This is a genomic window from Rhizobium sp. WYCCWR 11146, assembly GCF_013591995.1.
Lineage (GTDB): Bacteria > Pseudomonadota > Alphaproteobacteria > Rhizobiales > Rhizobiaceae > Rhizobium > Rhizobium indicum.
Genome location: NZ_JACCEY010000021.1, coordinates 1 through 53,821, shown reverse-complemented (window position 1 = coordinate 53,821; position 53,821 = coordinate 1). Strand labels below are relative to the sequence as shown.

Below are 53,821 nucleotides of genomic sequence, written 5' to 3'. Positions count from 1 at the left end.
CTGCCGGCATCGATCGGCTGCATATCCGGCCGCAGCCGATCGACGGCGACATCGGCGAGAAGCTCCTGCAGGTCGCCCCAGCGGCGATAGATGGTCGACGGCGTCACCCCCGCCTTGCCGGCAATCAGCGGGATCGTCACGTCGGCGCGGCTCATCTCGGCCATCAGCTCACGGACCGCCTTGTGCACCGATGCCTGAACCCGGGCGCTTCTGCCGCCCGGACGGAGATTCTCTTTCACTGTCATGCGCGCAACCCGACTTTCTCTCCTTGGCACCGATGGTTCAAAATCTTTGACAGACCTATTAACGCAAATAATTTGCTTTTATAAAGCAGTTGCTCTACCTAAGCTAACGCAACAGCTTAGCTTTAAGGGGCTTATATATGTTCGCCGCAGCCAAATCCACCGAGAATTCGCCGCGCCCCTGGATCGGCTTTCATGCGCTGACGCTCGCGACCTTCTTCGGCGCCTCCGCGGCGCCGACGCCGCTCTACCGGATCTATCAGGAAAGTTTTTCCGTCTCGCCGGTGCTGATCACGGTGATCTTCGCGGTCTACGCCTTCGCGCTGCTGGCGGCGCTGCTGATCGCCGGTTCCATCTCGGATCATCTCGGCCGCAAGCCGGTGATCTTTTTCGCCCTCGTGCTCGAAATCGCCGCCATGGGCCTCTTCGTCGTCGCGAGCGGTCCCGGCTGGCTGATTGCAGCACGGATCGTGCAGGGACTGGCAACGGGAATCGCTGGCGCCTCGATCGGAGCGGCGCTCGTCGATGTCGACCGGGCAAAGGGCCAGATCGTCAACTCGATCGCGCCGCTTTGCGGCATGGCGGTGGGTGCCGTCGGCACCAGCGCCTTGATCCAATATGGCCCCTTCCCGATGCATCTGATCTATGCACTGCTGCTCATCGCCTTCACGCTGCAGGCGGCCGCCATCTGGCTGACAGGCGAGACCGGCGGCACGCGGCCGGGCGCGCTCGGCTCGCTGATACCGCGGGTCACCATTCCCAAGCAGGTGAAGCGGCCGCTCTCGCTGGTGACGCCGATCAACATCGCCAACTGGACGCTTGCCGGGTTCTATCTCTCGCTGGTCCCATCCTTGGTCGCCAGCACGACCGGCAGCCGGGCGCCGCTGACGGGTGGGGCCGTCGTCACTGCGCTGATGGTGAGCGGAGCAATCGCCGTCTATCTCAGGCGCAGCAAGACGGCCTCGGCCAATCTCACTTTCGGCGTGTCGGCCAAGACGCTCGGCATCCTGACCGTCGTTGCCGGCGTGCATCTTGCCAGTGTGCCGCTGTTGCTCGTTGGCACAGTTTTTACCGGCGTCGGTTTCGGCACCAATTTCCTCGGTTCGATCGGCACCATCATGCCGCTTGCCAAGGCGGACGAGCGGGCCGGGCTGCTATCGGCCTTCTACGTCCAGAGCTACCTCGCCTTCAGCCTGCCGGCGATCCTGGCCGGGTTCCTAGCGAAATCGGCCGGTTACGCATTGACGACCGATATCTATGCGACGGCGATCCTGCTTTTGATGGGCGTCGGATTGATGAGCATTCGCGCCGACCGGCGCAAGATCGCGGGGAGTGCTGCCTGACAGTCTTCACGGTTTGAGATCGAGCAACGCCCGGCCGCTGCCGTCCATGGCGAAGGGCACCGAGGCGTGCTGGTGGGCAACCAGCCATCGGCCATCCTGCTTGACGAGGCCAAGCGTCTGGCGGAACCAGAGATCGACGGCGGCGCCATCGGTCTTGGTCCCGGTCATGCGCGTGAGGCCGCTCCAGAAAGCGACATCCTCGCCAACCATCAATCTGGCATCGCGCACCTCGCCGCCGATCGGGCCTTCCCAGGTATCGAACCAGGCCTGTAGACCCGCTTCGTCCTGGCCGTGGTATACGAGCGGCGGCGCCAGCGAAAATTCGATCTCATCCTCGGTCTCGTAGGAAAGCGCATCCTTGGCGTTCTTTTCGCCCAGCGCCTTGGCGCGCATCATCAGCATGGCGATGATCGCCTCTTCCTCGATCCTGGCATTCGCTTCGTCTTTCACGATCGTTCTCCTTTTCCGTTATGGACAGAGGACGAAGGGGAGGACGAGGATCCGACATAGACATCTGCGCAATTCCGGACGCAAAACCGCTGCGCACTTTTGCTGGAATTGCCCTAGAGATAACGCGTCACCGCCGGTTCGTTCCACCAGGCATCGTGCCTGCCGTCGGAGTAACGGACCGGCAGTGCCGCCAGTTCCTCAGGGGTAATATCGTCGAGGCAGGCGATGTTGATCGAGACATAGGCGCCGCCGATCGCTTCGACATAACCGTCGCCATAGGCCGGCACACCGCAGGTGCGGCAGAAGCGGTGATGACCACTCATGGTGTTGAACTGATAGTCGGACGTTTCGGCCTGGTCGCACATCAGCCGGAAATCCTCCGGCTTGACGTTGGCGCCCCAATAGCGGCGCTTGGCGCAGATCGAACAATTGCAGCGGCCGGTGCCCTCCTCGAGGTCCATGTCCACCTCGTAGTGCACTTTGCCGCAATGGCAGCTTCCCTTGTAGGTTTTCTTCATGGCGCTCTCCTCCTTCGGCGTTGCCTTCAGTATCCACATATGACAATATGTTGTCATTATGAATGAGATACAAAATCGACAATATGTTGTCAAACAAAATCGACCGGAGCGGACGATGGAGGGGGATGCCTTTTCCGCTTTCGCAATCACTGCCCTTCGCCTCGCGGGCCATTTGACGGCGGCGGGCGACCGGCTGACAAAACCGGCGGGACAGACGAGCGCGCGCTGGCAGGTGTTGGCGGCGGCACGACGCGGCGGCATGTCGGTGGCGCAGATCGCCCGCGCGCTCGGCCTCGCCCGCCAGGGTGTGCAGCGGCTGGCCGACGTGCTGGAAAGCGAAGGGCTGATCGCCTATGCCGACAACCCGCAGCACCAGCGGGCCAAGCTGGTACGACTGACGGAAGAAGGGGCGGCGCGGCTGGGTGTCATCGAGATCGCGCAAGCTGGGTGGGCGGACGGGCTCGGCGCCGCGTTTACGTCAGCGGAACTCGATGCGGCGCGGGCGGTGATGGCGCGGGTCATGGAGATGCTGGAGGGTAGCGAGGCGGCAGGCGGTTGAGCGGCTTGTTGTCGTTAGCGACGCACTCGGCTTGGCGAAACGAACGATTCTCTAAGGTCATGCCGTGGCCGCCCCCCCCTCTGCCCTGCCGGGCCGGGGGTCGAGCCACGCGTCTCGACCCGTCCTTCGGACCCCCCACAGGTGGGGAGATCACAAGTGGCTTGAACTTCGTATCCATCTATCGTTTCGTCGTACTGGACGCCGATTGTTTGGGGAAGCCAGTGAGCCCAGCCAATCTCCCCACCTGTGGGGGAGATGCCCGGCAGGGCAGAGGGGGGCTTACACGGCAAAACCTATGTGCCAAGGCGATGCCGGCTACTCCGCCAATTGGGCAAAACATCAGCCGGCCAGACACAAAAAAAGGCCGGGTTAACCCGACCTTCCCTGCTATCTCAACGAACCGTGCCAGTACATCCGTGGTCACGATCCGGAGATGATATTTAGAGCCTTGAAGGCTCAGGCCGCCTGGAGGCGATCTGCCGACATCTTGCCGGACTTGTTGTCGCGGACGAGCTCGTAAGACAGCTTCTGGCCATCCTTGAGATCGCGCATGCCAGCGCGTTCAACGGCGGAGATGTGGACGAAAACGTCGGCTGCGCCGTCATCCGGCTGAATGAAGCCGAAGCCCTTGGTTGCGTTGAACCACTTTACGGTACCAGTGCTCATGACGATATCCTTTTCGAATCGTTCATAGAAGAATGCAGCTCGGATAAATGCCAAGCGGCGATGAAAACCGATTTTGGAGGAAGTTCGCCAGGAACGACACGAGGCCGTTTCAAAGTTCATCTAGCAAGATCGATGCGCGGATATGTAATCGGAAATTGTGTCCGTGACAAGGCCGCAGCTACGGAAATCGGTGACGTTTCAGACACCGCGGACGGGTCTTTGCCTGCCGCGCTGCGCCGAAAACCGAGGGCGAGATTTTTTGCAGAAGCTGAAATACCGTCTATTCGGCCTGCGTCAACCTGGTGATCGCCTTGCCGAGGCGGGCGACCCGCACTTCCGGGGTCGTTGCCTTCAGGAGCGGCAGGACGATTGCATATTGGCCGGTCTTGTCGAGCCGCGCAAAGGCAGCGCCGGCGGCAGCGTTCTCAGCGAGCGCCGCCGCCAGATCGTCCGGCAGGCCGGCATCGCGTTGCGGAGCGTAGGCGACAGCCCATCGTCCGTCGGCTTTGGCGGCAGCGACTTCGGCAAGGCCCGCGGGCCGCATGCGCCCGGTTTCTGCAAGTGCTGCGACACGATCGACATTGAGCTTGGACCACGGACTTTTGGCGCGCCGGGGCGAATAACGCTGCAGGTAGCAATGCGCGTCAAACCCCTTGCGCTGGCTGTCAATCCAGCCGTAACAGAGCGCCACATCCAGCGCCTCGTCGATGGTGATGAGAGTTCGTTTCGGATTTTTCTTACCGATCTTCAGCCAGGCGCCGGTCGATGCCGCATGATGCACGCAGAGCCAGGATTCCCACTCCATCGGATCGGCGAAGGCGAGGATGTCGGTGGATGGTTGCATGGGCGGTCCGGTCCGGGTGACAGCGAAGCGTGTGTTGCTTGCGGTTCAGATTACCGTCGTCACCCTGTCCCATTCAACATTTGAAATCCGGCAAGAGCGGCATAGCTTAAAAGGCGGCCTAAGCCGCCTTCCCCACTTTCGCATAGGGGTCGAACCGACCGTAAAACGTCTCGCCCTTGGCGGCCATGTCCTTCAGCAGCGGCGTCGGCTTGAAGTGACTTCCGTAAGTATTAGCTAACGTTTCAGCCAGTTCCACGAAAGCCTTTGCGCCCATCCCGTCGATATAGCTCAGCGCCCCGCCGGTATAGGGCGCGAAGCCGAATCCGAGGATCGAGCCGACATCCGCTTCGCGCGGATCGGTGACGATGCCTTCCTCGACCGTGCGGGCGGCTTCCAGCGCGATGGTGACGAGAAAACGTTGCTTCAGGACGTTGACGTCGACCTCGTCCGCCTGCTTCTGCGGGTAGAGGGTCTTGAGGTCGGGCCAGAGGGACTTCTTCGCCGGTTTCGGCGGATAGTCATAGAAACCCTTGGAATTTTTGCGGCCGAAGCGGCCCTCCTTTTCCACCATGCGGGAGATGAGCTCCATATGCCTGGGGTCGATGGCTTTTTCGCCGAGATCGGCGACCGTCGCCTTGAGGATCTTCAGCGAGAGGTCGATGGCGACCTCGTCGTTGAGCGCCAGCGGACCAACCGGCATGCCGGCCATCTTGGCGGCGTTCTCGATCATCGCAGGCGGCACGCCCTCGATCAGCATGTCGTAGCTTTCCGACATGTAGCGCAGCACGCAGCGATTGACGAAGAAGCCGCGGGTGTCGTTGACGACGATCGGCGTCTTCTTGATGGCTGCGACATAATCAAGAGCGACGGCCAGCGCCCTGTCGCCGGTGTCGCTTCCGAGGATCACCTCGGTCAGCATCATCTTCTCGACAGGCGAGAAGAAATGGATGCCGATGAAATCGGCAGGGCGTTTCGAATTCTTGGCGAGACCCGAGATCGGCAGGGTCGAGGTATTGGAGGCGAAGATCGCGCCTTCCGGCAGCACGGCTTCGACCGCCTCGATGACCGCTTTCTTCACCTCTCGGTCCTCGAACACCGCCTCGATGACGAGATCGGCATTGGTGAGGTCGGCATAGTCGGCCGAGGGTGTGATGCGGGAGAGCAATGCGGCTGCCTCACCCTGCGTAAGGCGCCCCTTACCGACAGAATCCTTGACCAGGCCTTCGGAGACGGTCTTGCCCTTGGTCGCCGCTTCGATGTCGCGGTCGATCAGCGTCACCGGTATACCCGCGGCAGCGGTGACATAAGCGATCGAGGCGCCCATGAAGCCGGCGCCGACGACGCCTATATGTTTCAGCTCGGTCTTGGCGTGACCTGCCGGGCGGCGGGCGCCCTTGCCGAGCTCCTGCATGGAGATGAACAGCGAACGGATCATCGAGAAGGCTTCGCGGGTCTGCAGCACCTCGGTGAAATAACGCTGCTCGATCTTCAGGCCGGTGTCGAACGGCACCTGCAGGCCTTCATAGACGCATTTCAGGATGGCAAGCGCTGCCGGATAATTGCCCGATGTTTCCCTGCGCAGGATTGCCGGGGCTGCCGGCCAGAGCTGGGCGGAGGCCGGCGTCCAGATGCCGCCGCCAGGCGCCTTGAAGCCCTTCTCGTCCCAGGGGGCAACCGGCTTCAGGCCATCCTTGATCATCTGCTTGGCGGCCGGGATCAGCTGATCGGGCTCGACCACCTGATGCACGAGGTTCATCGCCTTGGCGCGGGAGCCGGTCAGTGACTGGCCAGTGGTCATCATCTGCAGCGCATCCTGGGCGTTAGCCAACCGCGGCACACGCTGCGTGCCGCCGGCGCCGGGGAAGATGCCGACCTTCACTTCGGGCAGCGCGATCTTGACGCTCTTGGCATTGGAGGCGACACGGCCGTGGCAGGCAAGCGACAGTTCGAAAGCGCCGCCCATGCAGGTGCCGTTGATGGCGGAAACCCAGGGCTTGCCCGATGTTTCGAGCTTGCGGAACAGGCCACTCATGCGGCCGACCAGACCGAAGAGGTTCTGCACGGCCGTTTGCGGGCTCTTTGCCTTCTCCTCCTGATAGGAGCTGAACATCGACTTGATCATCGACAGATCGGCGCCGCCGGAGAAGGAAGACTTGCCCGAGGTGAAGACGACACCCTTGATGGCGGCATCGGCGGTCGTGGCATCGATGATGGCGTCGAGCTCGGCCATCACCTCCGCGGTGAAGACGTTCATCGATTTGCCCGGCATGTCCCAGGTGACGAGAGCGATGCCGTCAGCGTCGGTTTCGAGCGTGAAATTGGTGTAGGTCATTGGGTTTCCTCCCCGATCAGGCCGGCAAATGGCTGCGCTGCGCGTCTAAGGTCTTCGTCTTTTCGGTGACGACATCGCCGGTATGCTTGGTCTGCGACGGCTCGAAGAGCACGATCCAGCATTCCTCCTCAGCCACCGGATTATGCTCGACACCCTTCGGCACGACATGAAAATCACCGGCCTTGAGATGCACATGCGGGCGGTCGCGATATTCGATGGTAAGCGCCCCCTTCCAGATCAGGAAGAGCTCGTCCTCGTCGCGGTGCGAATGCCAGGCGAGCTGGCCCTGGACCTTGGCGAGCTTGACGCTCTGGCCGTTGAGATCGGCGATGACGCGGGGCGACCAGTGCTCGCTGAGCTCGGCATATTCGGTTTCGATCGTGCCGGTGTTAAAGCCCATCGTCAGACCCTTTCAATAACCGTTGCCGTGCCCATGCCGGCGCCGATGCAGAGCGTCACCAGCGCGGTGTTGAGGTCGCGGCGTTCAAGTTCGTCGAGCACCGTGCCGAGGATCATCGCGCCGGTGGCGCCGAGCGGATGGCCCATGGCGATGGCGCCGCCATTGACGTTGATCCTGTCATGGTCGATGTCGAAGGCCTGCATGTAGCGCAGCACCACGGCAGCGAAGGCCTCGTTGAGTTCGAAGAGGTCGATGTCGGACAGGCTCATGCCTGTCCGCTTCAACAGTTTCTCGGTGACGTCGACAGGCCCGGTCAGCATCAGGGCCGGATCGGAGCCGATATTGGCGAAAGCCTTGATGCGGGCGCGCGGCTTTTTCCCCATGCTCTCACCACCGGCCTTGGAGCCGAGCAGGACGACGCTGGCGCCATCGACGATGCCGGAGGAATTGCCGGCATGATGGACATAGTTGATGCGCTCGATCTCCGGATGGGCCTGAATGCCGACGGCCTCGAAGCCGCCCATCTCGCCGGGCATCTGGAAGGATGGATTGAGGGAGGCGAGCGCCTGCATATCGGTGCCGGGGCGCATATGCTCGTCCTTATCAAGGATCGTCAGGCCGTTCTGGTCCTTGACCGGGACGACCGACTTGTCGAACCAGCCGTTTTCCCAGGCATGGGCGGCACGCTTCTGGCTCTCGACCGCGTAAGCATCGACATCCGTTCTGCTGAAGCCATATTTGGTGGCGATCAGATCAGCCGAGACGCCCTGCGGCATGAAATAGGCCGGGAAATTTACCGAAGGATCCATGAACCAGGCGCCGCCGGACATGCCGAGACCGACGCGGGACATGCTTTCGACGCCGCCGGCGATGACGATATCGTCGGCCCCTTGCGCGATCTTGCCGGCGCCGAAATTGACCGCATCGAGACCGGAGGCGCAGAAGCGGGAGATCTGCATGCCGGGCGCCTTGGTGGAGTAACCGGCTTCGAAGGCGGCAGCCTTGGGGATGACGGCGCCGGCATCCATGACCGGATCGACGCAGCCCATGATGATGTCGTCGACCGTTTGCGTATCGAGCCCGTTGCGGTCGCGGATCGCCTCCAGCGTCTTTGCCGCGAGGCGGACGGAAGGCACCTCATGCAAGGCCCCGTCCTTCTTGCCGCGGCCGCGCGGCGTACGCACGTGGTCGTAAATGAAAACCTCGGTCATTGTCTCATCTCCCTGGCGGCAATCTATCTTGCCTCAAATCTTGGCGGGAGGAGAAAAGACCCCTCCCCAACCCTCCCCACAAGGGGGAGGGAGAACCGTCTCAAAACGCTTCGGCGGCCAGTTCCATCATCGTGTCGGCGCCGGCTTCGATGCGGGCCTTGCGAAGTGCGGTTTCCGGCATCAGGCGTTCCATGAAGAAGCGGGCGGTGATCAGCTTGTTCTTCAGGTAATCCTCGCGAGCCGCATCGCCTGATGCAAGCCCATCCTCGGCGGCTTTGGCCATCTTTGCCCACATATAGCCGAGAATGACGAGGCCAAAGAGGTGCATGTAGTCGGTCGAGCCGGCGCCGGCATTGTCGGGCTTGGCCATGGCGTTCTGCATGAACCACATGGTCGCGCCCTGGGCGTCGTTCAAGCCCTTCTTCAGATGCTTGGTGAAGAAGGAGAGCTTTTCGTTGCTGCGGTTCTCCTCGCAGAAATCACCGATCTCCTTGAAGAGGGCCATGGCGGCGCGGCCGCCGTTCAGCGCCAGCTTGCGGCCGACGAGATCGAGCGCCTGAATGCCGTTGGCGCCTTCATAGATCATGGCGATGCGGGCATCGCGCACATACTGGCTCATGCCGTGCTCTTCAATATAGCCGTGGCCGCCGAAGACCTGCTGGGCCATGACGGCATGATCGAAGCCCTTGTCGGTCATCACGCCCTTGAGAATCGGGGTGACGAGGCCAAGAATATCGTCGGCCGTCTGGCGCTCCTTCTCGTCGCTAGCGCGGTGGGCGATATCAGACTTGAGCGCGGTCCATAGCAGGAAGGCGCGGCCGGCCTCGTTGAAAGCGCGGATGGTCATCAGCGTGCGGCGAATATCCGGATGGACGATGATCGGATCGGCCTTCTTGTCCGGCGCCTTGGGGCCGGACAGCGAGCGGCCCTGGATGCGGTCGCGGGCATAGCTGGCGGCGTTCTGATAGGCGATCTCGGAAATGGCGATGCCCTGCAGGCCGACCATCAGGCGGGCCTCGTTCATCATCACGAACATGGCGTTGAGGCCGCGGTTTTCGGCGCCGATCAGGAAGCCGGTCGCCTCGTCGTAATTCATCACGCAGGTGGCGTTGGCGTGGATGCCCATCTTGTGCTCGATCGCGCCGCAGGAGACAGCGTTGCGGGCGCCGACCGCGCCGTCCTTGCCGACGAGGAATTTCGGGACGATGAAGAGCGAGATGCCCTTGGTGCCCTCGGGCGCACCCTCGATGCGGGCCAGCACCAGATGGATGATATTGTCGGTCAGGTCGTGCTCGCCGGCGGAGATGAAGATCTTCTGGCCGGAGATCTTGTAGCTGCCATCAGCCTGCGGCACCGCCTTGGTGCGCAGCATGCCGAGATCGGTGCCGCAATGCGGCTCGGTGAGGTTCATGGTGCCGGACCACGTGCCGTCCACCATCTTCGGCAGATAGGTGGCCTTCTGCTCGTCGGAGCCATGGACGAGAAGTGCTGCGATCGCACCCTGCGTCAGGCCCGGATACATCATCAGCGACATGTTGGCGGCCGAGGTATATTCGCCGACGGCGGTATGCAGCGTATAGGGGAGCCCCTGCCCGCCGAATTCCTCCGGCACAGCAAGGCCGATCCAGCCACCTTCGCGATAGGCTTTATACGCTTCTTTGAAACCCTTCGGCGTCGAGACGCTCGCATCGTCGTGGCGCGTGCAGCCTTCCTGGTCGCCGGAATAGTTCAGCGGAAAGAGAGCTTCCTCTGCAACCCTTCCGGCCTCGCCGAGGATCGCTTCGATCATATCGGGGGTCGCATCGGCAAAACCCGGCAGATTGTTATAGCGTTCGAGACCCAGCACGTCGTTGAGGACGAAAAGCGTATCGTTCACCGGGGCCTTGTAGACTGGCATCTCTCAAATTCCTCCCATTCGACTGACCGGATCGCGCCGGCCTTGGGCACTGTCTTACAAAATATTGACGTTTGCGTAAACGTCAAATTCTGCGCTTGTGTCGTCTTTTCTTGAAAAAATTCGAGGGCACGAATCCGCGAGCCATGAAGTACTGAGAGGAGCAGACGCCATCTCATCTTCCTTGTCCATCACGGAACGGAGTCGCGGCCGGGCAGTGGCGCAAGTCGTTCGGACTTCCTAAGTCTTTGGGACGATTCATCGAGGAAGACATCATGACCGATTTTCCCTATGAGAGTGCGCTGATCGTCGGCGCGGGCTCCGGCATCAGCGCATCGCTTGCCCGGCAATTGTCGGCGCAGGGCGTCAAGGTCGGGCTTGCCGCCCGTAATATTGAAAAGCTCCGGGCATTGGTCGAGGAGACCGGTGCCAGTACCTTTACAACAGATGTCTCGCAACCTGCGAGCGTCGCAGCGCTTTTCGAAGAGGCTACCGCCGCAATCGGCGGACCTGACGTGGTGATCTTCAATGCCAGCGCCCGTCAGCGTGGCCCGCTCGCCGAACTCGATGCCGGCGAGGTCGAGAAGGCGATCGCGACCACCGCTTTCGGCGGCTTCCTGGTGGTGCAGCAGGCAGCGCGGCGGATGATCCCGCGCGGCCGCGGCGCCATCCTGATCACCGGCGCGTCGGCAAGCGTGAAGGGTTTTGCCCAATCGGCCCCCTTCGCGATGGGCAAGTTCGCGTTGCGCGGCCTTGCCCAGAGTGCCGCCCGCGAACTCGGGCCGATGGGCATCCATGTCGCGCATTTCGTCATCGACGGCGCGGTGCGCTCGCAGATCCGGCCGGACCGGGTGGAGAAGCCGGATGGCACGCTGCTGCCGGATGCGATCGCCCAGACCTATATCGATGTGCTTCGCCAGCACCGCAGCGCATGGTCGCTGGAGGTGGAAGTCCGGCCCTGGACGGAGAGCTTCTAAGTCTCCCTCTCTGGCCGCGGCCTGCCGCCGCAGGGGAAGCAACTTTCACGACACTCTCAGACAGGTTAGGCTTTGCCGTCAAGGCAAGCTGGGAGGATACCGATGCCGCGTCTGGACCATGTCACCATCGAGACCCGCGATGCGCGTCAGATGATCGGCTTCCTGGAAGCTGTGCTCGGCGTCAGGGAGGGCTATCGGCCGCCCTTCGCCACGCCCGGCCACTGGCTCTATCTGGACGAACGGCCGGTCATCCATCTCAGCCTGACGTCGCGCAGCAGCGATTATCCACCGGGCATCTTCAACCATGTCGCCTTCAGCCTTTACGAATTCGGCCCGGCGCTGGAACGCATCAAGGCGGGCGGCTATCGCTACGAATATTACGATATTCCCGACACCGATCTCGGTCAGGTCTTCGTCTACGGCCCCGAGGGCGTGAAAATCGAGCTGCAGTATCCGCGTCCGGCCTGATCCGCGAGCGGCCCTCCGATCTGACGAATTGAACGGCAATTGCCATCAAAAACGGCGTTTGGAACACAAACGTTAAAAAATTCCCATCGGCATTAACGGCTTGTTTACCACGTTTCGTGAAAGGTGCGGATTGAGCAGTAGCGATCCGCATTCCTTTCCCCCGTCTCGCGTTCCTAAGGATGCCGCTACATCGTTCAGCTTGAGGAAAGTCTAATTGACTATCGTCTTATGAATGGTGCGCTCAGGCCCGCGTAAAGCGGGCAGCAGACGAAAAGCCAACGATCGAGCTCTGACGAGGGGTCGAGCAGTCGAAGCGAGCAAGAAGATGAACGGATCGCGATCAAATCCTTCCCGACAGTCCGACAGGACCTCGCTCGATGCGCTGAACCGCACGATCGAAGGGCTGGAGGCGCGCATCGAAGGGCTGATGGGCAGCGGGCGCGAACAGCGGCCGCGCACGGCAACGGCCGAGCGCGATCCTTATGCCGCTTCCCATGCTCCCCGGCCCGCAAAGGCCCCGCTCGAGCCGCGGCCGGATCCGCTCGCCGAAATTCGTCAACGCCAGCGCGCGCTTGAAGCCGGCCGCGAGCGGCCTTACGCACGCGAGCAGGCTCCGCAGCTTCGCGAACCCACGCCACGCGTCGCCGCCCCGGCGCCGGCCTTGCGCACCGGCGACGACACGATGACGGAGATCGCCCAGGCGCTCGTCAATCTGCGACAGGACCTGAAGCGCGACATTTCCGAGGGCGTGACCCGCGAAATGAACGCGCTGCGCTCCGAGCTGCGCGACATCAAGACTAATGCCGGAGACGGCCGTTTCGCCGACGACATGCGCGCCGATATGGGCCGCCTTGCCCAGAGCATCACCCAGCTGACCGGCCGCTCCGCCGCGCCGGAGGCCACGGGCCTTCGCGAGGATTTCGAAGAGCTGCGCTCGCTAATGGACGGGCTGGCGCGCGAGGATTCGCTGCGCCATATGGAAAACCGCTGGGACGGTTTCGAACACCGGCTTGCGGCGCTCGATACAGAGGGGCTGCAGGAAGAGCTCGTTTCGCTCGCCTATCGGCTCGACGACATCAAGCGCCATATCGGCGGCATGGGTGAAAGCCCGGCCGTTCGGGCGCTGGAAGACAAGCTGATCTCGATCGCCACGGCGATGGAGCATTTCGGCAATATGATCCAGCCGCACGACCGGGTCATGTCCGAGCAGTTCGCCGCCATGGACATGCGGCTCGACGAGATCAGCCGGGCGATCGCGGCAAGCGGGCGCACGGCCACGGCGAATGATCCTGGCCTGATGCAGCGGCTGGAAAGCCGGCTTGCGGCGCTCGCCGACCAGATCGACCTGATGAGCCATGATGCGGCCAGCCGCGTGAACCCGGCCGACGAGCTGGCGATCCGGCTGGAGGCGCTGACGGGACGCGTCGAGGAGCTGACGAAGGCGGAAGCGACGTCACGGCTCGACGAACGGCTGGAACATCTATCCTATCTATTGGAACGCACGCAGGAGACGGCACCGCAAGCCGACCTCACCGGCACGCTTTCCGACATTTCCCGCAAGATCGACGCGCTTGAGAACGGCGCCGTCAACGACGTGCTGGCGCAGCGGCTTGACCATCTCGCCCGGCGCATCGACGAGATGGCCCATCAGCAGCAGGCGCCGGCGCCCGCCGCTGTAGCCGACGACAGCGCCTTCCTGCGTCTCGAAGGACGGCTGAGCGACATCGCCGCCCGGCTGGAGGAGAGCACATCGGCAGCGCCGACCGATCCGCGGGCGCTGAAGAACCTCGAAGACCAGATCGCCAATCTTTCGGCGCTGATGAGCGCGCCGCGCGAGAGCGCTGTAATACCCCCCGAACTCGACCAGCGCATGGGCGCGATCGAAGATTACATGGCGACGAGCGACGAATATATCATCGAGGCGGCACGCCAGGCGGCAGAGGCCGTTGTCGAAGCCTATTCGCGCCATGGCGGCCCGCAGGGTGTCATGCCCGCCGCCGACATGTCGGCGCTGACGGCGCTGGCCGAGGATCTGCGCCACCTCGAGGATCTCAGCCGCGACAGCGAGGAACGCACGCACAAGACTTTCCAGGCGCTGCACGAGACGCTGGTGCATATCGCCGACCGCCTCGACGGCATGGAAGATCGCGGCCGGCCGCTTGCCCAGATGCCGGTCGCCGAGGTCGATTTCGATGTCGATCCCTATGCGCTGATGGTGGCCGAAGCCGAGATGAACAAGACGCCGGCCGCTGCCCCGGCGGCAAAGGCTTCTCCTGTTATCCGCACGGCCGAGGTTGCAGCCGAAGCTGCCGTGCCTGCGCAAGCCACCGCCATGAGCGGAACGAGCGCGATCGCCATCGAAGCCGCGACCAGGACGACGGAAGCTGCGACATCGGCAGGGACACAGGTGCCGGCAAAGGCCAGCCTGCTCGCCAGCCTCGGCAAGCGGCTGATGCCCGGCAAGAAGGCCGAGAGCCGGACGACCGAACGGCCGATGATCGACCCCGCGCCGTCGATCGATCCCACCGATGTGGTGCCGACGGATGCGGCAAACGAACTGCTCGAGCCGGGCTCGGGCGCACCTGATGTGAAGAAGATCCTTGAACGGGTTCGCGCCAGCCAGAGCGCGGCGCGCGGCAAACCTGCCGGCGAAACCGATCGCGCCGATTATATCGCTGCTGCGCGCCGTGCGGCGCAGGCGGCCGCGATGGAGGTGGATGCCAATCCGAAGCAGGCAGCCGGCAAGGCCGAGAAGAAGGGCGCGAATGCCGACAAGGCCGGCAAGGCTTCTGCCAAGACGGGCAAGACCAGCGCCTTTTCGCGCTACCGGCGGCCGATCCTGCTGGCGGTCGGTGCCGTGCTGCTCGCCATCATGGCCTTTCCGCTTGCTCGAACGCTGACAAGCGGCGAGCGCGCGCCGCAGCCGCCAGCAGAAGTCTCGGCGCTGACCGGCGCGGAAAACCCGTCGCCGGCCTTGCCTGACGCGACACCTGCCCAGCCGGATGCCGCCGCTCTCGGAACGACCGCTCCGGCAGCGGATGCTATGCCGCCCGCTGCCGAACAGGCGCAGCCGGAGGCAACCCCGCCTGACGCCGGCGAGCATCTGACCGACGTGGCGCCGCTTGACGGCGAAGGGGCAGCGACCCTTGCCCCTCCCGGTCCGTCGGGCGCGGCACAGGAGACATCGGGCTTCGTTCCGGCACCTGCACCGCAGGCTGCCATCACCATTCCCGACACCGTCCAGCCGAAATCGCTTGCCGATGCGGCGAGCGGCGGGGATGCGTTGGCGCTGTTTGAGATCGGCGCGCGTTATTCGGATGGCCGCAACGGCATGACGGTCGATCAGAAGCAGGCCGCAGGCTGGTACCAGCTTTCAGCCGACAAGGGCTTTGCGCCGGCCGAATACCGGCTCGGCAGCATGTACGAGAAGGGCAACGGCGTCGAACGCGACATCGCCAAGGCGAAGGGTTTTTACGAGCAGGCGGCAAACCAGGGCAATGCCAGCGCCATGCACAATCTCGCCGTGCTCTACGCTTCCGGCGCCCTCGGCCAACAGGATTATGCGACGGCCGCCTCGTGGTTCACCAAGGCTGCGAACCTCGGCATCACCGACAGCCAGTTCAACCTGGCAATCCTCTGCGCACGCGGCAACGGCGTTCCGGCGGATCTCGAAGAGTCCTACAAGTGGTTTGCGATCGCCGCCAAGGGCGGCGACAAGGATGCGGCACAGAAGCGCGACGAAGTGGCCAAAGCCATGAAACCCGACCAGCTCGAACGGGCGCGCACCAAGGCCGATCTCTGGAAGGCGGAGCCGGTCGACCACCGCACGAACGCCATCGACATCCCCGACGAATGGGCGGGAACCGGCGCGAAGACGGCGAGCGTCGACATGAAAAAGGCGATCCGCAACATCCAGGCGATTCTCAACAATAACGGCTTCGACGCCGGCGTGCCGGACGGCGAAATGGGCGCGAAGACCGTGACCGCGATCAAAAACTTCCAGAAGTCGGTCGGGCAGGAGCCGGACGGCAAGGTGACCGATGCAACCGTGAAGGCGCTGCTCGAACGCAACAAGCAGGGCAGCAAGGCAATCTGAGGCCCGCGTCGCATCGACGCGGGATCGTCTGGACTCTCTGTTCCGGCGATGAAAAACGCCTGGCGGCACTATGCCGCAAGGCTTTTTCCAATTTTGCCGTCGTCTGTCACAAAACCTGAAAAAAGCCGGATTATGCCCGGACATATCGATCCGCACATTCGGCGAATCCTCTGCCACCGATCTCTCCGTCAATCTCTATGGCTAATCACGGGGCCGATCGAAAGCCTCTGGCAACGATTTCACAGTATGGTGCGCATTCGAACGGGGACGTGACAAGAAACCGCCCGGCAGGAGCGGTCATCATTCGGGGTCGGCTGTGACAATCTATCTGCCCATCGCAGAATTGTCGGTGAACATCTTCATCATTCTCGGCATGGGGGCGGCCGTCGGATTCCTGTCTGGAATGTTCGGCGTCGGCGGCGGTTTTCTCATCACGCCGCTGTTGATCTTCTACAACATTCCCCCCGTCGTCGCCGTCGCGACCGGCGCCAACCAGGTTGTGGCGTCGTCGATATCGGGCGCGATCACGCATTTCCGGCGAGGCTCGCTCGACGTCAAGCTCGGCACGGTGCTGCTGGTCGGCGGCCTTGCGGGTGCGACGGTCGGCATCTGGATCTTCTCTTTACTGCGCGCCATCGGCCAGCTCGATCTCATCATCTCGCTGATGTATGTCATCTTCCTCGGCACCGTCGGTGGACTGATGCTGCTCGAAAGCGTCAATGCCATGCGGCGGGCAGCGCGCAACGAGCCGCCCGCACCGCGCAAGCCCGGCCACCAGCACTGGGTGCACAAGCTGCCGCTGAAGGTGCGCTTCAAGAAATCGAAGATCTTTCTCAGCGTCATTCCAATCGTCGCGCTCGGCTTTGCGATCGGCATCCTCACCTCGATCATGGGTGTCGGCGGCGGCTTCATCATGGTGCCGGCGATGATCTACCTGCTGCGTATCCCGACCAATGTCGTCGTCGGCACCTCGCTGTTCCAGATCATCTTCGTGACCGCCTATACGACGATCGTACAGGCGGCGACGAACTTTTCCGTCGACATCGTGCTCGCCTTCATCCTGATGGTGGCGGGTGTCATCGGGGCACAATACGGCGTGCGCGTCGGCCAAAAACTGCGCGGCGAACAGCTGCGCGCCCTGCTCGGCCTGCTGGTGCTCGCCGTCGGTGTGCGTCTTGCGATCGCTCTGGTGGTGACGCCGGCCGACGTTTATTCGGTGGTGATGGGAGCGGGCAATTGATGCGCCTGGCTGCGGCTGTCATCGCATTGCTTTGCCTGCTGCCGGCCTCTGTCGGAGCGCAGTGGCTGCCGGGGCAAGCAACGGAAGCGGTGCGTGAAGGGCTGGAAATCGGCACGTCGACCAGCGAAATCGCCATCACCTCGGATTTCCACGGCGCGGATCTGACCATCTTCGGGGCGCTCTCGAATACCGATCAGCTGCTGCTCGCCATCGGCCAATATGACGTCGTCGTGGTGCTGGAGGGCCCGCGCGAGGATGCGACAGTGCGCAGGAAGGAACGCGTCTTCGGCATCTGGGTGAACACCCGCTCGATGACCTTCGAAGCGGTGCCGCATTCCTATTCGATGTCGAGTTCGCGCATGATCGACGATCTGACGACACCGCTCGAGCTGACCGATCAGGGGATCGGCATCGACCACATTCCGCTGACTCCGGTCGGCTTCGTCGGCGACGGCAGCAATCTCGGCGAGTTCCGCGACGCCTTCCGGCGACTGCAGCAGGGTGGCGGGCTCTACGACCGCAACCCGAGCGGCGTGCGGTTCGTTTCCTCCAACCTCTTCAAGGCGAGCCTGCGCTTGCCGGCAAACATTCCGAACGGCGTGCACACCGTGCGCGCCTATCTGTTCAAGAGCGGGCTTTTCGTGACCGAGAAATCGCTGCCGCTGCGGGTCATCAAGACCGGCATCGAGCAGACGATCACCGATGCGGCGCATGATCAGCCGATCCTCTACGGCTTTGCTGCCGTGCTGCTCGCCGTGATCACCGGCTGGGGTGCCAGCCTGATCTTCCGCAAGGACTGATCCACAGCCAAGGCGCTCAGAATTTCTTCCCGAAAATAGGCTCGGCAAGGCGCTGAGCACGAAGGCCTGCGGGAGCAGCTGCTTGCCCTGAATGTCGTGCTCCAAAAAACCGCTTGCATTTCGCTATCAGTCGGCCTAACTTTCAACCAGTTGTTAAACGCAACCAGTTTTGATGGATGGCAATTCAGAAGGAGGATGGAAATGAGAAAGCTTGTTGTCTGGAACCTGATGACGCTCGATGGTTATTTCGAAGGCACGAAGCCATGGGATATCGACTTCCACAATTTCGCCTGGGGGCCTGAGCTGCAGCGCTATGCCGAACAGTTCGGCAGGGAGAGCGATCTGCTGGTCTTCGGCCGCAAGACCTATGAGGGCATGGCCTCCTACTGGCCGACCGCCGAGGGCGAAGGTGAGATCAAAGCCTATATGAACGGCATCGCCAAGATCGCCGTGTCGCGGACGATGAGCGAGCCCGGCTGGAACAATGCGCGCGTCGTCAGCGATCCGATCCCCGAATTGACGCGGCTGAAACAGGAGGACGGCAAGATGATCTTGATCTTCGGCAGCGCCGAGCTTGCCGACAGCCTGCTGAAAGCCGGCCTTATCGACGAAATCAGGGTTTGCCTGGTGCCGGTGATACTCGGCGGCGGCAATCCGCTTTTTAAACCGGCAGAGAGCCAGGTGCCGCTGAAGCTCATCGAATCCTCGACGACGGAAGGCGGCGCGATGATCCTGCGCTACGAACCCGTCAAAGCGTAGTGGATGGGATGCCGTCCCGATGGTTAGGCCAGGGTATCGATCCCTGGCCGCACAAGGAGGCAGCCGGGGAAGTTCGCATTCGGCTAAAAACCGGTTTTTAACATTTACGAGTTAGTAATCTCTCGGAAACGAGAGGTTTTGTCATGCGTACTCGTATCGTTCTGACGGCCGTAGGTCTCGCGCTGCTTGCCGGCTGCGCGACGGCGCCGAAGCAGACGAGGAACATCTGTGCCGTCTTCGACGAGCGCGACGGGCTCTTCTCCAGCTGGCAGAGCGCCGCCGAACGAACGGAGAAGAAATACGGCGTGCCCGTGCCGATCCTGATGGCGACGATGTATACCGAATCCGGCTTCCAGCCCTATGCGCGGCCGCCGCGCACCAAGCTGTTCGGCTTCATTCCCTGGACTCGTCCGTCGACAGCCTACGGCTATTCGCAGGCGCTCGACGGGACCTGGGATCACTACCAGTCGCAGACAGGGAACTGGACCGCGCGGCGGGCGAACTTCGCCGACGCGATCGATTTCATCGGCTGGTATCACTACCAGAACAGCGTGGAGACCGGCATTCCGCTGAACGATGCCTATAATCTCTATCTCGCCTATTATTCCGGTCCGACAGGATACAAACGCGGCGACTGGCGCTCGAACGGGCAATTGCAGCAGACGGCGCAGAAGTTTGCGCGGATGGCAGGGACGTATCAGCGGCAGCTGCAGGAGTGCGATTGAGGGTATTGAAGGGCGTGCCGTGTGGTACCCCCCTCTGCCCTGCCGGGCATCTCCCCCACAGGTGGGGAGATTGGCTGGGCTCACTGGCTTCCCCAAACAACTAGCGTCACAGCCCGGTGAAACCTTGGAGGGACGCGAAGGTTTGGCCACTTGTGATCTCCCCACCTGTGGGGGAGATGCCCGGCAGGGCAGAGGGGGGCGACCACGGCACGCCGTCCAAATATGGAGGGCACTACCCCCTCAAGTTCCCATATCTGACCGAATAAATCCGATCGCGCCCCAGCAGATGCGCCACCAGCAAAGCCTTGTCGAACAGGCCCTTCATCGCCTGATGGCCGAGATCCAGACCGCCGCTCATGACACCGAAGGCCGGCATCAGCAGGCGGGCGCCGTCGGTGGCAAAGCACGGGCGGCGTACGGATTTTTCGCGGCGGCGCACCGTCGCCGACGGGTGCAGGTGGCCGGCGATTTCGCCGCTCTGCAAGCCGTTCTTCGGCTCATGCCGGAAGGTCAGGCCGGCATAATGCATCTCGTCAGCGGAAGTGCCTGGCAGATCGACGATGCCATCCGGATCATGGTTGCCATTGATCCAGATCCATTCGCGGCCGCGGGCCATCTCGACGATCAGGGCGCGAAAATTCTCCGGCAGGTGCTTGGAACCGATGCGATCGTGGAAATTATCGCCGAGCGAGATGACGAGCTTCGGATCATAACGCGAGATGACGGCGGCAAGGACGGTCAGCGTTGCCAGCGTATCGTAAGGCGGCAGCATCATGCCGCGGCGGGCGAAGGCTGCGCCCTTTTCCAGATGCAGGTCGGAGACGACGAGCAGGCCGGCATCGGGCAGATAGAGGGCGCCGAGCGGATCGCAGACGGCGGCAATGCCATGGACCGATGTCTCGATGCCCGGCATCGCGGCCAGTCCTGATATGTCGCGCGCCAGCGCCAGGCGGTTCATCACGGTCGTCATTCCTAAATCGTCATCAGGGCCTAAATCGTCGTCAGGCCCTAAATCGTCGGGCCTTAATTCTCATCAGGTCCAATTCTCGTCAAGCGAGCGCTTCGGCGATCAGATCGTCCGCCGCTTCGGCGAGCAGCGCATCATGGGCCTCGCCCGGCACCGCCTCGCGTCCGATTTCCAGCATCACCGGCACGGCGAGCGGGGAAATATGGTCGAGGGCGCGGTGGGTGATGTGGCCTCTGATTCGTCTCAGCATATCGCCAAGACGGCCAATATCCAAAAGTCCCGTCGCTGCATCCTGCCGTGTCGCCTGCAGGAGGATGTGATCCGGTTCGTGGCTGCGCAGCACGTCGTAGATCAAGTCGGCGGAGACGGTTATCTGGCGGCCGCTCTTTTCCTTGCCCGGATGGCGGCGTTCGATCAAGCCTGCAATCACGGCGCAATTGCGGAAGGTGCGCTTCAACAGGAAGGATTCGTCCAGCCAGGCTTCGAGATCGTCGCCGAGCATGTCCTCGTCGAAGAGGTCGGAGAGGTTGAGCCGGCCATTGCGGATCATCAGCCCCATATCCTCGAGGCCCCAGATGGCCAGCGAATAATCGGTGGCGACGAAACCGAGGGGCTTGGCGCCTATCCGCTCCAGCCGGCGGGTGAGCAGCATGCCGAGCGTCTGGTGGGCGAGACGGCCTTCGAAGGGATAGGCGACCATATAGGCGCGACTGCCGCGCGGGAAGGTTTCGATCAGGAACTCGTCGCGCTTCGGCAGCATCGACTTGTCGTTCTGCAGCGACAGCCAGTCGCGCACCTGATCCGGCAGGCGGCGCCAGCGATCGGGATCGGCGATCATCGCCCGCACCTGCTCGGCGAGATAGGTCGACAGCGGAAACTTGCCGCCATTATAGGAGGGGATCTTCGGATCGAGCGAAAAGGCCTGCGAGGCCAGGCACTCATTTTCACGGATGCCCTCGAAACGCAGCACCTTGCCGGAGAAGACGAAAGTATCGCCCGGCGACAACTGCTCGAGGAAATATTCCTCGACCTTCCCCAGTGTGGCGCCGCCGCGGCCGATCCTGCCGCCCTCGCCGCGCTTGACCATGCGGATATTCAGCATCGGGCTTTCGACGATGGTGCCGAGGTTGAGGCGATATTGCTGGGCGACCGCCGGATTGGAGACGCGCCAGCGGCCTTCCGCAGTCTTACGTATACGGGCGTAACGCTCATAGGTGCGAAGCGCATAACCGCCGGTCGCGACGAAATCGACGATGCGCTCGTAGGTCTCCCAGCTCAGATCGGCATAGGGCGAGGCGCTGATGATTTCATCGTAGAGTTCCAGCATGTCGAAGGGTTCGGCGCAGGCCATGCCGAGCACATGCTGGGCGAGCACGTCGAGCGCGCCGCGGCCGACCGGTGGGGTATCCTGCGCGCCGATATAATTGGCGTCAAGGGCGGCCTGGCACTCCATGACCTCGAAACGGTTGGCCGGCACGAGGATCGCCTTCGAGGGCTCGTCCATGCGGTGGTTGGCGCGGCCGATGCGCTGGGCAAGACGCGAGGCGCCCTTCGGCGCGCCGACATGGATGACGAGATCGACATCGCCCCAGTCGATGCCGAGATCGAGGGTGGAGGTGGCAACGACGGCGCGCAGCCGGTTTTCGGCCATCGCCGCCTCGACCTTGCGGCGCTGGGCAACATCGAGCGAGCCGTGATGGAGGGCGATCGGCAGGTTGTCGTCATTGATCGTCCAGAGCGCGTGGAAAAGCATTTCGGCCTGGCTGCGGGTGTTGACGAAGAGTAGCGTCGTGCGATGTTCGACGAGCTTGTTGTAGACATCGGGAATGGCATATCGGGCGGAATGGCCGGCCCAGGGAATGCGCTCTTCGGTCGACAGGATCGATATATCGGGTTTGGCGCCGCCTTCGACGACCACCAGGCCGGCATGGTGCTCTTTGCCCTCTTCCTGGCCGACCAGCCATTTCTGCAGATCCATCGGCTCGGCGACGGTAGCCGACAGGCCGATGGTCCTGAGGCCGGGGGCAAGGCGGCGGAGACGCGCTAGGCCGAGCGAAAGCATATGGCCGCGCTTGGAGGTGACCAGCGAATGCAGCTCGTCGAGGACAATATATTTCAGGTCCTTGAAGAAGCGCTCGGCCTCCCGGTTCGCCAGTAGCAGGGCGACCTGTTCCGGCGTCGTCAGCAGAATATCTGGCGGGTTGAGCTTCTGGCGCTGGCGCTTGGCGTTCGGCGTATCGCCGGTGCGGTTTTCGACGGTGACCGGCAGGCCCATCTCCTCGACCGGCTTCATCAGGTTGCGCTCGATATCGATGGCAAGCGCCTTCAGTGGAGAAACATAGAGTGTATGGATGCCGGTGAAGGCCGAGCCCGGCGGGATCTTGCCGCGGCGGGTGAGATCGGTGAGCGAGGGCAGGAAACCGGCGAGCGTCTTGCCGGCTCCGGTCGGCGCAATCAGCAGCGTGCTTTCGCCGGCCTCGGCGCGGGCAAGCAGTTCCAACTGATGGGCGCGCGGCCGCCAGCCCTTTTCCGCAAACCAGCGGGTAAAGGCGGCGGGAAGCAGGGTACGGGCTTCGGAATCGATCTGGTCCACGCCCTGAAAGTAGTCAAACGCCGGGGAAAAAGAAGAGCGGCGGCTTTTCACATGGCGATATAGCGGTCCTTGCGGTGGTTGATGGCAATCGTGAGGTTGAGAACAATCGCACCAAGCACGGAGCAGGCGATGATGAAGGGGCTGGCGACGAAGAAGGAGAGCGCCAGGATGATGCCGTCGAAGCCGAGCTGGACGAAGCCGGCGCGCCAGCCGAAGCGATCCTGGATATAGAGGGCGAGAATGCCGATGCCGCCGAGGCTGGCGCGGTGGCGGAAGAGCGCCAGCATGCCGGCGCCGATGACAAGGCCGCCGAAGAGCGCACCGGCGAAAGGATCGACACGCGCCATGCTGATGAAGCCCGGGACGAATTCGGACAGGACCGAGGTCAGCGCAATGGCGGCGAAAGTCTTGATGGTGAAGGCGGCACCCAAACGGCGGAAGGCTAGATAATAGAAGGGCAGGTTTACGACGAAGAAGCAGAGGCCGAAGCTGAAGCCCGTCGCATAATGGGCGAGGAAGGCCATGCCAGCCGTACCGCCGGCAAGCAGCCCCGCGCCGGAGAGAAGCGTTACGCCGAGCACAGCGAGCATGCTGCCGGCGACGATGCCCTGGGCGTCGTCGAAGAGCGAGTGACGATCGGCGCTGGAATTCAGAAGGCCAGCAAAACCGTTGGATGCCATGTTGTTCCCCTGTCGGCGTTTCCGTCTTCTATCCGCGGTCAGGATAAAGGCAAGTGGCAGCAGCGAGGACACCTCTTGACAGCTGGCATAATCGTGGATACTTTTTATCCACGAATTGAGGAGGCCAGATGCATGAAGATGGGCGATGGGGTCGAGCAGGCCATTCACAGCGTTGCGATGCTTTCCGGCCTCTCCGAAGGCGGCGTGCTTTCGGCGGCCGCGCTGGCGGAATTCCACGGCGTTTCGACAAGCTATCTGCTGAAGCATCTGCAGGCGCTGTCGGGCGCCGGCATCCTCGATACCGTACCGGGGCCGAAGGGCGGATATCGGCTGGCAAAAGCACCGAAGGAGATTTCGCTGCTCGACATCGTGCTCGCGGTCGAGGGGTCTGCACCGGCGTTCCGCTGCGCCGAAATCCGCCAGCGCGGACCGAACCCGGTCTCCGATCGCTTGTTCGCCCAGCCCTGCACCATCAACGCGGCGATGCTGAAAGCCGAACGGGTCTATCGCGCCGAACTCGCCAAGACGAGCCTGGCCGATATCGGCATCGAACTTGCCGCCGTCGACGACGGATCGATCGCAGCTAGAGGCTGCGCCTTCCTTGAAATCCATGAACGCAAGACGGCTCGTTGAGCCATGACAAAGGAGAAAGAGCATGCAACCACGTTTCAACTTCGCCAAAGCCGCTCCCGATGCCTACAAGGCAGTCGCCGCACTCGAGCAATATGTCCAGTCCTCCGGGCTGGAGCGCCGCTTCATCCACCTGATCAAGCTGCGCGCTTCACAGATCAACGGCTGCGCCTATTGCGTCGACATGCATGTGAAGGAAGCCCGCCATGATGGGCTCTCCGAACAATGGATCAACCTGATGTGCGTCTGGCGGGAATCGCCGGTCTATGATGGCCGCGAACGGGCGCTGCTCGGCTGGGTGGATTCGGTGACCAATATCGCCAAAACAGGCGCCCCGGACGCCGACTACGAGACGCTGAAGGCGCATTTTTCCGAAGAAGAAATGACGAAGATTACGGTGGCGATCGGCGCCATCAACATCTGGAACCGGCTTGCCGTCGGCTTTCGCTCACAGCATCCGCTCGATGCGGCGCAGAAGGCAGCGTGATCGAAATCTGCTTACAGGGAAATCATCCTGGCAACCGACCCGAAAATCTCGGGTCGGTCGAATATCGGGTCACTCGTGATCCCTGGTGGCCCGTACGGCAACGGCGTCAAACCGATTGCCCGAGAGGTCGATGCTGTTGAATAGGTCGCGGACGACTTTCGCAATTTCTTCCGCGGAAGCGCCCTTGGCATATTCTTCCTGCATACGGCGTCTGACAAGTTTTTCCAAATCTGACATAGTTCACCTCATCAAATCCGGCGCGAGAAGAGTTTGGCGCCGCGACCGATCACAGGCAAGTTACGTTTTATTTAGAATGGCTTACTGATTGGTAATGTTAGAGCATGTCGCGCAAAAGTGTGCGGCGGTTTTGCGATAACGACATGCTTAAAACTAAAGCGCGATGTAGCGATCAGCGCGGTGATTGATGGCGACGAAGAGGTTGAGGACGACGGCACCGAGCACCGAATAGAAGACGACGGGCGGCGTGGTGACGAAGAAGGCGGCGGCGAGCACGCACATGTCGATGGCAAGCTGGACGAGGCCGGCACGGATGCCGAAACGCTCCTGCAGGTAGATGCCGAGAATGCCGACGCCGCCGAGGCTGGCGCGGTGGCGATAGAGCGCCAGCAGGCCGAAGCCGAGCAGCAGGCCGCCGAGAAGGGCCGCCCAGGCCGGATGAATGCTCGAAATGGACAGGAAGCGCGACTGCACATCGGCAATCACCGAGGTCAGGCCGATGGCGATGAAGGTCTTGATGGTGAAGGCCATGCCGAGGCGCTTCCAGGAGAGATAGAAGAACGGCAGGTTGAGCAGGAAGAAGGCAAGGCCGAAATTGACGCCGAAGGCATAATGCAGGAGGAAAGCGACGCCGGCGGTGCTGCCGGTTAGAAGGCCGGCGCTGGCGAGCACATAGAGGCCGAGTGCGGCAACGAGGCTGCCGGAGAATATGCCCTGCACGTCTTCGACCGGGGTGTGGCGCGTCGCAGTCGTATTCCAAAAGCCAAGGGCATTGATGAGCTGTGTCATGTCGCCAGTCTCCACGGCAGACGAGTTCAAGAACGCGCCTGGAAAGGCCGGGCGCGACGGAATTTTGGATCATGAAAGGAGCCCGAGCGCCTCGGCGTAATATTGCCGGGCTCTCTGCCGATGCGGTGCAGTATCGGGTTTTTCGGTGTTCCGATCAAGTGAAATAGGTAAGCAATGCTGACCTATTAAAACATCGCAAGAAATGTTCGCTCACGCAGGCTTCTGCGCAAGGAACAGAATGCCGGACACCGGTTTTCCGCCATCTTTGCGAATGACCGATTTGACGATCTTGAGGATTTGGAAGCCGTGACGGGCAAGAAGCATCCTGACATAGGATTCCGAATGGGCGTAACGCAGCGAGGGGGCGAGATGGAAGCCCTCGCCCTCCCCCGCATCCTCGACGGAGAAGGCGATATCGGCGCATGGTGCAGCGAGTTCTCCGACGATGGCAAAGACGCTTTCGAGATTGCCGAGATACATCAGCACATCGGCTGCCGTCACCAGATCGGCGCGATGGCGCGCCGCATCTGCAAAGAGGCCGGAGAGATCGGGCGCGAGCGAGAGATCGGCCTGGGCGAGACTGTCATAGACATGTTTCTCGGCGGCCTTTGCCAGCATGTTCTGGGAGAGATCGAAGCCTTCGAGGCGGCCGACACGGCCGCGGATTTCAGGGCCGAGCAGGCCGGTGCCGCAGCCGAGATCGACGGCCAGTTCGTAGCGCCTGCCGGTGGAGGCGACGAGCGCTGCGAGCTTCTGTGGGACGTTGTAGTCGAGCTTTTCGACAAGGGCTGATTCGAAACGGTCGGCATAGTCGTCGAAGAGGCGCTCGACATAGCGGCTCGGCGGTTGGTCGGGCATGGCCGCGCCGCCGAGAAGGGCGAGCTTGAGGGTTGCACCGAAAATATCATCGGGATCGAGGGCAAGCGTCCTGCGATAGGCCTCGATCGCGGCCTCGCCCCTGCCCGCCTTTTCGCAATAGGTGGCGAGGCGATACCAGCCGGCGGCCCAGGCAGGCACGAGCTCGAGGGCCTGTTCCATCAGCTCGGCGGCCGCTTCCGGCTCGTCGCCTTCTTCGAGCATCCTGGCATAATCGGCGCGGCGGTCGGCGATGACATCGCCAGAGGAAAGCTGGTGGGGTAGCATCAATGGGCCTGTCAAATCTTTCTTTTACGCATGTCGTTGCCGCAAAACCGCTGCACACTTTTGCGCGACATGCGTCGGCCCGCATCTGGCGGCGGCCACAAAAAAACTCAAGTCCTATTTCAGAGGCGAAGCGGCCAATTCCGGAAAGGGCTTGCGGGCGCCGCGCCGCGACCTTATTCCAAGGGCAAACAGGAGATGGCTTATGTCCGATCAGGCGAACAGGTTCCTCGGCGATTCAATCGGCCGCACATTGATAAAGCTTATCGTGGTGTCGCTGATCGTCGGTTTCGTCATGACCGTCTTCGGCCTGACGCCGTGGGGCATCATCTACGGCATACGCGATTTCATTCTGGAGATCTGGTACCGCGGCTTCTCGGCCCTCGGGCGCGTCGGCGACTATCTGATCCTCGGCGCGACGATCGTCATCCCGCTCTTCATCATCCTTCGTCTTTTCAGCTACCGCCGGTAACATGACATCCATCGATCTTTCCAGGCGCGGCCTGCTGCGCCTTTCCGGACTTGCGCTCGCCGCCGGCATCGCCGGCTGCACCACGACCCCGCGGATGGCCAGCACGCCTTCCGACGGCGAGGACGAGACGGCGAGCGTGTTGCCGCTCGTCAACCAGCTCAGGGCCAAAAACGGCCTGCCGCCGCTTGCCGTCGATCCGGCGGCGAGCACTGCCGCCTTGTTCCAGGCGAAACGCATGGCGAGCGCCGGCAAGATGGCGCATCTGATGGGGATGACCGACAGTTTCGGCGCGCGGGTCAAGGCGAGCGGTGTGCGGCTGCCGGCGGCGGAAAACATCGCCTCCGGCCAGCAGAGCGTCGATGCCGTGGTGACGGCCTGGATCAACTCGCCGCATCATCTGGAAAACATGCTCGGACGTTATGGCGGCCTCGGCGTCGCGGTCGCCCATAATACATCTTCCAGGAACCTGCCTTATTGGGCCATGGTGCTTTCCAGCTGAGGTGATTCCGCCTGCAGCAGTTCAAGTGATGCAGCGTCTGTTGCGCGTCTGAAACGACGCAAGGCGCTGCCGCGACGAGGCCGGCATGGATACACGCAGCAATCATAACGCGCTTGCATTCGACGTGACGCACCTGATGGTGCTGTCGATCGCCATTCCGATGACGCTCGGCTTCATGACGACGCCGCTGCTCGGGCTGACGAACACCGCCGTCGTCGGCCGCATGGGCAATGCGGAAGCGCTGGCCGGGCTGGCGATCGGCGCGATGCTCTTCGATCTGATCCTCGGCAGCTTCAACTTCCTGCGCGCCTCGACGACCGGGCTGACGGCGCAGGCCTATGGCCGTCACGACCAGCACGAGCAGCAGGCGGTCTTTTCCCGAGCGATGATTTCGGCACTCGGCTGCGGACTGGCGCTGCTCTGTCTTTCGCCGCTGCTGATGGCGGCGGGGTTGAGGCTGATGGGGGCGGAAGGCGCGATCGCCGAGGCGACCAGCACCTATTTTTCCATCCGCATGCTGGCAGCACCAGCAGCACTGGCGAATTACGCCATCCTCGGCTTCGTGCTCGGGCGCGGACAGGGCAATATCGGGCTGCTGCTGCAGGCGATCATCAACGGCATCAACATCCTGCTTTCTATCTATCTCGGCCTGACGCTCGATTGGGGCGTGGCGGGGGTCGCCTGGGGAACGATGGCGGGAGAAACCGTCGGCGCGCTCGCCGGGCTTTTCATCGTGCTGCGCGGCTTCGGCAAGGCAGCCCGGCCGGCATGGTCCGAGGTCTTCTCCCGCCACCGGCTGGCCGAGCTTTTCGCGCTCAACCGCGACATCCTGATCCGTACCTTCGTGCTGATCGGCGCCTTCACCATCATGACGCGGATCGGCACCAGCTTCGGCGCGGTGACGCTGGCCGCCAATGCGGTGGTGATGAATTTCTTTCTTCTGTCCGGCTATTACCTCGACGGGCTTGCCAATGCCGCCGAACAGATCATCGGCCGGGCAATCGGCGCGCATTACCGGCCGGCCTTTGACCGCGGGCTGAAGCTCACGACCTTGTGGTCCTTCGGGCTGGCAGCGCTCGGCTCGGCCTTCTTCTTCCTCGCCGGCCCCTGGCTGATCTCGGTGCTGACGACCTCACCCGAAGTGCGGCAGGCGGCCGAAACCTATCTGCCCTGGGCAGCGATCACCGGACTGACCGGCGCGCTCGCCTTCCTGATGGACGGGGTCTTCATCGGCGCCACGTGGTCGGCCGACATGCGCAACCGCATGCTGATATCTTTTGCCGGCTATCTCCTGATGCTCGCGGTCTTCGTGCCGCTCTTCGGCAATCACGGCCTCTGGCTGGCGATGAACGCCTTCCTGCTCTTCCGCGGTTTCTTCCTGGCGATGCTGGTGCGGTCGCGGGCCGATCAGACTTTTCGCGCTGCCCAATAATCCAGCCGGGTGTCGCGCAAGTCGCGGATCGAGGCGGCCTTTTCGCGGTCCAGGAGTTTCGACAGGCCGCGGACGATATCGCCGGCCAGACCAGGGCCTTCATAGACCATGCAGGAATAAAGCTGGACGAGATCGGCGCCCGCCCTGATCTTCTCCAGCGCGGTCTCGGCCGAGGAGATGCCACCGACGCCGATGATCGGCAGATCAGGGCCGACGCGCTTGCGTATCCTGGCGAGCACCGCCGTCGACTTTACGAAAAGCGGCACGCCGGAAAGGCCACCCGCCTCCTTCGCCTGGCGCTGATCCCTAAGGCCGTCGCGCGACAGCGTGGTGTTGGAGACGATCAGCCCGTCGAGCGCATGCGAAAGCGCCTCGGCTGCGATATCGTCCATGCCTTCCTCAGTCAGATCAGGCGCGATCTTCAGAAAGACCGGGATCTTCCGGCCGGATGCCGCCGCCATCTCGTCGCGCGCCGCAAGCACTGATGACAACAGCCCCACAAGGCTTTCGCGCCCCTGCAGGTCGCGCAGGCCAGGCGTGTTCGGCGAGGAGATGTTGGCGGTGAAATAGCGCGCGACGGAATAAAAGCGGCGGATGCCGACGACATAATCGGCGATGCGGTCCTCGCTATCCTTGTTGGCGCCGATATTGACGCCGATCATGCCACCGCCCCTTAGCGCGGCGAGGCGCCCGAAGGCGGCATCATGGCCTTCATTGTTGAAGCCGAGACGGTTGATGACGGCTTCATCCTCCACCAGGCGGAAGATGCGCGGGCGCGGATTGCCGGATTGCGGCTTCGGCGTCACCGTACCGATCTCGGTAAAGCCGAAACCGAGCTTCAGCAGCGCCTCCGGCACCTCAGCATTCTTGTCGTAGCCGGCGGCCATGCCGAGCGGATTTTCGAAGGTAAGGCCGGCAACGGTCTGGCGCAGGCGCGGATCAGGCGTCAGCTGGCAGGCGGGCACGAGGCCGGATTTCAAGGCGGCGATCGACATGCCGTGCGCGGTTTCCGGATCGAACAGGAAGAGACCCTTGCGGGCGAGACGCTTGAAGGGATCGATCATGGCTGCAGCTCCGGGAAGACATGGGCGCCGGCTTCGTCGAGCGGCAGCGGCGCCTCCCAGAGCATGGCGGTAAGCGGCAGATCGGCGTAGAGATGCGGGAAGAGATCGCCGCCGCGCGAGGGCTCGAAGACCAGCTTGTCGGCGAAGCCGCTGCCATCGACGGCAACCAGCAGCAGGCCGGACTGGCCGGCAAAATGCAAGGCAGCGGTCTGCTTCACCTGGTCCGCCGTCGAGAAATGGATGAAGCCATCCTGGAGATCGATGCCGGCGCCATGAAAAGTGCCGGTTTGTCTGGCCTGCTGCCAGAGCGTTTCCGTCACGATCTTGTAAAGGGTCGGTGTCAGGGTCATCATGGCCTCACGATAGGCTGTTCCTTGGTCACGAGGGCTTTGCCGGAAAGAGGCGGCGATGTCCACGCCCCGGCGCCGAAAAACGGGACCGCCACAAGCAAAATCCGGAGGATGAGACGATGAAGGTTTTGATTCTGACGTTTGGCATTTTTCTGATGCCGTTGGCCGCCGCCGCCGTCGAACCCGATGCCGGCCGCTTCCAGCTGGAGAAGAGCGGCGACCATTTCGTCCGGCTCGACCGGCAGACCGGCGCGATGTCGATCTGCCAGGATAAGGACGGCGCCCTCGTCTGCCGGATGGCGGCCGATGAGCGGGCGGCCTATGAGGACGAACTCGACCGGCTGGCAAAGCGGGTGACCGCGCTCGAACAGGGCAATGTCGCCCAGCGCGCGCTGCCGAGCGATGCCGAGGTCGACCGTTCGATCAGCATCATGGAGCGGATGATGAAGAGTTTCATGGGGATGGTGAAGGAGTTCCAGGCCGAGGAAAACACCAATCCCCTTCCGCAGAAGACCTGATCTGATATAGTCGATATGAGCAAGCCAGCGTGCAACGCGGAGGGGCGGAGGCACATGCCGGCATGATCGGGCTCTTGGGAGGGAGTTTTCGATGCAGGAACAGACCATCATCATTGCGGACGATCATCCGCTTTTCCGTGACGCGCTGCGCCAGGCGGTGATCGGCATGGAAGGCCGGCAGTCGATCGTCGAGGCCGGCGATTTCGCCGCCGCGCGCCGGGCAGCCGGCGCCCATGCAGATGCCGACCTGATGCTGCTCGATCTCGCCATGCCCGGCGTCAGCGGCTTTTCCGGCCTGATGGCTCTGCGCTCCGAATTCGCCAGCCTGCCGATCGTCATCGTCTCGGCAACCGACGATGCGACGACCATCCGCCGGGCGCTGGAACTCGGCGCTTCCGGCTTCATTTCGAAATCCTCCGGTATCGAGGATATTCGCCGCAGCATCCAGACGGTGCTTGCCGGCGACATTGCCACGCCGGAAAGCTATCGCGACGGGCAGGAGCAGGATCCCGATGTCGCCGACCTGATCCACCGCCTGCATACGCTGACGCCGCAGCAGAGCCGGGTGCTGACCATGCTCGGCGAAGGGCTACTGAACAAGCAGATCGCCTACGAACTCGGCGTCTCCGAGGCGACGATCAAGGCGCATGTCTCGGCGATCCTGTTGAAACTCGATGTCGACAGCCGGACGCAGGCCGTCATCCAGCTCGGCAAGATCAACATGGCGATGGTCGCCTGAGCGCAGCCGACTGCCCGGGCGACAGGATTTTATTCCTCCTTTATCTTTACTCCGCCAGCGCGGTCGGTTAATATTCCGCTTGGTTGAAGCGCGGCGCTTGATCAGCCGCACGGAATCGCGCGCATGCTGTCACACAACCAGATCTGGGAAGCGCTCGACAGGCTTGCCGAACGGCACGAACTGACGCCGTCCGGACTTGCGCGCCGCGCCGGCCTCGACCCGACCTCCTTCAACAAATCGAAACGGCTTTCCGCCGACGGGCGGCTGCGCTGGCCCTCGACGGAATCGATCGCCAAGGTGCTCGACGCCACGGGGGCGAGCATGGAGCAGTTTATGGCCTTCATGCGGCCGGACGCCGGCCCCTCCGAGCAGCAGGCCAGGCAGCGGGAGAACGCGTCTCAGCCGCAAGGCGGCTCCATTCCGCTGCTCGGCTTCGCCCAGGCAGGCGCCGGCGGCTTCTTCGACGATGGCGGCTTTCCGGCCGGCCAGGGCTGGGACGTGGTGGAATTTCCGGCAGCCCCATCGCAAAAGGCCGGTGTCTATGCGCTGGAGGTGCAGGGCGAGAGCATGATGCCGCTCTACCGCGACGGCGACGTGCTGATCGTCGAGCCGGGGGCGCAGGTGCGCCGCAACGACCGCGTCGTCGTGCGCACAAACGAGGGCGAGGTGATGGCCAAGGTGCTGCTGCGCCAGAGCCCGCGGTCGATCGAGCTGATGTCGCTCAATCCCGAACATCCCAACCGCACCCTCGAGCTTTCCGACATCGACTGGATCGCCCGCATCATCTGGGCCAGCCAATAGGAAGATATTCCATGCGCCCTGCCGCCTTCATCACAGGTATCACGGGGATGGCGGTGGTGGCCGGCCTGCTGCTGGCAGGGCAAGCAAGGCTTGGCGGCAACACGGCCGGGGAAGAGATGGCGTCCGCAGAGGAGACGGCGACGGCAGCGGCGGATGCTGCTCCCAAAGCCGGCGAACGTGCGACAATCTCGGACGATCGTGCCGAGATGATCGCTCGCTCAGCGGAGCCGGCGGCTCCGCCCTCTCAGGCGCCAAGCGACGGCGGGACACCCAAATCGGCCAATGCACCGCAACAAGCGGAGACGCCCGCCGGGGAAACGGCACGTCCGGCTGCGAAAAAGGCGATGGAGCTGACGCGGCCGATGGTCGAAAATGCCGGCATTCTTTCCTTTGGCGAGCGCCGGCTTCTGCTTGCCGGCATCGTGCCGACGCCGACCGACAGGATATGCGGGCCGACGGGCCGGCAATGGCCCTGCGGCATGATGGCGAAGACGGCGCTGCGCCTGCTGTTGCGCAACCGCAGCGTCAGCTGCGATCTCGAGACGGTGGAATGGAAGGAAACAGTAACGACTGCCTGCCGGCTCGGCACGGAGGATCTCGGCTTATGGCTCGCCGAAAACGGCTGGGCGGAAGCAGCAGTGGGTTCGCCGCTTATGGCTGCCGCCGAAAAGGCCAGGCAGGCAGGAAAAGGCCTCTACGGCGATGATCCGCGCCGCAAATAAACCGGCAGCCAGCGGTCGGACAGCCCGGATCGGGCCGATCCCTTGTAATGGCTGTCGCCAATTCCTAATCTCGGCTGATCGAAAAAGGAATCAGAGATGAACAAGCCGCTTTCCGCCCATGACGCGCTGATCTACGTGATGGTGATGGCATCCGCCGTCGACAGCACGATGAACGACAGGGAGATGACAAGGATCGGCCAATTGATCGGATTCCTGCCGGTTTTCCGGGATTTCGACGACGACAAGCTGATTGCGGTGGCGCGCGACTGCGCCTCGCTGCTGGCCGGACCGGAAGGCCTCGACGTCGTCCTCGAAACCGTGCGCGATACCTTGCCCGCAAAGCTCTACGACACGGCCTATGCACTGGCCGTCGAGGTGGCATCCGCCGATCTCTCGGTCAAGGCGGAAGAGTTGCGGCTGCTCAGCCTGCTGCGCGACCGGCTCGGCCTCGACAAGCTCACCTGCGCGGCGATCGAGCGCAGCGCCATTGCCCGCTTCCGCAAGGGCTGAACGCACAATTTGGACTGCAGCTTCAATAAAGCCCGTAGGGGAAATACCGCAGATAGATTTCCTGGAGGCGGCCGTTGCGCGACAGCGTGGCGAGCGCGTGGTCGATGGCTGATGTCAGCACGCTGTCTTTCTGCCGCAGCATGATCGTCATGCCCTCGCCGAGGAAATGCTCGGAAAGATAGGGGCCGTCGAACAGCGCGCAGCATTTGGCTGAGGCCGGCGAAGAGACCCAGAAGGAAAGCTGCAGCGCATCGGCAAAGGCGGCATCGACCTTGCGGTCCTTGAGCGCCGCAAGCAGGGCGTCCTTCGTATCGAACGGCTCGGCCTTGAGCGTGGGGAAAAAAGCTGCCAGCATCGCCTCGTGCACCGTCCCCCTGACGACACCGACCGGATGGCTGGCAAGCGCGGCAGCGGTCTTACCGTCGAGCGGCACGCCGAGATTGCGCACGAAGCGCGCCGGCAGCATCAGATAAGGTCTGGAGAAGAGGAATTGCCGGCGCAGCTCCGGGGTCACGGCAAAACCGGCGATGACGGCGTCGCCCTGAGAGGCGGCAAGCGCATCCCTGAGGTCGGCGAAGGGGAGCGCCTGGATCTGGCACTTATCGGATATTTCCAACTCGCTGCAGATTTCGCGGGCGAGGTCGACATCGAAACCGGAAAGCTTGCCGTTCTGATCGGTGAAATTGAAGGGCGGAAAATCGACCGAGGTCAGGAAGCGCAGGCGCACCAGCGAGGAGAGATCGGGCCTCGCGAGACGTTCGCGCGCATCGAAGAGTAGCGGCAGCGAGGGGGACGCCTGCTGGGCCGATGCGGCAAAACTTGAAAAAAGCGCGCCGAGAAACAGGCCGAGCGCAAAAAAACCCTTCAGAGTCAGGGATGCCAGCTTGGATTGCATCATCGTGATTGTGGTCTCTGGGTTAAGAAGCGTTGCGGCGTTGGCGAGATGTATCAGAGTCATGCGGGACGGGGAATATGTGTGGGAGTGAAGGAGCAGGCGACAGTCGCGTCGGCACACCCGCCTCGCCCTTCGAGGCTTTCTTTGGGGGCCATTGGCCCCAATCTCTCAGTCCCTAAAAATCACAGCCAACCACCGCCTCGTGTTAGCGCGGAATTAAAGAATATCGCCTTTATTTGTTGCGACGACATCGGACCCCGCCAGCCGATCGCATGATGCAAGCGTCAGCCCAAACGTAATCCCTAAACCGCGATATTGAAGCAGCGTTTTTCTGCAACAATTGATTTCAAAAGCACCGGGCGCGCGAGCACGCCCCGTCAATCGGGTGACATTTCTATGCTGAAACATCTGAAAATCCGCACAAAAATCATATCCGTCGTGGCGCTCCTGGGGCTGATCACGATGGCCGGGCTGATCTATGTCATATCCGAGTTCCGCCGTGCGGACGCCGCCTACAGCGCCTTCATCGATCATGAGGCGCAGGCCTCGATGCTGAGCGCGCGTGCCAGCGCATCGGCGGTGGCCTCGGTGCTGCAGGTAAGCCTGCTTGCCGACATGAAACCCGATACGCCCGAATTCCAGAAGGCGCTCGCCACACCGAGCAAGCTGCCACAGGCGCGTGACCGCATGAAGCAGGCGCTGGCACTGGTGCCCAGCCGCAAGCCGGCGATCGATGAAATTCAGGCGGGCATCGATGAGATCGAAACGCTGGCGAACAAGATCATCGAACAGAGCAAAGCCAAGGACGACGCTGGCGCCCAGGCGAATGTTGCCCTGATCAATGCCAAGCTCGATGCACTGACGCCGAAGATGATAGCCAACAATGATGCGATGATGGCGATGCTCAACGATGGCGGCGACGCGCTCTCGGCTTCCGTCAACGAACGGATCGTCTTCTGTCTCGTTCTGATCGGCATCGCCGTTCTCGCTGCCGTCGGCTTCAGCGTGGTCGTGGCCCAGATAGGCATCGCCGGCCCGATGATGCAGCTGCGCCAGCGCATGACGCGGCTTGCCGAGGGCGATACGACAAGCGATGTCAGCGGCCTCGACCGCGGCGACGAAGTCGGCCAGATGGCAAAGGCCGTTTCGGTCTTCCGCGACAATGCGATCGAGCGCGCCCGGATCGAAGCGCGCGCCGAAACAGACCGCGACGTCAGCGACAGCGAGCGCCGCGACCGCGAGGCGCAGAAGGCCCGCGAAGCATCGGAACTCGACCGCGCCGTCACCGCGCTCGGCGACGGCCTGCGCCGCCTTGCCGCCGGCGATCTCGCCTCGCATATCGCCGAGCCCTTCGTCGCGCATCTCGATGCGCTGCGTGAGGATTTCAACAACTCGGTCGAGAAGCTCAACGAGACCCTGCATACGGTCGGCGCCAATGCCCGGGCGATCGGCGCCGGCGCCAACGAGATTCGTTCCTCCGCGGACCAGCTTTCCCAGCGAACGGAACAGCAATCGGCCTCCGTCGAAGAGACGGCAGCAGCGCTGGAGGAGATCACCACGACGGTGCGCGACGCCGCCAAGCGAGCCGAGGAGGCGAGCCAGCTCGTCGCCCGCACCCGCCTTGGTGCCGAAAAGTCAGGCGAGGTCGTCCGCAAGGCCGTCTCCGCCATGCAGCAGATCGAGAAGTCCTCGGGCGAAATCTCCAACATCATCGGCGTCATCGACGACATCGCCTTCCAGACCAACCTTTTGGCTCTGAACGCCGGCGTCGAAGCCGCCCGCGCCGGCGATGCCGGCAAGGGCTTTGCGGTCGTCGCTCAGGAAGTGCGCGAGCTCGCCCAGCGCTCAGCGAAGGCGGCCAAGGAGATCAAGGCGCTAATCAGCACCTCCGGCTCGCATGTGCAGACCGGCGTCTCGCTGGTCGGCGAAACCGGCAAGGCGCTCGACGCAATCGTCCACGAAGTGCAGGAGATCAACCAGCACGTCCACGCGATCGCCGAAGCCTCCCGCGAACAGTCGATCGGACTGCAGGAGATCAACACCGCCGTCAACACCATGGATCAGGGCACGCAGCAGAATGCGGCGATGGTCGAGGAATCCACAGCCGCCAGCCACAACCTGGCAACGGAAGCGGCAGCGCTCAACAACCTGCTCGGCCAATTCAGGCTGACCGGCACCGGCGGCTTCACCGCCAGCGCGCCAATCGCCACGGCACCACGCGCTGCCGCCCGCCCGGCAGCCAGGGCGCCGGTCCGCGTCGCCCGCGAAGGCACCGCCCGCCCGGCCGCCTCGCCGGCCCGCGCGCTCGGCCAGAAGATCGCCAACGCCTTCGGCGCCGGCAGCAGCACATCGCCGAGCCAGGATCCCGACTGGACGGAATTCTGAGCCGCTTGAGGCTTGCCCCTCATCCGGCTGCCGCCACCTTCTCCCCGTAAACGGGGAGAAGGGATATGCTGCAACCTCTCCGTTCCCCCGCCCGCTCTCGCATGGCACGTCCCCTCGCCCCGTTTACGGGGAGAGGGTTAGGGTGAGGGGCGGCCCTCGACGCAAAACCGGTGGCCGCCTTTTCTCTGCGCGGAACCTCCTGTCAGACCTAACCCGGCCACCAGCCGATCTCGACCAGGATATTTCCGGGAGCCGTGCAATAAAACAGCCAGCCGCCGCGCATGGCGGCCGGCGGACCGGACAGGTCAGCACCGGCAGCAGCAAGCCCGGCATGGACCGCATCGACATCCGCCCTTTCGCGTAGGATGAAGCCGATGTGATAGGTCTGGCGTCCCATTTCCACCTGATCGGCGGTGCCGAATTTTGCGATTGCGTGGCTGAGGACGATTTCGAGGCCGGCATCGTCTTCCAGGATCGCGAGGCCGTTCTGGCCGCGCATATCCTTAAGCCTCAGGCCGAAATGGCGGATCAAGAAATCCGCCGTGGCAGCGATATCGGGAACGTGGAAGTCGAGATGGTTCAAGCGCATGACAGTCTCCGTTCGAAAAAATCCCGGGACTGCCTTTTTGCCGTCTCCGCACGCCGCCGGGATCCCGCATCTTCATGCGGATCACGTCGCGGGTTCTCGTGCCGTGGCACGGAGCAGAGCTTCGCCACAGCGCTTAACGCTCCAGCGGAAGGGATCGGGCTTACCTCAACCGATCCTGCCTTTTTCGACGAGGCCGATCTAGCAGACGGCATCGGTTTCGGCAATGGACGGGTCGGCGCATCTGGAGGATCCGGATTTTCACCCTAATATCAACAGGTGGATGTCGCGTCCCGCCGGCCGCTCGATCACGGCGCCCCCGGCGACGCTTCCCGAAGGATTGAAGCGCGGCATGGGCATTCGTGTCGTGAACTCTATCCGGTGAGGCGTAGAGTGATATTATTCAGGCATTGGGAGGGATGGACATGAAAGCTGCAATCATCGGCCTCGTCGGCACGCTCGTTCTGGCGGGATGCAACACCGTCAGCTATAGCGGACCGGGCCTCGAACCCATCCCCGGCAGCATTACCTATAGCGGCCAACCGCGCACCAAGCTCACCAAATCACCCCCCGGCTCCGCCTTTCCGCATGATTTCATCGACCAGTACGGCCGGCAGGTGGAGGAAACCTATATCATCCAGCCCGACCGGAGCCTGATCATCGCGCATCGGCAATACAAGCCGATCCGGTTCTTCGGGGATTAAGCTTACGAGGTGTCGTTTGAGGGAGATGGATCGGTGAAGGGAAATATTCCCTCTTCGGCAAGCGCGTCGACCGCCGCTAAACGGACTTCGAGTCTGGATTTCAGCCCGAGCCGGATCAACCCGTCAGGGCCAGCCAATCACCGATCGTTTTTCCGGAACGCCGCGTGGAGTGAATGGCCGGAGCCGGCCGCTGTTGGGTTGCCATCGTCCTTCGGATTTCACGCGGGCTCAGCCCGAATTCGTGGATGAAGGCGCGCGTAAAATTGGCGGCGACCTCGAAACCGGCGGCTTCTGCGATTTCTGAAATCGGCCTGTGGTCGGCCGAATTGCTGAGATCCGCATAGGCCTGCAGCAATCGCCGCTTGCGAATATAATTGAGCACGCCTCCGCTCGCCTCAAACAGTTGGTAAAGCCGCGTACGCGAAATCCCCAACGCGCGGCACATCACGTCCGGTGTCAGGTTTTCCGAATGGAGATTGACGTGAATGTAGCGGTGCGCCCGCTCCATCAGTCCCATATTGGCCTGGTTTTGACCGGTATCAGTCCTTGTGGACGATGCGGCGCCCGCAACGACCATATCGCCAATGGTTTGGATGATCCGGGGCACTTCCTCTATCGTCAGATTGCCGAGGTTCGTTTCGAGGCCCGTCAGATAGCCCGTGAGCAACTCGGCGTGGCTGCCCGAAAGAACCGTGTTGCCGGCGCTCTGGAGAAGGCTCGCATCGCGAGCCAGCATCTCATACGGCAGGAACACCAGCAAAGCTTCGGTATCGGTCGTCCGTCCGCGATAGGGGCTGCCGAGAGACATGAAAAATATCTCGCCGGCACCGGTCTCGGTGACACGACGGTTGACCTCGGTCCAGGCCTGGCCGCTGCGCTGCAGGCCGACGTTCCAATGGTCGATGGGGCTCGATCGAAGCATGGCCTGATCGCGGATATATCTGTGGGCATGCGCGCGCTGCTGGACGATGAGGATATCGCCGAGCTGCCAGCCGGTCTGCTCCGCGAGGAATCCGTCTTCGGGTGATTTTCCCTCCGGCAGATGAACATCCACGAGCGGCGCCATATGTGCCCGCCAGGCCTGGAATTGTTCTGCCGGTGGCAGGTCCTGCGTCGAGAATCGCAGCGGCTCGAGTGCAGGGGAGGCATGGGGTGGGCGTTCCTTGCGCATAGCCGGTTCACGCGGCCAGCGCCGCCGCTCCATATGCGCCGGCCGTTCCTGTTCCGCGGCAGGATCATCGTCGGATTCAGACCCTGTAGCCATCCAATTCCTCCAGCGCATAACCCGACCCGAGCCATGGAAATTGAGAAAAGCAATTGTTTTTGCGGCTGAAATCTCCGCAGAACTCCGTCTGAAAAAGCGGAAGTGCCCGAAGATTCTCCTGCATAAGTTGTTTATCATATTCCTTTTCGCTCTGAAATGTACGGAGCGATAATTTCCAGGACGCGAGGATAACGACAATTGCCTTTCTTAGCTGTATCTAAATAAGCATCGGTTCATTCCAAAAGAAAAACCGGACGAATAAAATATTCGCATGATCGAACGACTTGGTTTCGCGATATGTCAAAGTAAATATCGAATATCCCATAGCAAACTCTGAAAACACGGGAGGTAGTCGTGAACTATCTTGGCAGGATTCGTGCGCGCTCTGTAAAATCTTCGGCTCGTGATGCAAATTGTCCATCCGGAATACACCACGCTCCCAAGAGAGTTCTTGTCACCGGCGGTGCAGGTTTCCTCGGATCCCATCTCTGCGAGACGCTTTTGGCCTCCGGACACCAGGTGATCTGCCTCGACAATTTTTCCACCGGCATGCGGCGCAATATCACCCATCTGAAGCGAGTCGATCGCTTCAATGTCATCGCCCACGATATCGTCCACCCGCTCGATCTGGAAGTCGACGAGATCTACAACCTCGCCTGCCCGGCATCGCCCCCGCATTATCAGGCCGATCCGATCCATACGACTAAGACCTGCGTGCTGGGCTCCCTCAACCTTCTGGAGCTGGCCGCGCGCACCGGCGCACGTATCCTTCAGGCATCCACCTCCGAAGTCTACGGCGACCCGAACGTCCACCCGCAGGTCGAAAGCTACTGGGGCAACGTCAATTCGTTCGGGCCACGCTCCTGCTACGACGAGGGCAAGCGGTGCGCCGAGACGCTGTTCTTCGACTTCCACAACACGCACGGCGTCGAGATCAAGATCATCCGCATCTTCAACACCTACGGCCCGCGGATGCGTCCGGACGACGGCCGCGTCGTCTCGAATTTCATCGTTCAGGCCCTGACGGGGCAAGACATCACGATATATGGCGACGGTTCCCAGACCCGCTCGTTCTGTTTCGTCGATGATCTCATCGGCGGCATGGTCCGCATGATGGCCTCACCGTCGTCGCTGACGGGGCCGGTCAATCTCGGCAATCCTGGCGAATTCACGATCCGGGAGCTGGCCGAGCAGGTGATCGGATTGACCGGCTCCCGGTCGCAAATCATCCATCGCGCTCTGCCGGTTGACGATCCCCGTCAGCGTCGCCCCGATATTTCGCTTGCCATGCAGGAACTCGACTGGCGGCCGAAGATCGACTTGTCGAGCGGCTTGCGTCAGACGATCGACTATTTCGATGGCGTTCTCACCCGTCCGGCACGCGAACTGGAGGCGGTCTGATGGCTGCGCCCCGGGTCCTTGTCACGGGCGGTGCCGGCTATATCGGCAGCCACACCGCCAAGCTCCTCCGCTCGGAGGGGATTGAGCCTGTCGTCTACGACAATCTCACGACCGGAAACCGTTCGTCCGTGCGCTGGGGCCCTTTCGTCGAAGGTGACGTCCTCGACTCGTCATGCCTGATCGAGGTCATCGAGAAATATGCTCCCGATGCCGTCATCCACTTTGCCGCCTCGGCCTACGTCGGCGAGTCCGTGGAAAACCCAGCGAAATATTACAATAACAATGTCTGCGGTGCATTGTCGCTTATCGATGCCTGCCGGCAGACGGGGCTTCAAAACGTCATCTTCTCATCGAGTTGTGCCGTCTACGGCGTCCCCTCCGTGCTGCCGATCGATGAGACGTTGCCGAAGGCTCCGATCAATCCCTACGGCAAGACCAAGCTGATCTTCGAGCATATGCTCGCCGACTATGCGGCGGCCTACGGCCTGCGGTATGTTGCCCTGCGCTACTTCAATGCCTGTGGAGCCGATCCGGACGGCGAGCTTGGCGAATGGCACGTTCCGGAAACCCATCTCATTCCGCGGGCGCTGCTGGCCGCGGCCGGCCGGATTCCGCACCTGGAGATATTCGGCGATGATTACGATACCCCTGACGGCACCTGCATAAGGGACTATATTCACGTCGCAGATCTCGCGCGCGCCCATGTTCAGGCCTTCACCCATCTCGCCAAAGGCGGAGCAAACCTCGCTGTCAACCTCGGCACCGGGCGGGGTTTTTCCATCAGGGAAGTCCTGCGCGTGATCCAGGAAACGACCGGGTGCGAAGTCCCGGTCGTCATCCATCCACGCCGGCCGGGCGATCCGCCCAGCCTCTACGCCGACGCCAGCCTGGCCCGCGAGACGCTCTGCTTCCAGCCTCGATATTCCGACCTCGAAACCATCGTGCGGACGGCGGCTCCGTTCTTCGGACTGGAGGCGCGCGCGTGACCGAACTTGCGATTACCCAAGCGATGCATGCTCCGGGACCCTCCCACGAGCCGCTTCTTGTCCCGGTTCTGACCGGACATCGGCGGACCGAATATCTGTTCTTGGCGGCCGTATGGGCCTGCGCCTTCGCCTATTTCTGGATCTGGTGGCTGGAGCCGCGCCATCACGTCGGTGCTTTCGGCACGATTACGGTGAGCCTCGTTCTTGCCTGGGTTACCGCTCTGCCGGCCTATTTCATCGTCGTCTTCTATCGGGCGGCAAGACCGAACGGTCCCTTGCGCCTGCCGGCGGGCAGTCGAGTGGCCATGGTCGTGACCAAGGCGCCGGCCGAACCCTTCTCGGTCGTCCGTGAGACCCTGCTGGCAATGCTTGCCCAGGAGGTGGAACACGACACCTGGCTTGCCGACGAAGACCCTTCCCCCGAGACTCTCGACTGGTGCTCCGGGCACGGGGTCCTCGTCTCGACCCGCAAGGGGCGATCCGATTATCATCGGACGTCGTGGCCCCGACGCACGCGGTGCAAGGAAGGCAACCTCGCCTTCTTCTACGACCACTACGGCTACAGCCGCTACGATTTCGTGGCGCAACTCGATGCCGATCATGTTCCCGCGCCCGACTATCTCTTCCATATGCTGCGTCCGTTCGCCGATCCAAAGGTCGGCTATGTCTCCGCCCCCAGCATTTGCGACAAGAACGCTTCCGAAAGCTGGTCGGCACGTGGAAGGCTCTATGCCGAGGCCAGCATGCATGGCTCGCTCCAAGCCGGTTACAATGGCGGCCTGGCGCCGATGTGCATAGGGTCGCATTACGCGGTACGTACCGTCGCCCTCAAACAGATCGGCGGCCTCGGTCCGGAGTTGGCTGAAGACCATTCGACGACATTGATGATGAATGCCGGCGGCTGGCGGGGTGTGCATGCGCTGGATGCCATCGCCCATGGTGACGGCCCCAGAACCTTCAGCGATCTCGTGACGCAGGAATTCCAGTGGTCGCGCAGCCTGGTCATGGTGCTGTTGCGGTACTCGCCCAGCCTCCTCGGCCGGCTGCCGCCCCGGCTCAAGTTCCAGTTCCTCTTTTCGCAACTCTGGTATCCGCTTTTTGCGTTCTTTATGTTGCTCATGTTTGCATTGCCGATCATCGCGCTCGTGCGCGGCCAGAACTTCGTGACGGTGACCTACCCCGATTTCCTGGCGCATTTCGCACCGCTTTCTATCGCTCTCGTGGTGATGGCTTATCGCTGGCGCGCCAGCAGCTCGTTCCGCCCCTACGACGCCAAGATCCTGAGCTGGGAATGCATGCTCTTTCTCTTCGCGCGCTGGCCCTGGGCGCTCGCCGGCACGCTGGCTGCGGTGCACGATTTTGTGACAGGCTCCTTCGTCGATTTCCGCGTCACGCCGAAAGGCCGGTCGGAAGTCGATCTGCTGCCGGTGCGTGTCCTTGCGCCCTACGCTTTGCTGGCGCTCATGGCGGTATTGCCTGCCCTGGCAATCGGCGATGCCGGCGCCTCCAAGGGTAGCTACTTCTTTACCATCCTGAACGCCGCAATCTACTGCGCGCTGCTGTTGGTCATCGTCGGGCGCCATTCGAAGGAAAATACGGTTGCGGCGGCCCCGCGTTTCTACCGTCCGGCGATGGCGACCGTGCTTCTTGCGCTTGTCGCGTTGCCGGGCGCTGCAACCATCATGCGCGGAAAGGATGCGACCGAGGCACTCGCCTGGGGCGGCGGCCGCCTTCAGCTGTTCGAAGAGCGCTACGCCGCCTCCGGTGCAGGCCGGGGCGGGACCGCCCTGCGCACGATCTTCTTCAAACCACGATGGATTTCCGATCCGGAGGAGATCCAACTGAGAACGGATGCCGCTCACCCGGATGTGCGGCCGAGCGTGGAGGAAATACACAATGCATAGCCCATCCAAAATAGCCCTGTTGTCGTTAACCGGCCTGTTGCTGTCGGGAGTCGCGGTCCTGCCTACCGCTCTGGGCAGTTCTGCCGAAGGGCAGCCGCTTGCAATGACGATATCGTCCATTGCGCCGCCGACCAAAATGCCGGTCGTCACGAAGGAGTCGATCACGTTCGGCGCCTATGATCCGCACGGAGATTTAGGCGCCTCGCCCGATTCGAAGATCGAACACCTCTTCCTGCCCTGGGAAGATGTCGATCTGCGCACGCTCGTCCTCGCCGACGATTATGCGCAAGCGCGTGGCCGCACCCTGCTGATCTCGGTCGAGCCCTGGACCTGGTCGACCGGTTCGCGCCAAACCTCGCAGGAACTGCTGCACAGCATCCTCAACGGTTCGCGCGATGCGAACATGGCCGCCGTCTGCTCGACTGCTGCCAAGCTGAAAAGTCCGGTCATCATTCGCTGGGGACAGGAAATGGACGAAACCGACAGCCAGTTCTCCTGGTCGCATTGGCAGGGCGACGATTATGCCAAGGCCTATCGCCGGATGGTGGAGGTCTGCAAGGTCCACCTGAAGACGGCCAAATACATGTGGTCACCGAAGGGCAATGAGGGGCTTCAAGCCTTTTATCCCGGCAACGATGTCGTCGATCTTATCGGGCTCTCGGTCTTTGGCCTGGAGCAATACGACAGGGACAAGACTGGCCGTGACCAGACGTTTGCCGAGCACCTTGCGCCCGGATACGCCCGTGTCGCTGGTTACGGCAAGCCCATCATGGTTGCCGAACTCGGCTACGAAGGCGGCGATTCCTTCGTGCGAAACTGGGCTGAGAGCGTAACGAAACGCTATCCCCAGTTCCCGGCCCTCAGCGCCGTTATCTACTTCAACGACCGTGAAGTCTATCCGTGGCCGGACGGCTATGGCCGCCCCGACTGGCGGGTCGTCCGCGAAAGCATCAATTGAACAACAAGGAACCTGAACATGTCCATGCTTCAAAAAATGTTCCTGGCCGTGGCCCTGACCAGCGGTATCGCCACGGCCGCGTCCGCTGCCGGAACCAATGAGCCTGCGGGGATCGAGACCGCAAAGCCGATGAGCAGCGCGGAAATCTATCGGCTCTACAACCAGAATTCCTGGATGTGGAAAGCCGGCGCCGGCTACTTCTCCGCAAAGGCGCGTCGCTTTACCGCCTGGTCGCGGGAAAATGGCTCGCCGTCCTTCGGCACGGGCCGCTGGTTCATCACGGAGTCGGGTAAACTCTGCTTCAACGCCGACTGGCACGCCAAGACCGGAACGGCGACGGCGATCACCTGCTTCAGCCACCGCAAGAAGGGTGGCCTGATTTATCAGAAACGCGAACCGGACGGTGAATGGTACGTTTTCAAGAGCGCACCGGCACAAGCCACCGACGAATTCGCAAAGCTTCGCCACGGCGACTACGTGAGGTCTCAATTGGGGAGGATTGAGACGAGCGTCAGTAAGACCAAATAAAGGCGAAGCTAGGGGTTGCGCGCGGCCGAGGCGCCATCTGTATCCTTGTAGGAGCCGATGCCTGCGCGCAACCCTTTTCATAAAAGATTGCGAAGCGCCTTCAAAAGGCGGCGAACGGACGGCCGGGGCAGCTGGAGCGGGTGAAGGGAATCGAACCCTCGTATTCAGCTTGGGAAGCTGCTGCTCTACCATTGAGCTACACCCGCGATGATGCGAGATTTCCAACAGATGGGGGCCGCTGTCAAGTCGCGCCGGGTGCAACGCTTCAGATGCGGAAGTGTTTCGAGAGTTTCAGGCCCTGGGCCTGGTAGTTGGAGCCGAGGCCGGAGCCGTAGAGGCTGGCGGGCTTTTCCTGCATATGTTCGTAGACGAGGCGGCCGACGATCTGGCCGTCTTCGAGGATGAAGGGCACTTCGTGGCTGCGCACTTCGAGCACCGCGCGGCTGCCGCGTCCGCCGGCAGGCGCATGGCCGAAGCCCGGATCGAAGAAGCCGGCATAATGGACGCGGAATTCGCCGACCAGCGGATCGAAGGGGGTCATCTCGGCTGCGTAATCCGGCGGCACGTGCACGGCCTCGCGCGAGACGAGGATATAGAACTCATCGGGATCGAGGATCAGCTCGTTACGGCCGCGGCTGTGGAGCGGTTCCCAGAAATCGAAGAGGTCGTGCTCGGCCTTCTTGTCGACGTCGACGACGGCGGTGTGATGTTTTCCGCGATAACCGATCAGGCCGTCCTTGTCTCCGGCGAGGTCGATCGACAGGGCGATGCCGCCGCCGGATACGTTCGGCAGCTTGCTGGCGACCAGCGTCTCGCTCTCATGCAGCTTCAAAAGTTCCGGTTCGCCGAGCAGGGCCTGGCCGACGCGGAAACGGATCTGCGACAGGCGCGAGCCGCGGCGCACGACGATCGGGAAGGTGCGCGGGCTGATTTCGAGATAGAGCGGGCCGGAATAGCCTGCCGGGATCTTGTCGAATTCCTGGGCGTAATCGGTGATGACGCGGGTGAAGATATCAAGGCGCCCGGTCGAGCTTTTCGGATTGGCCGAGGCCGACATGTCGACCGGCAGCGCTAAGCTCTCCATCAGCGGCACGATATAGACGCAGCCGGTTTCGAGCACCGCCCCCTCGGAGAGGTCGATCACGTGCAGGCTCAGCCGGTCGAGCTTGTCGGACACCAGATGCGAGGGGCCTGGCATGAAGCTGGCGCGCACGCGAAAAGCCTTGCCGCCCAAGCGCAGGTCCAGGCTTGCCGGCTGGATCTGGTCGCGGTCCAGCTCCCGCTCGGAGATCAGACGCCCCGTTTCGAACAGCGCGGAGATCGCGCGATCCGCCAGAATTCCCGTTTCGCGAGCCATCATGCCTCATCCATCATTTGCCGCCGACAAAACCAAACTCGGGGAATTGACGCAAGCAGCTAACAGCAGTATTGCAGAATTATCCCGTGGTGATTTGGCCGGTCGGCTTGCAGCCACGTTAAACAAGTGGCTAAAAAGACCGGGTTGAAACCGGTCTGCTTTTGCGACCGGTTTTTTTGTTATGTGAAGGTGATGGCATGAGCAAGACCTGGCGCCCGGCAACCCAACTCGTCCACGGCGGCACGCTGCGTTCGCAATATGGCGAGACGTCCGAGGCAATCTATCTCACCCAAGGCTTCGTCTATGAGACGTCGGAGGCGGCCGAAGCCCGCTTCAAGGGCGAGACGGAGGGCTTCATCTACGCCCGCTACGGCAGCCCCACCAACGACATGTTCGAAAAGCGCATGTGCATGCTCGAAGGCGCCGAAGACGCCCGCGCCACCGCTTCCGGCATGGCAGCCGTCACCGCGGCGATCCTCTGCCAGCTGAAATCAGGCGATCATATCGTCGCCGCCCGTGCTCTCTTCGGTTCCTGCCGCTGGGTCGTCGAGACGCTGGCGCCGAAATACGGCATCGACTGCACGCTGATCGACGGCCGGGATCTGGCGAACTGGGAAAAGGCAATCACGCCGAAGACCAAGGTGTTCTTCCTGGAAAGCCCGACCAATCCGACGCTCGAAGTGATCGATATATCAGGCGTTGCCAAGCTCGCCAACCAGATCGGCGCCAAGGTCGTCGTCGACAACGTCTTTGCGACACCGCTCTTCCAGAAGCCCTTGGAGCTCGGCGCCCATATCGTCGTCTATTCCGCCACCAAGCATATTGACGGCCAGGGCCGCTGCCTCGGCGGCGTCGTACTTTCCGACAAGGAATGGATCGACGAGAACCTGCACGACTATTTCCGCCATACCGGCCCGGCGATGTCGCCGTTCAATGCCTGGACGCTGTTGAAGGGCATCGAGACGCTGCCGCTGCGCGTGCGCCAGCAGACCGAGAACGCGGCAAAGATCGCCGATTTCCTGGCCGAGCAAGGCAAGGTCGCCAAGGTGATCTATCCCGGCCGCAAGGACCATCCGCAGGCCGATATCATCGCCAAGCAGATGACCGGCGGCTCGACGCTGGTCGCCTTCGAGCTGAAGGGCGGCAAGGATGCGGCCTTCGCGCTGCAGAACGCGCTCGAGATCATCAAGATCTCCAACAATCTCGGCGACAGCAAGAGCCTGATCACTCATCCGGCAACGACGACGCACAAGAACCTGACCGAAGAGGCGCGCGCCGAACTCGGCATTTCTCCGGGCACGGTCCGCCTTTCGGCCGGTATCGAGGATACCGATGACCTGATCGAGGATTTCGCTCGGGCGCTCGCCAAGGTCTCGGCCTGATCGACAGATAAACGGCCGGACCTCACCAGGGTTCGGCCGAATCTCATTAAAGCGCGTCGCGATCTTTCAGATTCGCTCCTCGCGCTTTAGTTTTTGTTTTTACGCATGTCGCGCAAAACCGCTGCACACTTTTGCGCGCCATGCTTGGGGTTCGGCCGTTCCGGATCTCACCAAGGTGAGACCGGGGGAACAAGTTTGCCCGCCGTGGCGTTCCGAAACGGAATTAACACTGACAATTAGGCTTAACGATCGAAAGCCCTGGGGATCACAGCCATTTCAGCGATGATAATTGTTCCGTTTCTTGACGGACAGGGCCTCTTATAAGATACGGGTAACATATCTTGACTAAGGTGCAAGGCATGTATCGCGCCCTCACAAGAGAGATCGAAGTAGTCGTCGAGCCGTTCTATCTGGAGGAGCAATCCGATCCGGAAGACGATCGCTATGTCTGGGGTTACCGGATTGTCATCAGCAACAATTCCGGCATAGCCGTTCGGCTGGTCAATCGTTACTGGAACATCACCGACCAGAACGGCCAGGTGGACGAGGTGACCGGCCCCGGCGTCGTCGGCGAGCAGCCGCGGCTCAGCCCCGGCGACACCTACGAATATTCCTCCGGCTGCCCACTCGACACGCCCTCCGGGCTGATGTTCGGCCATTACCAGATGGAAACGGACGACGGCGAGATGTTCGATGTCGACATCCCCGCCTTCTCGCTGGATTCACCAGGGCTGCTGCGCGTGCTTAACTGACGTGTAAGCCACAGGCGGTACGACACCTCGGGCCCACGAGATCGCCGATACCGGCCCCTCATCCGGCTGCCGCCACCTTCTCCCCGTAAGCGGGGCGAAGGGACCATGCCGCCGACCTCTCCGTTCCTCGCCCACCTCTCGCAAGGCACGTCCCCTCGCCCCGTTTACGGGGAGAGGGTTAGGGTGAGGGGCAGCCGTCCATGCGAACTGAGCCTATTCCGCCGGCTGAAGCTCGGCCGGCTCGAAGCGGTAGGTGGTCGAGCAGAATTCGCAGGTGACGGCGATTTCGCCATCTTCCTGGCTGGCTTCGATCTCCTCGGCCGAAAAGCCCTTCAGCACGCCCTTGATCTTGTCGCGCGAGCAGCTGCAGCGGTCGAAGACGGCGCGCGGTTCGTAGACACGCACGCCGCGCTCGTGGAACAGGCGAAACAGCAGCCGCTCGGTGCCAACAAGCGGATCGGTCAGTTCATCGGCATCAATGGTCTCGACCAGCGAACGCGCTTCGAGCCAGGCATCGTCCTCGCCATGCGGGCGGCTGCCGGTGTCGCCGTCGCCGCCGTGAAGATCCGGCTGGCGCATGCGCTCCGGCGCTTCCGGCAGGAATTGGGCGACGAGCCCGCCTGCCCGCCAGCGATGGCGCGGCTTGCCCGCATCGTCACGGTCGAAGAGTTCGGCCGCGGCGAGGCGGACGCGCGTCGGGATCTGCTCCGACTGGCGGAAATAGACGCCGGCAATTTCTTCCAGCGTGGTGCCGTCGAGCGGAACGATGCCCTGGTAAGGCTGGCTGAACTTGCCCTGGTCGATGGTGAAGGCGAGCACGCCCTTGCCGAGCAACTGCTCCGGCTCGGTCTCGCCTGATTCAACGGCCTTGTTGAGCAGCGCCTGATCGAAACGGGCATAGGCGCGGACATTTTCCGGCGTCGAGAAATCGGCGACGAGAAGATCGACCGGGCCGTCGCCCTTGGTCTGCACCGTGAACTTGCCGTCGAACTTTAGCGAGGTGCCGAGCAGCACCGTCAGCACGACGACTTCGGCAAGCAGCCGGGCAACGGGTGCGGGATAATGATGACGCTCGAGGATCGCATCGAGCATCGGGCCGAGCTGGACGGCGCGGCCGCGCACATCCAGCCCCTCCACCTGGAAGGGGACGACATGGTCATCGCCGGCGAAATCGAACTGGCCGAGGGCGGCTGCAGCTTCTGCCATGGCTTTTCACTCCTAGTTTCAGAGCGATGGGCCAGCGTGCCCTTCGCTCACGCGGTCGCGAGTTTGTGACTCGCGACGTCCGGTTCAGATCGCGCCCAGGCACCAAGCAAGAATCGACTTCTGCGCATGAAGACGGTTTTCCGCCTCATCGAAGACCACGGATTGCGGACCGTCGATCACATCATCCGTCACTTCCTCACCGCGATGGGCGGGCAGGCAATGCATGAACAATGCATCATTGCCGGCTTTCGCCATCAAGGCCGCGTTGACCTGATAAGGCTGGAAGACATTGTGACCCCGGGCCCGATGTTCCTGATTCATGGAGACCCAGGTATCGGTCACCACGCAATCGACGCCGGCGACCGCACGGTCGGCATCATGGCAGAGCATGATTTCGGCACCCTCATTGCGGGCCCAGTTCAGATAGTGATCCTTGGGCTCGGAGCCAAGGGGTACGGCCATGTTCATGCGGTAGCCGAAGCGCGCGGCACCCTCGACCAGCGAATGCAGCACATTGTTGCCGTCGCCGGTCCAGGCGATGGTCTTGCCCTTGATCGGGCCGCGGTGCTCTTCGAAGGTCATGATATCGGCCATGATCTGGCAGGGATGGGTGTCATCCGTCAGCGCATTGATCACAGGCACGGTCGCATGCTGGGCCAGCTCGACCAGCCGCGAATGTTCGGTGGTGCGGATCATGATCGCATCGACATAACGCGACAGCACCTTGGCGGTGTCGCCGATCGTCTCGGCGCGGCCGAGCTGCATCTCGGTGCCGGACAGGAACAGCGTTTCGCCGCCGAGCTGGCGCATGCCGACGTCGAAGGAGACGCGGGTGCGCGTCGAGGGCTTTTCGAAGATCATCGCCAGCATCTTGCCGGCGAGCGGCTTGTCGCCCTGGCCTGCCTTGAAGGCCTGCTTGCGGGTGAGCGCATCGTTCATGATGGTTCTGAGATCGGCTGATGTGACTGCCGAAAGATCGAGGAAATGTTTAGGGCTCATATCGTCTTCTTACCTGTGCTGCGCCCGAAGGCGGCAATCTCTTCAAGCCGTCTTCTTGACCTTGGAGGCGCGAATGCTCTCGGCGGCGCGTTCGACGCGGGCAAGACCCTCGCGGGCTTCCTCGGCGGTGACCACGAGCGGCGGAAGAAGGCGGATGACGTTGTCGCCGGCGGGTACGCCGAGAAGATGGGCGGCGCGGATCGCCTGCAGCAGTTCGGCTGAGGGAACGGCAGCCTTGATGCCGAGCAACAGCCCCTCGCCTCTGATATCCTCGATCACATCGGGATAACGATCCTTCAGCGAGGCGAGGCCCTGGCGGAAGACAAGCGCGACATCGCGCACCTGCTGGAGGAAGCCATCGGCCAGGATGATGTCGAGCACGGCGCTGCCGACGGCCATGGCAAGCGGATTGCCGCCATAGGTCGAACCATGGGTGCCGGCCTTCATGCCGGAGGCGGCCTCTGATGTGGCAAGGCAGGCGCCGAGCGGGAAACCGCCGCCGATGCCCTTGGCGACCGCCATGATGTCGGGTGTGATGCCCGACCATTCATGGGCGAAGAGCTTGCCGGTGCGGCCGACGCCGGTCTGGACCTCGTCGAGGATCAACAGCAGATCGTTGTCGTCGCAGAGCTGGCGAAGCGCCTTCATGAACTCAGGCGTGGCAGGGCGGACGCCGCCCTCGCCCTGCACCGGCTCGATGAGGATGGCGGCCGTCGCCTCGGTGATCGCGGCGCGGACCGCTTCGATATCGCCGAAAGCCACCTGATCGAAACCCGGCGCCTTGGGGCCGAAGCCTTCGAGATATTTCTCCTGGCCGCCGGCGGCGATCGTCGCCAGCGTCCGTCCGTGGAAGGCGCCTTCGAAGGTGATGATATGGAAGCGCTCGGGATGGCCCTTGGAAAACTGATAGCGACGCGCCGTCTTGATCGCGCATTCGAGCGCCTCGGCACCCGAGTTGGTGAAGAACACCTTGTCGGCGAAGGTGGCGTCCGTCAGGCGTTTTGCCAGACGCTCCTGTCCGGGGATCTCGTAGATGTTCGACAGGTGCCAGACCTTGTCGGCCTGCTCCTTCAGCGCGCCGACCACATGCGGATTGCTGTGGCCGACGGAGGTGACGGCGACGCCGGCGCCGAAATCGAGATATCGCTCGCCAGTTTCGGTGATCAGCCATACGCCCTCGCCTCGCTCGAACCGCAGCGGGGCACGAGAATAGGTGTCATAAAGCGGCGCGGCTTCAGCCATGGCGCGATCTCCATCAAAGTTGCCGGGCAATGACTCCGGCTAAGGAAACCAGGCCCGAAAAATCAAAAATGCCGCCTTGCGGCGGCGAGTGGCACTATTTCCTTTTCGCGCTGCAATGTCAACAAAACGGCGCCCTTAGCGTATGCAGCACAGGTGTACAGCGGCATTTTCAGTCTTCAACAGGCATTATTGCAGAAATGACACGCAGGGGCAGCAAGTTGGGGAAAACTACGAATTCGATTCATCCGGATTCATGCGACTCTTGTCACGGAGTCAGGCTCACACTAGGTTAAAGATCAATTACTAGACTGCATGCGGCGGAACTAGTCACCAAAATTGATCAAGCGTTTCTTGTTTCGGAGCTCCCGGGACAACGGTGAGGGATTCTGCCATCACCAACGCAAAAGGTGGAGACAGGGCATGAACTGGACAGACGAGCGGGTCGAGAAACTCAAGAAACTTTGGGCCGAAGGACTGAGCGCCAGCCAGATCGCTGCGCAGCTTGGCGGGGTCAGCAGAAACGCGGTCATCGGCAAAGTGCACCGGCTGTGCCTTCCCGGCCGTGCCAAGGCCGGCGGCACCAACACCGCGGCGCGAACGCCGAAGCGCAATACATCGGCGCCGCGCGCGCCGAACTTCGCCTCTCGCATCACCACCCGCACCGTCACCCGCCAGCAGGGCGCGACGATGCTGAAGGAAGAGATCGAGATCGAAACGATCGAGGAAATGGAATACGTGCCGAGAGGCAATGTGGTGGTGCCGATTTCGCGCCGCCTCGGCCTGACGGAACTAACCGAGCGCACCTGCAAGTGGCCGGTCGGCGATCCGCTGAAGGACGACTTCCATTTCTGCGGCTGCGAGTCCCCCGACAATTCGCCCTATTGCGGCTATCACCAGAAGCTTGCCTACCAGCCGGTGAATGAACGCCGCCGGGCGGCGGCGCGGGCCAGCTGAACGCAGGCAACCATCGTTGGAATGCGAAAAACGGGCCGAGTGGCCCGTTTTTTTTATGCGATTTTGGTTCGTGCCGATGGCTGCCCCTCATCCGCCTGCCGGCACCTTTGTAACTTCCCTTTACCCGCTGTTGGCGCTGTAATGCCTATTGCGGTGGTGGATGG

53 protein-coding genes, 1 tRNA gene and 1 riboswitch are annotated in these 53,821 nt (G+C 62.3%); of the genes, 29 read left to right on the top strand and 25 right to left on the bottom strand.

What is annotated here, in order from left to right:
* Positions 1–245 (bottom strand): TetR/AcrR family transcriptional regulator (locus HX899_RS35095; RefSeq protein WP_246697116.1); only part of this gene is annotated, 245 nt, incomplete at its 3' end.
* 137 nt (positions 246–382) lie between these two features.
* Between HX899_RS35095 and HX899_RS15975 the strand changes: the two genes are divergently transcribed.
* Entirely contained in the window at positions 383–1,585 is a 1,203-nt protein-coding gene (locus HX899_RS15975) for an MFS transporter (RefSeq protein WP_138334488.1), read from the top strand.
* Between the two features lie 6 nt (positions 1,586–1,591).
* Here the strand turns inward: HX899_RS15975 and HX899_RS15970 are convergent, their stop codons facing one another.
* Both HX899_RS15970 and HX899_RS15965 read right to left on the bottom strand, forming a co-directional pair.
* Positions 1,592–2,035, bottom strand: a complete 444-nt coding sequence (locus tag HX899_RS15970) for a nuclear transport factor 2 family protein (RefSeq protein WP_181292814.1) — start codon at positions 2,033–2,035, stop codon at positions 1,592–1,594.
* A gap of 113 nt (positions 2,036–2,148) precedes the next feature.
* Complete coding sequence (locus tag HX899_RS15965; RefSeq protein WP_138388162.1) at positions 2,149–2,553, bottom strand: GFA family protein; 405 nt, start codon at positions 2,551–2,553, stop codon at positions 2,149–2,151.
* A 115-nt stretch (positions 2,554–2,668) separates the two neighbouring features.
* On the opposite strand from HX899_RS15965, the gene HX899_RS15960 reads away from it, so the two are divergent.
* On the top strand, positions 2,669–3,112 hold the full coding sequence (locus tag HX899_RS15960) for a MarR family winged helix-turn-helix transcriptional regulator (protein WP_246697115.1): 444 nt from the start codon (positions 2,669–2,671) through the stop codon (positions 3,110–3,112).
* 456 nt (positions 3,113–3,568) lie between these two features.
* Here HX899_RS15960 and HX899_RS15955 read toward each other — a convergent pair whose 3' ends face one another.
* The 6 genes from HX899_RS15955 to HX899_RS15930 all read right to left on the bottom strand — a co-directional run bounded on the left by HX899_RS15955 (position 3,569) and on the right by HX899_RS15930 (position 10,462).
* Entirely contained in the window at positions 3,569–3,778 is a 210-nt protein-coding gene (locus HX899_RS15955) for a cold-shock protein (protein WP_003545273.1), read from the bottom strand.
* A gap of 280 nt (positions 3,779–4,058) precedes the next feature.
* Positions 4,059–4,622: a YdeI family protein gene (locus HX899_RS15950; RefSeq protein ID WP_181292812.1), complete on the bottom strand. Its 564-nt coding sequence runs from the start codon at positions 4,620–4,622 to the stop codon at positions 4,059–4,061.
* 118 nt (positions 4,623–4,740) lie between these two features.
* Positions 4,741–6,954, bottom strand: coding sequence for a 3-hydroxyacyl-CoA dehydrogenase NAD-binding domain-containing protein (locus HX899_RS15945; protein WP_171599734.1), 2,214 nt, complete (start codon positions 6,952–6,954; stop codon positions 4,741–4,743).
* A gap of 16 nt (positions 6,955–6,970) precedes the next feature.
* Complete coding sequence (locus HX899_RS15940; protein WP_181292811.1) at positions 6,971–7,354, bottom strand: cupin domain-containing protein; 384 nt, start codon at positions 7,352–7,354, stop codon at positions 6,971–6,973.
* A 2-nt stretch (positions 7,355–7,356) separates the two neighbouring features.
* On the bottom strand, positions 7,357–8,565 hold the full coding sequence (locus HX899_RS15935) for an acetyl-CoA C-acetyltransferase (RefSeq protein ID WP_138334495.1): 1,209 nt from the start codon (positions 8,563–8,565) through the stop codon (positions 7,357–7,359).
* A 100-nt stretch (positions 8,566–8,665) separates the two neighbouring features.
* A complete protein-coding gene (locus HX899_RS15930) occupies positions 8,666–10,462 on the bottom strand; it encodes an acyl-CoA dehydrogenase C-terminal domain-containing protein (RefSeq protein ID WP_138334496.1) in 1,797 nt (598 codons plus the stop codon).
* Between the two features lie 272 nt (positions 10,463–10,734).
* Between HX899_RS15930 and HX899_RS15925 the strand changes: the two genes are divergently transcribed.
* From HX899_RS15925 to HX899_RS15895, 7 genes are all read left to right on the top strand, one after another.
* Positions 10,735–11,436, top strand: a complete 702-nt coding sequence (locus tag HX899_RS15925) for an SDR family NAD(P)-dependent oxidoreductase (protein WP_181292810.1) — start codon at positions 10,735–10,737, stop codon at positions 11,434–11,436.
* Positions 11,437–11,538: 102 nt separating this feature from the next.
* Positions 11,539–11,904 carry a VOC family protein gene (locus HX899_RS15920; RefSeq protein WP_138334498.1) on the top strand — a complete coding sequence of 122 codons (366 nt, stop codon included), beginning with the start codon at positions 11,539–11,541 and terminating at the stop codon, positions 11,902–11,904.
* A gap of 325 nt (positions 11,905–12,229) precedes the next feature.
* Positions 12,230–16,000 (top strand): peptidoglycan-binding protein, encoded by a 3,771-nt coding sequence (locus HX899_RS15915; RefSeq protein WP_181292809.1) that lies wholly within the window; start codon positions 12,230–12,232, stop codon positions 15,998–16,000.
* Positions 16,001–16,316: 316 nt separating this feature from the next.
* Entirely contained in the window at positions 16,317–17,240 is a 924-nt protein-coding gene (locus HX899_RS15910; protein WP_003545257.1) for a sulfite exporter TauE/SafE family protein, read from the top strand.
* Positions 17,240–18,040 (top strand): TIGR02186 family protein, encoded by an 801-nt coding sequence (locus tag HX899_RS15905; RefSeq protein ID WP_138334500.1) that lies wholly within the window; start codon positions 17,240–17,242, stop codon positions 18,038–18,040. The genes HX899_RS15910 and HX899_RS15905 overlap by 1 nt, the downstream gene beginning before the upstream one ends.
* Before the next feature lie 201 nt (positions 18,041–18,241).
* A complete protein-coding gene (locus tag HX899_RS15900) occupies positions 18,242–18,799 on the top strand; it encodes a dihydrofolate reductase family protein (RefSeq protein WP_138334501.1) in 558 nt (185 codons plus the stop codon).
* Between the two features lie 143 nt (positions 18,800–18,942).
* Positions 18,943–19,524, top strand: a complete 582-nt coding sequence (locus tag HX899_RS15895) for a transglycosylase SLT domain-containing protein (protein WP_003545252.1) — start codon at positions 18,943–18,945, stop codon at positions 19,522–19,524.
* 232 nt (positions 19,525–19,756) lie between these two features.
* On the opposite strand, the gene pdeM is transcribed toward HX899_RS15895, so the two are convergent.
* From pdeM to HX899_RS15880, 3 genes are all read right to left on the bottom strand, one after another.
* Entirely contained in the window at positions 19,757–20,494 is a 738-nt protein-coding gene (gene pdeM, locus HX899_RS15890; protein WP_173862989.1) for a ligase-associated DNA damage response endonuclease PdeM, read from the bottom strand.
* Positions 20,495–20,573: 79 nt separating this feature from the next.
* Positions 20,574–23,084 carry a ligase-associated DNA damage response DEXH box helicase gene (locus HX899_RS15885; protein ID WP_181292808.1) on the bottom strand — a complete coding sequence of 837 codons (2,511 nt, stop codon included), beginning with the start codon at positions 23,082–23,084 and terminating at the stop codon, positions 20,574–20,576.
* Between the two features lie 47 nt (positions 23,085–23,131).
* On the bottom strand, positions 23,132–23,764 hold the full coding sequence (locus tag HX899_RS15880) for a YitT family protein (protein ID WP_181292807.1): 633 nt from the start codon (positions 23,762–23,764) through the stop codon (positions 23,132–23,134).
* A gap of 132 nt (positions 23,765–23,896) precedes the next feature.
* Here HX899_RS15880 and HX899_RS15875 point away from each other — a divergent pair, with 132 nt between their 5' ends.
* Positions 23,897–24,397 (top strand): Rrf2 family transcriptional regulator, encoded by a 501-nt coding sequence (locus HX899_RS15875; protein WP_003545245.1) that lies wholly within the window; start codon positions 23,897–23,899, stop codon positions 24,395–24,397.
* A gap of 22 nt (positions 24,398–24,419) precedes the next feature.
* Positions 24,420–24,881, top strand: a complete 462-nt coding sequence (locus HX899_RS15870; RefSeq protein ID WP_181292806.1) for a carboxymuconolactone decarboxylase family protein — start codon at positions 24,420–24,422, stop codon at positions 24,879–24,881.
* Positions 24,882–24,950: 69 nt separating this feature from the next.
* On the opposite strand, the gene HX899_RS15865 is transcribed toward HX899_RS15870, so the two are convergent.
* From HX899_RS15865 to HX899_RS15855, 3 genes are all read right to left on the bottom strand, one after another.
* Entirely contained in the window at positions 24,951–25,118 is a 168-nt protein-coding gene (locus tag HX899_RS15865; RefSeq protein WP_155248989.1) for a hypothetical protein, read from the bottom strand.
* Between the two features lie 153 nt (positions 25,119–25,271).
* Complete coding sequence (locus HX899_RS15860) at positions 25,272–25,907, bottom strand: YitT family protein (RefSeq protein WP_171599747.1); 636 nt, start codon at positions 25,905–25,907, stop codon at positions 25,272–25,274.
* Between the two features lie 210 nt (positions 25,908–26,117).
* On the bottom strand, positions 26,118–27,050 hold the full coding sequence (locus HX899_RS15855) for a class I SAM-dependent methyltransferase (RefSeq protein ID WP_181292822.1): 933 nt from the start codon (positions 27,048–27,050) through the stop codon (positions 26,118–26,120).
* 202 nt (positions 27,051–27,252) lie between these two features.
* On the opposite strand from HX899_RS15855, the gene HX899_RS15850 reads away from it, so the two are divergent.
* The 3 genes from HX899_RS15850 to HX899_RS15840 all read left to right on the top strand — a co-directional run bounded on the left by HX899_RS15850 (position 27,253) and on the right by HX899_RS15840 (position 29,450).
* Positions 27,253–27,519, top strand: coding sequence for a DUF6460 domain-containing protein (locus tag HX899_RS15850; RefSeq protein ID WP_026154422.1), 267 nt, complete (start codon positions 27,253–27,255; stop codon positions 27,517–27,519).
* A gap of 1 nt (position 27,520) precedes the next feature.
* Entirely contained in the window at positions 27,521–28,018 is a 498-nt protein-coding gene (locus HX899_RS15845) for a CAP domain-containing protein (protein WP_181292805.1), read from the top strand.
* A gap of 85 nt (positions 28,019–28,103) precedes the next feature.
* On the top strand, positions 28,104–29,450 hold the full coding sequence (locus HX899_RS15840) for an MATE family efflux transporter (protein ID WP_181292804.1): 1,347 nt from the start codon (positions 28,104–28,106) through the stop codon (positions 29,448–29,450).
* On the opposite strand, the gene HX899_RS15835 is transcribed toward HX899_RS15840, so the two are convergent.
* Both HX899_RS15835 and HX899_RS15830 read right to left on the bottom strand, forming a co-directional pair.
* On the bottom strand, positions 29,426–30,514 hold the full coding sequence (locus tag HX899_RS15835) for a quinone-dependent dihydroorotate dehydrogenase (RefSeq protein WP_181292803.1): 1,089 nt from the start codon (positions 30,512–30,514) through the stop codon (positions 29,426–29,428). The two genes, HX899_RS15840 and HX899_RS15835, sit on opposite strands and share 25 nt — an antisense overlap.
* Complete coding sequence (locus tag HX899_RS15830) at positions 30,511–30,864, bottom strand: DUF952 domain-containing protein (protein WP_181292802.1); 354 nt, start codon at positions 30,862–30,864, stop codon at positions 30,511–30,513. The genes HX899_RS15835 and HX899_RS15830 overlap by 4 nt, the downstream gene beginning before the upstream one ends.
* 119 nt (positions 30,865–30,983) lie before the next feature.
* On the opposite strand from HX899_RS15830, the gene HX899_RS15825 reads away from it, so the two are divergent.
* The 5 genes from HX899_RS15825 to HX899_RS15805 all read left to right on the top strand — a co-directional run bounded on the left by HX899_RS15825 (position 30,984) and on the right by HX899_RS15805 (position 34,154).
* Complete coding sequence (locus tag HX899_RS15825; RefSeq protein ID WP_171599751.1) at positions 30,984–31,382, top strand: hypothetical protein; 399 nt, start codon at positions 30,984–30,986, stop codon at positions 31,380–31,382.
* A gap of 91 nt (positions 31,383–31,473) precedes the next feature.
* Entirely contained in the window at positions 31,474–32,121 is a 648-nt protein-coding gene (locus HX899_RS15820; RefSeq protein WP_003545225.1) for a response regulator transcription factor, read from the top strand.
* 123 nt (positions 32,122–32,244) lie between these two features.
* Positions 32,245–32,922 carry a helix-turn-helix transcriptional regulator gene (locus HX899_RS15815; RefSeq protein WP_181292801.1) on the top strand — a complete coding sequence of 226 codons (678 nt, stop codon included), beginning with the start codon at positions 32,245–32,247 and terminating at the stop codon, positions 32,920–32,922.
* Positions 32,923–32,933: 11 nt separating this feature from the next.
* A complete protein-coding gene (locus HX899_RS15810) occupies positions 32,934–33,644 on the top strand; it encodes a thermonuclease family protein (protein WP_181292800.1) in 711 nt (236 codons plus the stop codon).
* 96 nt (positions 33,645–33,740) lie between these two features.
* Entirely contained in the window at positions 33,741–34,154 is a 414-nt protein-coding gene (locus tag HX899_RS15805) for a tellurite resistance TerB family protein (RefSeq protein WP_003545221.1), read from the top strand.
* Between the two features lie 22 nt (positions 34,155–34,176).
* On the opposite strand, the gene HX899_RS15800 is transcribed toward HX899_RS15805, so the two are convergent.
* Positions 34,177–35,052 carry a transporter substrate-binding domain-containing protein gene (locus HX899_RS15800; RefSeq protein ID WP_181292799.1) on the bottom strand — a complete coding sequence of 292 codons (876 nt, stop codon included), beginning with the start codon at positions 35,050–35,052 and terminating at the stop codon, positions 34,177–34,179.
* 393 nt (positions 35,053–35,445) lie between these two features.
* On the opposite strand from HX899_RS15800, the gene HX899_RS15795 reads away from it, so the two are divergent.
* On the top strand, positions 35,446–37,434 hold the full coding sequence (locus tag HX899_RS15795) for a methyl-accepting chemotaxis protein (RefSeq protein WP_138388182.1): 1,989 nt from the start codon (positions 35,446–35,448) through the stop codon (positions 37,432–37,434).
* 208 nt (positions 37,435–37,642) lie between these two features.
* Here the strand turns inward: HX899_RS15795 and HX899_RS15790 are convergent, their stop codons facing one another.
* Entirely contained in the window at positions 37,643–38,023 is a 381-nt protein-coding gene (locus tag HX899_RS15790; RefSeq protein WP_181292798.1) for a VOC family protein, read from the bottom strand.
* A 422-nt stretch (positions 38,024–38,445) separates the two neighbouring features.
* Here HX899_RS15790 and HX899_RS15785 point away from each other — a divergent pair, with 422 nt between their 5' ends.
* Entirely contained in the window at positions 38,446–38,724 is a 279-nt protein-coding gene (locus HX899_RS15785) for a hypothetical protein (RefSeq protein WP_003545212.1), read from the top strand.
* Between the two features lie 115 nt (positions 38,725–38,839).
* On the opposite strand, the gene HX899_RS15780 is transcribed toward HX899_RS15785, so the two are convergent.
* The gene (locus HX899_RS15780; protein ID WP_171599968.1) at positions 38,840–39,988 is read right to left on the bottom strand and encodes an AraC family transcriptional regulator; all 1,149 of its coding nucleotides are present in this window, start codon (positions 39,986–39,988) and stop codon (positions 38,840–38,842) included.
* Positions 39,989–40,342: 354 nt separating this feature from the next.
* Here HX899_RS15780 and HX899_RS15775 point away from each other — a divergent pair, with 354 nt between their 5' ends.
* From HX899_RS15775 to HX899_RS15755, 5 genes are read left to right on the top strand one after another with little or no spacing between them, the layout of a single operon-like run.
* Entirely contained in the window at positions 40,343–41,389 is a 1,047-nt protein-coding gene (locus tag HX899_RS15775; RefSeq protein WP_138388186.1) for a UDP-glucuronic acid decarboxylase family protein, read from the top strand.
* Entirely contained in the window at positions 41,389–42,375 is a 987-nt protein-coding gene (gene galE, locus HX899_RS15770) for a UDP-glucose 4-epimerase GalE (protein ID WP_181292797.1), read from the top strand. The genes HX899_RS15775 and galE overlap by 1 nt, the downstream gene beginning before the upstream one ends.
* On the top strand, positions 42,372–44,279 hold the full coding sequence (locus tag HX899_RS15765) for a glycosyltransferase family 2 protein (RefSeq protein WP_181292796.1): 1,908 nt from the start codon (positions 42,372–42,374) through the stop codon (positions 44,277–44,279). Before galE ends, HX899_RS15765 begins: the two co-directional genes overlap by 4 nt.
* 19 nt (positions 44,280–44,298) lie before the next feature.
* Positions 44,299–45,237, top strand: coding sequence for a glycoside hydrolase family 26 protein (locus HX899_RS15760; protein ID WP_138388564.1), 939 nt, complete (start codon positions 44,299–44,301; stop codon positions 45,235–45,237).
* Between the two features lie 18 nt (positions 45,238–45,255).
* Positions 45,256–45,765 carry a DUF995 domain-containing protein gene (locus HX899_RS15755; RefSeq protein ID WP_130763191.1) on the top strand — a complete coding sequence of 170 codons (510 nt, stop codon included), beginning with the start codon at positions 45,256–45,258 and terminating at the stop codon, positions 45,763–45,765.
* A gap of 132 nt (positions 45,766–45,897) precedes the next feature.
* Here HX899_RS15755 and HX899_RS15750 read toward each other — a convergent pair.
* Together HX899_RS15750 and HX899_RS15745 are read right to left on the bottom strand one after the other, a co-directional pair.
* Positions 45,898–45,971: transfer RNA gene (locus tag HX899_RS15750), tRNA-Gly, on the bottom strand.
* Between the two features lie 59 nt (positions 45,972–46,030).
* Positions 46,031–47,125 carry a 2'-deoxycytidine 5'-triphosphate deaminase gene (locus HX899_RS15745; protein WP_018483955.1) on the bottom strand — a complete coding sequence of 365 codons (1,095 nt, stop codon included), beginning with the start codon at positions 47,123–47,125 and terminating at the stop codon, positions 46,031–46,033.
* Between the two features lie 73 nt (positions 47,126–47,198).
* Positions 47,199–47,277: riboswitch (SAM riboswitch) on the top strand.
* A 42-nt stretch (positions 47,278–47,319) separates the two neighbouring features.
* Between HX899_RS15745 and HX899_RS15740 the strand changes: the two genes are divergently transcribed.
* The gene (locus HX899_RS15740; protein WP_181292795.1) at positions 47,320–48,504 is read left to right on the top strand and encodes an O-succinylhomoserine sulfhydrylase; all 1,185 of its coding nucleotides are present in this window, start codon (positions 47,320–47,322) and stop codon (positions 48,502–48,504) included.
* A gap of 359 nt (positions 48,505–48,863) precedes the next feature.
* A complete protein-coding gene (gene apaG / locus HX899_RS15735; protein ID WP_003545191.1) occupies positions 48,864–49,256 on the top strand; it encodes a Co2+/Mg2+ efflux protein ApaG in 393 nt (130 codons plus the stop codon).
* 213 nt (positions 49,257–49,469) lie between these two features.
* Here apaG and HX899_RS15730 read toward each other — a convergent pair whose 3' ends face one another.
* From HX899_RS15730 to HX899_RS15720, 3 genes are all read right to left on the bottom strand, one after another.
* Positions 49,470–50,462, bottom strand: a complete 993-nt coding sequence (locus tag HX899_RS15730) for an Hsp33 family molecular chaperone (protein WP_181292794.1) — start codon at positions 50,460–50,462, stop codon at positions 49,470–49,472.
* 84 nt (positions 50,463–50,546) lie between these two features.
* A complete protein-coding gene (gene argF / locus HX899_RS15725; RefSeq protein WP_181292793.1) occupies positions 50,547–51,461 on the bottom strand; it encodes an ornithine carbamoyltransferase in 915 nt (304 codons plus the stop codon).
* Between the two features lie 42 nt (positions 51,462–51,503).
* Complete coding sequence (locus HX899_RS15720; RefSeq protein WP_027681883.1) at positions 51,504–52,703, bottom strand: aspartate aminotransferase family protein; 1,200 nt, start codon at positions 52,701–52,703, stop codon at positions 51,504–51,506.
* Between the two features lie 420 nt (positions 52,704–53,123).
* Here HX899_RS15720 and HX899_RS15715 point away from each other — a divergent pair, with 420 nt between their 5' ends.
* The gene (locus HX899_RS15715; protein WP_012755911.1) at positions 53,124–53,657 is read left to right on the top strand and encodes a GcrA family cell cycle regulator; all 534 of its coding nucleotides are present in this window, start codon (positions 53,124–53,126) and stop codon (positions 53,655–53,657) included.
* Positions 53,658–53,821: the final 164 nt, after the last annotated feature.

Excerpts from the sequence above, each read along its gene's own strand:
- HX899_RS15915 (WP_181292809.1), top strand. The coding sequence starts at position 12,230 with ATGAACGGATCGCGATCAAATCCTTCCCGACAGTCCGACAGGACCTCG.
- HX899_RS15790 (WP_181292798.1), bottom strand. The coding sequence starts at position 38,023 with ATGCGCTTGAACCATCTCGACTTCCACGTTCCCGATATCGCTGCCACG.
- HX899_RS15805 (WP_003545221.1), top strand. The coding sequence starts at position 33,741 with ATGAACAAGCCGCTTTCCGCCCATGACGCGCTGATCTACGTGATGGTG.
- HX899_RS15815 (WP_181292801.1), top strand. The coding sequence starts at position 32,245 with ATGCTGTCACACAACCAGATCTGGGAAGCGCTCGACAGGCTTGCCGAA.
- HX899_RS15925 (WP_181292810.1), top strand. The coding sequence starts at position 10,735 with ATGACCGATTTTCCCTATGAGAGTGCGCTGATCGTCGGCGCGGGCTCC.
- HX899_RS15720 (WP_027681883.1), bottom strand. The coding sequence starts at position 52,703 with ATGGCTGAAGCCGCGCCGCTTTATGACACCTATTCTCGTGCCCCGCTG.
- HX899_RS15905 (WP_138334500.1), top strand. The coding sequence starts at position 17,240 with ATGCGCCTGGCTGCGGCTGTCATCGCATTGCTTTGCCTGCTGCCGGCC.
- HX899_RS15865 (WP_155248989.1), bottom strand. The coding sequence starts at position 25,118 with ATGTCAGATTTGGAAAAACTTGTCAGACGCCGTATGCAGGAAGAATAT.
- HX899_RS15715 (WP_012755911.1), top strand. The coding sequence starts at position 53,124 with ATGAACTGGACAGACGAGCGGGTCGAGAAACTCAAGAAACTTTGGGCC.
- HX899_RS15810 (WP_181292800.1), top strand. The coding sequence starts at position 32,934 with ATGCGCCCTGCCGCCTTCATCACAGGTATCACGGGGATGGCGGTGGTG.
- HX899_RS15920 (WP_138334498.1), top strand. The coding sequence starts at position 11,539 with ATGCCGCGTCTGGACCATGTCACCATCGAGACCCGCGATGCGCGTCAG.
- HX899_RS15975 (WP_138334488.1), top strand. The coding sequence starts at position 383 with ATGTTCGCCGCAGCCAAATCCACCGAGAATTCGCCGCGCCCCTGGATC.
- HX899_RS15825 (WP_171599751.1), top strand. The coding sequence starts at position 30,984 with ATGAAGGTTTTGATTCTGACGTTTGGCATTTTTCTGATGCCGTTGGCC.
- galE (WP_181292797.1), top strand. The coding sequence starts at position 41,389 with ATGGCTGCGCCCCGGGTCCTTGTCACGGGCGGTGCCGGCTATATCGGC.
- argF (WP_181292793.1), bottom strand. The coding sequence starts at position 51,461 with ATGAGCCCTAAACATTTCCTCGATCTTTCGGCAGTCACATCAGCCGAT.
- HX899_RS15940 (WP_181292811.1), bottom strand. The coding sequence starts at position 7,354 with ATGGGCTTTAACACCGGCACGATCGAAACCGAATATGCCGAGCTCAGC.
- HX899_RS15895 (WP_003545252.1), top strand. The coding sequence starts at position 18,943 with ATGCGTACTCGTATCGTTCTGACGGCCGTAGGTCTCGCGCTGCTTGCC.
- HX899_RS15880 (WP_181292807.1), bottom strand. The coding sequence starts at position 23,764 with ATGGCATCCAACGGTTTTGCTGGCCTTCTGAATTCCAGCGCCGATCGT.
- HX899_RS15900 (WP_138334501.1), top strand. The coding sequence starts at position 18,242 with ATGAGAAAGCTTGTTGTCTGGAACCTGATGACGCTCGATGGTTATTTC.
- HX899_RS15820 (WP_003545225.1), top strand. The coding sequence starts at position 31,474 with ATGCAGGAACAGACCATCATCATTGCGGACGATCATCCGCTTTTCCGT.
- HX899_RS15945 (WP_171599734.1), bottom strand. The coding sequence starts at position 6,954 with ATGACCTACACCAATTTCACGCTCGAAACCGACGCTGACGGCATCGCT.
- apaG (WP_003545191.1), top strand. The coding sequence starts at position 48,864 with ATGTATCGCGCCCTCACAAGAGAGATCGAAGTAGTCGTCGAGCCGTTC.
- HX899_RS15780 (WP_171599968.1), bottom strand. The coding sequence starts at position 39,988 with ATGGCTACAGGGTCTGAATCCGACGATGATCCTGCCGCGGAACAGGAA.
- HX899_RS15965 (WP_138388162.1), bottom strand. The coding sequence starts at position 2,553 with ATGAAGAAAACCTACAAGGGAAGCTGCCATTGCGGCAAAGTGCACTAC.
- HX899_RS15960 (WP_246697115.1), top strand. The coding sequence starts at position 2,669 with ATGGAGGGGGATGCCTTTTCCGCTTTCGCAATCACTGCCCTTCGCCTC.
- HX899_RS15935 (WP_138334495.1), bottom strand. The coding sequence starts at position 8,565 with ATGACCGAGGTTTTCATTTACGACCACGTGCGTACGCCGCGCGGCCGC.
- HX899_RS15740 (WP_181292795.1), top strand. The coding sequence starts at position 47,320 with ATGAGCAAGACCTGGCGCCCGGCAACCCAACTCGTCCACGGCGGCACG.
- HX899_RS15860 (WP_171599747.1), bottom strand. The coding sequence starts at position 25,907 with ATGACACAGCTCATCAATGCCCTTGGCTTTTGGAATACGACTGCGACG.
- HX899_RS15840 (WP_181292804.1), top strand. The coding sequence starts at position 28,104 with ATGGATACACGCAGCAATCATAACGCGCTTGCATTCGACGTGACGCAC.
- pdeM (WP_173862989.1), bottom strand. The coding sequence starts at position 20,494 with ATGACGACCGTGATGAACCGCCTGGCGCTGGCGCGCGACATATCAGGA.
- HX899_RS15785 (WP_003545212.1), top strand. The coding sequence starts at position 38,446 with ATGAAAGCTGCAATCATCGGCCTCGTCGGCACGCTCGTTCTGGCGGGA.
- HX899_RS15830 (WP_181292802.1), bottom strand. The coding sequence starts at position 30,864 with ATGACCCTGACACCGACCCTTTACAAGATCGTGACGGAAACGCTCTGG.
- HX899_RS15930 (WP_138334496.1), bottom strand. The coding sequence starts at position 10,462 with ATGCCAGTCTACAAGGCCCCGGTGAACGATACGCTTTTCGTCCTCAAC.
- HX899_RS15850 (WP_026154422.1), top strand. The coding sequence starts at position 27,253 with ATGTCCGATCAGGCGAACAGGTTCCTCGGCGATTCAATCGGCCGCACA.
- HX899_RS15845 (WP_181292805.1), top strand. The coding sequence starts at position 27,521 with ATGACATCCATCGATCTTTCCAGGCGCGGCCTGCTGCGCCTTTCCGGA.
- HX899_RS15800 (WP_181292799.1), bottom strand. The coding sequence starts at position 35,052 with ATGATGCAATCCAAGCTGGCATCCCTGACTCTGAAGGGTTTTTTTGCG.
- HX899_RS15755 (WP_130763191.1), top strand. The coding sequence starts at position 45,256 with ATGTCCATGCTTCAAAAAATGTTCCTGGCCGTGGCCCTGACCAGCGGT.
- HX899_RS15855 (WP_181292822.1), bottom strand. The coding sequence starts at position 27,050 with ATGCTACCCCACCAGCTTTCCTCTGGCGATGTCATCGCCGACCGCCGC.
- HX899_RS15835 (WP_181292803.1), bottom strand. The coding sequence starts at position 30,514 with ATGATCGATCCCTTCAAGCGTCTCGCCCGCAAGGGTCTCTTCCTGTTC.
- HX899_RS15875 (WP_003545245.1), top strand. The coding sequence starts at position 23,897 with ATGAAGATGGGCGATGGGGTCGAGCAGGCCATTCACAGCGTTGCGATG.
- HX899_RS15745 (WP_018483955.1), bottom strand. The coding sequence starts at position 47,125 with ATGATGGCTCGCGAAACGGGAATTCTGGCGGATCGCGCGATCTCCGCG.
- HX899_RS15730 (WP_181292794.1), bottom strand. The coding sequence starts at position 50,462 with ATGGCAGAAGCTGCAGCCGCCCTCGGCCAGTTCGATTTCGCCGGCGAT.
- HX899_RS15955 (WP_003545273.1), bottom strand. The coding sequence starts at position 3,778 with ATGAGCACTGGTACCGTAAAGTGGTTCAACGCAACCAAGGGCTTCGGC.
- HX899_RS15870 (WP_181292806.1), top strand. The coding sequence starts at position 24,420 with ATGCAACCACGTTTCAACTTCGCCAAAGCCGCTCCCGATGCCTACAAG.
- HX899_RS15795 (WP_138388182.1), top strand. The coding sequence starts at position 35,446 with ATGCTGAAACATCTGAAAATCCGCACAAAAATCATATCCGTCGTGGCG.
- HX899_RS15950 (WP_181292812.1), bottom strand. The coding sequence starts at position 4,622 with ATGCAACCATCCACCGACATCCTCGCCTTCGCCGATCCGATGGAGTGG.